This window comes from Pseudoxanthomonas sp. P4_B2, from assembly GCF_056402315.1.
On sequence record NZ_JBFUHQ010000002.1, the window covers coordinates 817,987 to 873,088 of the forward strand.

At 63.3% G+C, this 55,102-nt stretch carries 56 protein-coding genes and 2 tRNA genes (2 of these 58 running past the window's edge); 33 read left to right on the forward strand and 25 right to left on the reverse strand.

Annotated features, from left to right (window positions below; all coding sequences use genetic code 11):
* Positions 1-1,146, forward strand: the 3' portion of a protein-coding gene (locus AC1DTQ_RS08225) for an alpha/beta hydrolase family protein (RefSeq protein WP_477849023.1). The gene continues 804 nt to the left of window position 1, outside the view; only the last 1,146 of its 1,950 coding nucleotides appear in the window; its start codon lies off the left edge, out of view; its stop codon occupies positions 1,144-1,146.
* Positions 1,147-1,181: 35 nt separating this feature from the next.
* Here AC1DTQ_RS08225 and AC1DTQ_RS08230 read toward each other — a convergent pair whose 3' ends face one another.
* A complete protein-coding gene (locus AC1DTQ_RS08230) occupies positions 1,182-2,792 on the reverse strand; it encodes an MFS transporter (RefSeq protein WP_477849024.1) in 1,611 nt (536 codons plus the stop codon).
* 70 nt (positions 2,793-2,862) lie between these two features.
* Positions 2,863-3,105: a DUF3297 family protein gene (locus tag AC1DTQ_RS08235; RefSeq protein WP_477849025.1), complete on the reverse strand. Its 243-nt coding sequence runs from the start codon at positions 3,103-3,105 to the stop codon at positions 2,863-2,865.
* Positions 3,106-3,172: 67 nt separating this feature from the next.
* On the opposite strand from AC1DTQ_RS08235, the gene AC1DTQ_RS08240 reads away from it, so the two are divergent.
* The gene (locus AC1DTQ_RS08240; protein ID WP_477849026.1) at positions 3,173-4,459 is read left to right on the forward strand and encodes a DUF418 domain-containing protein; all 1,287 of its coding nucleotides are present in this window, start codon (positions 3,173-3,175) and stop codon (positions 4,457-4,459) included.
* A 136-nt stretch (positions 4,460-4,595) separates the two neighbouring features.
* Here the strand turns inward: AC1DTQ_RS08240 and AC1DTQ_RS08245 are convergent, their stop codons facing one another.
* Positions 4,596-4,874, reverse strand: coding sequence for a DUF4031 domain-containing protein (locus tag AC1DTQ_RS08245; RefSeq protein WP_477849027.1), 279 nt, complete (start codon positions 4,872-4,874; stop codon positions 4,596-4,598).
* 141 nt (positions 4,875-5,015) lie between these two features.
* On the opposite strand from AC1DTQ_RS08245, the gene AC1DTQ_RS08250 reads away from it, so the two are divergent.
* Positions 5,016-5,558: a DUF6630 family protein gene (locus tag AC1DTQ_RS08250; RefSeq protein ID WP_477849028.1), complete on the forward strand. Its 543-nt coding sequence runs from the start codon at positions 5,016-5,018 to the stop codon at positions 5,556-5,558.
* Positions 5,559-5,846: 288 nt separating this feature from the next.
* On the opposite strand, the gene AC1DTQ_RS08255 is transcribed toward AC1DTQ_RS08250, so the two are convergent.
* The 6 genes from AC1DTQ_RS08255 to AC1DTQ_RS08280 form a co-directional block, all read right to left on the reverse strand.
* The gene (locus AC1DTQ_RS08255; RefSeq protein ID WP_477849029.1) at positions 5,847-6,317 is read right to left on the reverse strand and encodes a hypothetical protein; all 471 of its coding nucleotides are present in this window, start codon (positions 6,315-6,317) and stop codon (positions 5,847-5,849) included.
* 155 nt (positions 6,318-6,472) lie between these two features.
* A complete protein-coding gene (locus AC1DTQ_RS08260) occupies positions 6,473-6,877 on the reverse strand; it encodes a DUF3037 domain-containing protein (protein ID WP_477849030.1) in 405 nt (134 codons plus the stop codon).
* Positions 6,864-7,631 (reverse strand): HipA family kinase, encoded by a 768-nt coding sequence (locus AC1DTQ_RS08265; protein ID WP_477849159.1) that lies wholly within the window; start codon positions 7,629-7,631, stop codon positions 6,864-6,866. Before AC1DTQ_RS08265 ends, AC1DTQ_RS08260 begins: the two co-directional genes overlap by 14 nt.
* 86 nt (positions 7,632-7,717) lie before the next feature.
* Positions 7,718-8,287: a DUF3016 domain-containing protein gene (locus tag AC1DTQ_RS08270; RefSeq protein ID WP_477849031.1), complete on the reverse strand. Its 570-nt coding sequence runs from the start codon at positions 8,285-8,287 to the stop codon at positions 7,718-7,720.
* A gap of 116 nt (positions 8,288-8,403) precedes the next feature.
* Positions 8,404-8,871: a peptide-methionine (R)-S-oxide reductase MsrB gene (gene msrB, locus AC1DTQ_RS08275; protein WP_477849032.1), complete on the reverse strand. Its 468-nt coding sequence runs from the start codon at positions 8,869-8,871 to the stop codon at positions 8,404-8,406.
* A 250-nt stretch (positions 8,872-9,121) separates the two neighbouring features.
* Positions 9,122-10,168, reverse strand: a complete 1,047-nt coding sequence (locus AC1DTQ_RS08280; RefSeq protein WP_477849033.1) for a transporter — start codon at positions 10,166-10,168, stop codon at positions 9,122-9,124.
* A 236-nt stretch (positions 10,169-10,404) separates the two neighbouring features.
* Here AC1DTQ_RS08280 and AC1DTQ_RS08285 point away from each other — a divergent pair, with 236 nt between their 5' ends.
* Positions 10,405-11,073 carry a DsbA family oxidoreductase gene (locus tag AC1DTQ_RS08285; RefSeq protein ID WP_477849034.1) on the forward strand — a complete coding sequence of 223 codons (669 nt, stop codon included), beginning with the start codon at positions 10,405-10,407 and terminating at the stop codon, positions 11,071-11,073.
* A 48-nt stretch (positions 11,074-11,121) separates the two neighbouring features.
* On the opposite strand, the gene AC1DTQ_RS08290 is transcribed toward AC1DTQ_RS08285, so the two are convergent.
* The 4 genes from AC1DTQ_RS08290 to AC1DTQ_RS08305 all read right to left on the reverse strand — a co-directional run bounded on the left by AC1DTQ_RS08290 (position 11,122) and on the right by AC1DTQ_RS08305 (position 13,009).
* A complete protein-coding gene (locus tag AC1DTQ_RS08290) occupies positions 11,122-11,337 on the reverse strand; it encodes a hypothetical protein (RefSeq protein ID WP_477849035.1) in 216 nt (71 codons plus the stop codon).
* Positions 11,338-11,464: 127 nt separating this feature from the next.
* Entirely contained in the window at positions 11,465-11,761 is a 297-nt protein-coding gene (locus AC1DTQ_RS08295) for an antibiotic biosynthesis monooxygenase family protein (protein WP_477849036.1), read from the reverse strand.
* A gap of 182 nt (positions 11,762-11,943) precedes the next feature.
* A complete protein-coding gene (locus AC1DTQ_RS08300; protein ID WP_477849037.1) occupies positions 11,944-12,207 on the reverse strand; it encodes a hypothetical protein in 264 nt (87 codons plus the stop codon).
* A 136-nt stretch (positions 12,208-12,343) separates the two neighbouring features.
* A complete protein-coding gene (locus AC1DTQ_RS08305; RefSeq protein WP_477849038.1) occupies positions 12,344-13,009 on the reverse strand; it encodes an arylesterase in 666 nt (221 codons plus the stop codon).
* Between the two features lie 31 nt (positions 13,010-13,040).
* On the opposite strand from AC1DTQ_RS08305, the gene AC1DTQ_RS08310 reads away from it, so the two are divergent.
* The 3 genes from AC1DTQ_RS08310 to AC1DTQ_RS08320 all read left to right on the forward strand — a co-directional run bounded on the left by AC1DTQ_RS08310 (position 13,041) and on the right by AC1DTQ_RS08320 (position 18,032).
* The gene (locus tag AC1DTQ_RS08310) at positions 13,041-13,769 is read left to right on the forward strand and encodes an ABC transporter ATP-binding protein (RefSeq protein WP_477849039.1); all 729 of its coding nucleotides are present in this window, start codon (positions 13,041-13,043) and stop codon (positions 13,767-13,769) included.
* Positions 13,766-16,261, forward strand: a complete 2,496-nt coding sequence (locus AC1DTQ_RS08315) for an ABC transporter permease (RefSeq protein WP_477849040.1) — start codon at positions 13,766-13,768, stop codon at positions 16,259-16,261. The genes AC1DTQ_RS08310 and AC1DTQ_RS08315 overlap by 4 nt, the downstream gene beginning before the upstream one ends.
* Before the next feature lie 103 nt (positions 16,262-16,364).
* Positions 16,365-18,032, forward strand: a complete 1,668-nt coding sequence (locus tag AC1DTQ_RS08320) for an ABC1 kinase family protein (protein ID WP_477849041.1) — start codon at positions 16,365-16,367, stop codon at positions 18,030-18,032.
* Between the two features lie 270 nt (positions 18,033-18,302).
* Here the strand turns inward: AC1DTQ_RS08320 and AC1DTQ_RS08325 are convergent, their stop codons facing one another.
* The 5 genes from AC1DTQ_RS08325 to AC1DTQ_RS08345 all read right to left on the reverse strand — a co-directional run bounded on the left by AC1DTQ_RS08325 (position 18,303) and on the right by AC1DTQ_RS08345 (position 21,781).
* Entirely contained in the window at positions 18,303-19,517 is a 1,215-nt protein-coding gene (locus AC1DTQ_RS08325) for an RtcB family protein (RefSeq protein WP_477849042.1), read from the reverse strand.
* 60 nt (positions 19,518-19,577) lie between these two features.
* Positions 19,578-20,699 (reverse strand): slipin family protein, encoded by a 1,122-nt coding sequence (locus AC1DTQ_RS08330; protein ID WP_477849043.1) that lies wholly within the window; start codon positions 20,697-20,699, stop codon positions 19,578-19,580.
* A gap of 372 nt (positions 20,700-21,071) precedes the next feature.
* Positions 21,072-21,141: transfer RNA gene (locus AC1DTQ_RS08335), tRNA-Ile, on the reverse strand.
* 3 nt (positions 21,142-21,144) lie between these two features.
* Positions 21,145-21,214, reverse strand: a tRNA-OTHER gene (locus AC1DTQ_RS08340).
* 438 nt (positions 21,215-21,652) lie between these two features.
* The gene (locus tag AC1DTQ_RS08345) at positions 21,653-21,781 is read right to left on the reverse strand and encodes a hypothetical protein (protein ID WP_477849044.1); all 129 of its coding nucleotides are present in this window, start codon (positions 21,779-21,781) and stop codon (positions 21,653-21,655) included.
* Positions 21,782-21,981: 200 nt separating this feature from the next.
* Here AC1DTQ_RS08345 and AC1DTQ_RS08350 point away from each other — a divergent pair, with 200 nt between their 5' ends.
* From AC1DTQ_RS08350 to AC1DTQ_RS08360, 3 genes are read left to right on the forward strand one after another with little or no spacing between them, the layout of a single operon-like run.
* Positions 21,982-23,061, forward strand: a complete 1,080-nt coding sequence (locus AC1DTQ_RS08350; RefSeq protein WP_477849045.1) for a class I SAM-dependent methyltransferase — start codon at positions 21,982-21,984, stop codon at positions 23,059-23,061.
* Positions 23,058-23,759, forward strand: coding sequence for a pseudouridine synthase (locus AC1DTQ_RS08355; protein WP_477849046.1), 702 nt, complete (start codon positions 23,058-23,060; stop codon positions 23,757-23,759). The genes AC1DTQ_RS08350 and AC1DTQ_RS08355 overlap by 4 nt, the downstream gene beginning before the upstream one ends.
* Positions 23,756-24,442: an HAD family hydrolase gene (locus AC1DTQ_RS08360; protein ID WP_477849047.1), complete on the forward strand. Its 687-nt coding sequence runs from the start codon at positions 23,756-23,758 to the stop codon at positions 24,440-24,442. Before AC1DTQ_RS08355 ends, AC1DTQ_RS08360 begins: the two co-directional genes overlap by 4 nt.
* Positions 24,443-24,458: 16 nt before the next feature.
* Here AC1DTQ_RS08360 and AC1DTQ_RS08365 read toward each other — a convergent pair whose 3' ends face one another.
* From AC1DTQ_RS08365 to AC1DTQ_RS08375, 3 genes are read right to left on the reverse strand one after another with little or no spacing between them, the layout of a single operon-like run.
* Positions 24,459-24,974 carry a hypothetical protein gene (locus tag AC1DTQ_RS08365; RefSeq protein WP_477849048.1) on the reverse strand — a complete coding sequence of 172 codons (516 nt, stop codon included), beginning with the start codon at positions 24,972-24,974 and terminating at the stop codon, positions 24,459-24,461.
* The gene (locus AC1DTQ_RS08370) at positions 24,971-25,519 is read right to left on the reverse strand and encodes a DUF1415 domain-containing protein (RefSeq protein ID WP_477849049.1); all 549 of its coding nucleotides are present in this window, start codon (positions 25,517-25,519) and stop codon (positions 24,971-24,973) included. Before AC1DTQ_RS08370 ends, AC1DTQ_RS08365 begins: the two co-directional genes overlap by 4 nt.
* Complete coding sequence (locus AC1DTQ_RS08375) at positions 25,512-25,994, reverse strand: YajQ family cyclic di-GMP-binding protein (RefSeq protein WP_310092187.1); 483 nt, start codon at positions 25,992-25,994, stop codon at positions 25,512-25,514. The genes AC1DTQ_RS08370 and AC1DTQ_RS08375 overlap by 8 nt, the downstream gene beginning before the upstream one ends.
* Before the next feature lie 104 nt (positions 25,995-26,098).
* On the opposite strand from AC1DTQ_RS08375, the gene AC1DTQ_RS08380 reads away from it, so the two are divergent.
* Together AC1DTQ_RS08380 and AC1DTQ_RS08385 are read left to right on the forward strand one after the other, a co-directional pair.
* Positions 26,099-26,980, forward strand: a complete 882-nt coding sequence (locus AC1DTQ_RS08380; RefSeq protein ID WP_477849050.1) for a DMT family transporter — start codon at positions 26,099-26,101, stop codon at positions 26,978-26,980.
* Positions 26,980-27,504 (forward strand): CcdC protein domain-containing protein, encoded by a 525-nt coding sequence (locus tag AC1DTQ_RS08385; protein WP_477849051.1) that lies wholly within the window; start codon positions 26,980-26,982, stop codon positions 27,502-27,504. Before AC1DTQ_RS08380 ends, AC1DTQ_RS08385 begins: the two co-directional genes overlap by 1 nt.
* A 6-nt stretch (positions 27,505-27,510) precedes the next feature.
* Here the strand turns inward: AC1DTQ_RS08385 and AC1DTQ_RS08390 are convergent, their stop codons facing one another.
* Together AC1DTQ_RS08390 and AC1DTQ_RS08395 are read right to left on the reverse strand one after the other, a co-directional pair.
* Complete coding sequence (locus AC1DTQ_RS08390) at positions 27,511-27,801, reverse strand: hypothetical protein (RefSeq protein ID WP_477849052.1); 291 nt, start codon at positions 27,799-27,801, stop codon at positions 27,511-27,513.
* A 224-nt stretch (positions 27,802-28,025) separates the two neighbouring features.
* Entirely contained in the window at positions 28,026-28,667 is a 642-nt protein-coding gene (locus tag AC1DTQ_RS08395; RefSeq protein WP_477849053.1) for an OmpW/AlkL family protein, read from the reverse strand.
* A gap of 220 nt (positions 28,668-28,887) precedes the next feature.
* Here AC1DTQ_RS08395 and AC1DTQ_RS08400 point away from each other — a divergent pair, with 220 nt between their 5' ends.
* The 13 genes from AC1DTQ_RS08400 (at position 28,888) to AC1DTQ_RS08460 (ending at position 47,298) form a co-directional block, all read left to right on the forward strand.
* Positions 28,888-29,352, forward strand: a complete 465-nt coding sequence (locus tag AC1DTQ_RS08400; protein WP_477849054.1) for a DUF1801 domain-containing protein — start codon at positions 28,888-28,890, stop codon at positions 29,350-29,352.
* A 4-nt stretch (positions 29,353-29,356) separates the two neighbouring features.
* Positions 29,357-30,370 (forward strand): LacI family DNA-binding transcriptional regulator, encoded by a 1,014-nt coding sequence (locus tag AC1DTQ_RS08405; RefSeq protein WP_477849055.1) that lies wholly within the window; start codon positions 29,357-29,359, stop codon positions 30,368-30,370.
* Between the two features lie 282 nt (positions 30,371-30,652).
* Positions 30,653-33,694, forward strand: coding sequence for a beta-phosphoglucomutase (gene pgmB, locus AC1DTQ_RS08410; RefSeq protein ID WP_477849056.1), 3,042 nt, complete (start codon positions 30,653-30,655; stop codon positions 33,692-33,694).
* A 69-nt stretch (positions 33,695-33,763) separates the two neighbouring features.
* Positions 33,764-36,316 carry a TonB-dependent receptor gene (locus tag AC1DTQ_RS08415; protein ID WP_477849057.1) on the forward strand — a complete coding sequence of 851 codons (2,553 nt, stop codon included), beginning with the start codon at positions 33,764-33,766 and terminating at the stop codon, positions 36,314-36,316.
* Positions 36,317-36,501: 185 nt separating this feature from the next.
* A complete protein-coding gene (locus tag AC1DTQ_RS08420; RefSeq protein ID WP_477849058.1) occupies positions 36,502-37,743 on the forward strand; it encodes an MFS transporter in 1,242 nt (413 codons plus the stop codon).
* A 73-nt stretch (positions 37,744-37,816) separates the two neighbouring features.
* A complete protein-coding gene (locus AC1DTQ_RS08425) occupies positions 37,817-39,895 on the forward strand; it encodes a hypothetical protein (RefSeq protein WP_477849059.1) in 2,079 nt (692 codons plus the stop codon).
* Entirely contained in the window at positions 39,892-41,010 is a 1,119-nt protein-coding gene (locus AC1DTQ_RS08430; protein ID WP_477849060.1) for an alpha/beta hydrolase, read from the forward strand. The genes AC1DTQ_RS08425 and AC1DTQ_RS08430 overlap by 4 nt, the downstream gene beginning before the upstream one ends.
* Positions 41,011-41,092: 82 nt before the next feature.
* Positions 41,093-41,548: a DMT family transporter gene (locus tag AC1DTQ_RS08435; protein ID WP_477849061.1), complete on the forward strand. Its 456-nt coding sequence runs from the start codon at positions 41,093-41,095 to the stop codon at positions 41,546-41,548.
* A 205-nt stretch (positions 41,549-41,753) separates the two neighbouring features.
* Positions 41,754-42,521 (forward strand): DUF2884 family protein, encoded by a 768-nt coding sequence (locus tag AC1DTQ_RS08440; protein ID WP_477849062.1) that lies wholly within the window; start codon positions 41,754-41,756, stop codon positions 42,519-42,521.
* Between the two features lie 130 nt (positions 42,522-42,651).
* A complete protein-coding gene (locus AC1DTQ_RS08445) occupies positions 42,652-44,079 on the forward strand; it encodes a dihydrolipoyllysine-residue acetyltransferase (protein WP_477849063.1) in 1,428 nt (475 codons plus the stop codon).
* A gap of 29 nt (positions 44,080-44,108) precedes the next feature.
* Positions 44,109-44,738, forward strand: a complete 630-nt coding sequence (locus AC1DTQ_RS08450; protein WP_477849160.1) for a hypothetical protein — start codon at positions 44,109-44,111, stop codon at positions 44,736-44,738.
* A 20-nt stretch (positions 44,739-44,758) separates the two neighbouring features.
* Complete coding sequence (gene lpdA / locus AC1DTQ_RS08455; RefSeq protein ID WP_477849064.1) at positions 44,759-46,564, forward strand: dihydrolipoyl dehydrogenase; 1,806 nt, start codon at positions 44,759-44,761, stop codon at positions 46,562-46,564.
* A 5-nt stretch (positions 46,565-46,569) separates the two neighbouring features.
* Positions 46,570-47,298: a DUF6624 domain-containing protein gene (locus AC1DTQ_RS08460; protein ID WP_477849065.1), complete on the forward strand. Its 729-nt coding sequence runs from the start codon at positions 46,570-46,572 to the stop codon at positions 47,296-47,298.
* A 108-nt stretch (positions 47,299-47,406) separates the two neighbouring features.
* On the opposite strand, the gene AC1DTQ_RS08465 is transcribed toward AC1DTQ_RS08460, so the two are convergent.
* On the reverse strand, positions 47,407-48,216 hold the full coding sequence (locus AC1DTQ_RS08465) for a hypothetical protein (protein ID WP_477849066.1): 810 nt from the start codon (positions 48,214-48,216) through the stop codon (positions 47,407-47,409).
* Positions 48,217-48,433: 217 nt separating this feature from the next.
* Complete coding sequence (locus AC1DTQ_RS08470; protein WP_477849067.1) at positions 48,434-48,640, reverse strand: DUF2061 domain-containing protein; 207 nt, start codon at positions 48,638-48,640, stop codon at positions 48,434-48,436.
* A gap of 398 nt (positions 48,641-49,038) precedes the next feature.
* Here AC1DTQ_RS08470 and AC1DTQ_RS08475 point away from each other — a divergent pair, with 398 nt between their 5' ends.
* The 8 genes from AC1DTQ_RS08475 to atpD all read left to right on the forward strand — a co-directional run.
* Positions 49,039-49,461, forward strand: coding sequence for an ATP synthase subunit I (locus AC1DTQ_RS08475; RefSeq protein WP_477849068.1), 423 nt, complete (start codon positions 49,039-49,041; stop codon positions 49,459-49,461).
* The gene (gene atpB, locus AC1DTQ_RS08480) at positions 49,451-50,320 is read left to right on the forward strand and encodes a F0F1 ATP synthase subunit A (protein ID WP_477849069.1); all 870 of its coding nucleotides are present in this window, start codon (positions 49,451-49,453) and stop codon (positions 50,318-50,320) included. Before AC1DTQ_RS08475 ends, atpB begins: the two co-directional genes overlap by 11 nt.
* Before the next feature lie 60 nt (positions 50,321-50,380).
* Positions 50,381-50,665, forward strand: a complete 285-nt coding sequence (gene atpE / locus AC1DTQ_RS08485) for a F0F1 ATP synthase subunit C (protein ID WP_477849070.1) — start codon at positions 50,381-50,383, stop codon at positions 50,663-50,665.
* Positions 50,666-50,724: 59 nt separating this feature from the next.
* On the forward strand, positions 50,725-51,195 hold the full coding sequence (locus tag AC1DTQ_RS08490) for a F0F1 ATP synthase subunit B (protein WP_477849071.1): 471 nt from the start codon (positions 50,725-50,727) through the stop codon (positions 51,193-51,195).
* A gap of 16 nt (positions 51,196-51,211) precedes the next feature.
* Positions 51,212-51,739, forward strand: a complete 528-nt coding sequence (locus AC1DTQ_RS08495) for a F0F1 ATP synthase subunit delta (protein ID WP_477849072.1) — start codon at positions 51,212-51,214, stop codon at positions 51,737-51,739.
* 60 nt (positions 51,740-51,799) lie between these two features.
* Positions 51,800-53,347: a F0F1 ATP synthase subunit alpha gene (atpA, locus tag AC1DTQ_RS08500; protein ID WP_477849073.1), complete on the forward strand. Its 1,548-nt coding sequence runs from the start codon at positions 51,800-51,802 to the stop codon at positions 53,345-53,347.
* Positions 53,348-53,434: 87 nt separating this feature from the next.
* Positions 53,435-54,298, forward strand: coding sequence for a F0F1 ATP synthase subunit gamma (gene atpG, locus AC1DTQ_RS08505; protein ID WP_477849074.1), 864 nt, complete (start codon positions 53,435-53,437; stop codon positions 54,296-54,298).
* A 53-nt stretch (positions 54,299-54,351) separates the two neighbouring features.
* Positions 54,352-55,102, forward strand: the 5' portion of a protein-coding gene (gene atpD, locus AC1DTQ_RS08510; protein WP_477849075.1) for a F0F1 ATP synthase subunit beta. 677 nt of this gene lie beyond the right edge of the window; 751 of the gene's 1,428 nt are visible here — the first part of the coding sequence; it begins with the start codon at positions 54,352-54,354; its stop codon lies beyond the right edge, outside the window.

Below are 55,102 nucleotides of genomic sequence, written 5' to 3' on the forward strand. Positions count from 1 at the left end.
ATCTTCGCCTACGACCCGGCGACCGACACGCGCACTCAACTCCTCCGCGATCCGGTCGCCGACCCTTTGGCGCTGATCGAGCGTCTGGGCTCGCAGGAACCGGCGGGCGTATGGTTCATGAGCGACAGAGTCCGTAGCCGCTTCTTCGACGACACATCGCCGACCGCGCGTCTCTACCGCGGCCTTGAAAAAGCGTTCCCCGGCCAAGCGATCGCGGTGACTTCCACGACCCGCGATGGACGCCTGGCTGTGCTGAACATCTGGAGCGACCGCAATAACGGCGACTTCTATCTGTTCGATACCGAAAAGAAGAGCGCGGATCTGCTCTACAGTCGGCGCGAATGGTTCGATCCGACCAAGGTGCCCGCTTCGCGTGCCATCGAAGTCAGCGCACGGGATGGAATGAAGTTGCACGGGTACCTGACCCTGCCTTTAGGCAAGGAAAAACAGCTGCCTCTGGTGGTGTTGCCGTATGGCGGTCCGTTCGGGATCTTCGATGCGTGGGAATTCGACGATGACAGCCAGATGCTCGCCGATGCGGGTTATGCGGTGCTGCGGCTCAATTTCCGTGGATCGGGAAATTACGGGCGTGACTATAAGAACGCGGGTGCCCGGCAGTGGGGCAAAACCATGCAGGACGACCTGACCGATGCCACCCGCTGGGCCATCGCGCAGCAGGTGGCCGATCCGGCGCGCATCTGTATCTACGGGGCGAGCTATGGCGGCTATGCCGCGCTCATGGGGGCGGCAAAAGAACCCACCCTGTACGCATGCGCGGTCGGCTATGTGGGCGTGTACGACCTGGAGAAAATGCACAAGGACGATGCGGCGCACAGCCGTTCCTGGAAAAGTTGGACCAACGACTGGATAGGAGATCGCAACGCGCTGGGCGAGGTGTCGCCGGTGAACCTCGCGGCACGCATCAAGGCGCCGGTGTTCCTGGCCGCAGGAGGCCAGGACGAGCGTGCGCCCGTCGAACACACCCGCCGGATGGAAAAGGCGCTGAAGGAAGCAGGCGTGCCGGTCGAGTCGCTCTATTTCAAGAGCGAGGGCCATGGTTTCTTCACCGAGCCGCATCGGCGCGAGTACTACACGCGGCTGCTGGCGTTCCTTTCCCAACACCTGGGCGGCGCCAAGGCGAAATGACCGAGGCGCGGCAACGGCCGCAGCCGCGCTAACGGTTATTTGGACAGAACCCGCTGGATATCCTCTAGCCGGTGTCCGCGCGTCTCGATGCCGCTGCGCAGCAGCATCGCACCGGAGATCGCCATCGGCAGCGCGATGAGCAGCGCCGACAGCAGGAAATTCTCGAAGAAGCCGAGCACACCCAAGCCGGCACCCAGGATGCCGCCGAATTTGGAACTGGCGGCGACCACGCCAGAACCGGTCGCGCGCAGGTGCACTGGGTAGATTTCCGCCGCGTACGGAATCAGCGTCGCGATCACGCCGCTGACGCTGATCAGCAGCGCTGCAGTGGCGACGACGGTCGCGGCGGGGGACTGCAACTGCATCCAGCTCATCGCGCAGAATGCCAGCAGCGACAGCGTGGTCAGGGCGATGAACAGCACCAGCGCGCGGATGCTGCTCCAGCGGTGGTACAGCCATACCACCACGGCGATGCCGGGCAGCGCCAGGATGGCCGAACGCGCCAGCAATGCGCTTGCGCCTTTGGCGTCCACGCCCAGTTCCACCAGATTGGTGGGCAGCCAGAGCAGGAAGCCGAAGTTCGCCAGTCCCCAGGCTACGCCGCAGACCAGCAGGCCCCAGGTGATGCTGGCGTGGCGGCCGCGCAGCAGTTGGCGCATGCCCACCACCGGGTGCTGTTCGTCGATAACGCTGCCGGCCGCTTCGGGCGAATTATCCGCCTCGATCGCCGCGGAGGATGCGCCGGAGAATTTGCTCAACACCGCACGCGCCTCGTTCTCCAGCCCCGCATTGGAAAGGAAGCGCGGCGATTCGGGGATCCAGCGGTTGAGGAACACGATCAGCGCGCCGGTCGGCAGGCCTAGCAGCCACAGTACGCGCCAGCTGAACATCGGCTCCAGGAGGGCCGCCGCGCCCGAGGCGAGCAGGTAGCCGGCGGAAGTGCCGATGCCGCCGAGCGCCACCAGCAGCCAGCCGCGGTGCGCGGCCGGGATGGTTTCGGCCATCAGGGTGAAGGCGATGGGCAGCAGGCCGCCCGCCGAGGCGCCCATCAGAAAACACATCGCCAGATTCCAGTTGAAACTCGGCATCGCTCCGCAGATCGCGGTGCCCATGAACATCAATGCCGACAGCAGGATCGCCGCGCGACGTCCGAACAAGTCGCCCATGCGTCCCCACAGCACCGAACCCACGGTGGTGCCAGTCAATGCGAATAGCGCCAACAGGCTGGCTTTCGATTTGGTGATTTCGTACTCGGCGCTCATCCCGGGCATGACGAAGCCAAGCGTGGCCGGTTTCATCACATCCACCGCCAGCGCCACGATCAGTACGATCACCAGCGTCCAGTGCGCACGGTTGAGCGGCACACCATCGGCGATATGGAAATAGCGATGGTCGCGCGCGCGCTGCGCGGTGTTGCGCATCTGCTCCATACGCGGCATCAGCCCGTACATCGACAATGCCAGGCCGACCGGAATCAGAGCCATGCCGATCCACATTTCGATGCTCATCGGCATGCCGACCATTTGCCAATGCGTGTGCTGGCCCATCATGAACATCGGTACGTGAGCCAGGACTCCCGCCAGCACCAGCAGGCACCCGAACCAGAACGCGAAGGGGTGGTGGAACGAGATACCGCTGGTTTTCATGGGATCAAGCGCGTCTGGAGTGCGCGCAGCCTAGCAAATGGCGCGGCCTGCGAAGGCGCAAACGGCCGTCTCAGGCGATATCGCGGTAGTACGCGACCACTTCGCCTTTGACCTTGATGGTCATCGGATTGCCGCGGCGGTCCTTGGACTTGCCGACCTGCACGCGGATCCAGCCCTCGCTGACGCTGTATTCCTCCACATTGTCCCGCTCTACGCCGTTGAAGCGGATGCCCACGCCGCGGTCGATGGCGGCGGCATCGTGGAAAGAACTGGCGGGGTTGATGGCCAGGTGGTCGGGAGGCGTGTCGGTCATGTCGGGCTCGGTAATGCACGTATGGAATCCGAAAGGATAAACGCGCGCCATGGTTTAGTCTTGTCCTATGACCGACGACGCTGCCCAGACAGAGCTGCCCGCCCCGGCGCGAGAGCGCCACGACCTCATCGACGCCTTGCGCGGTTTTGCGCTGGGCGGCGTGCTGATGGTCAATCTGGCCTCGCTGACCCTGTACGAATTCCTGCCCGAGGCCGCACGTGCGGAACTGCCGACCGCCGGATTCGACGCCATTGCATTGCAGGTGATGGAATTGCTGGTCAACATCAAGTTCATCACCCTGTTCTCACTGCTGTTCGGCCTGGGCTTCTCGCTGCAGATGGAGCGGGCGCAGGCGAAGGGCGGCCTGGCAAGATTCGTGCGCCGATTGCTGATCCTGCTGGCGATGGGTCTGATCCACAGTTATTTCATCTGGTGGGGCGACATCCTGCTGACTTATGCGGTGGTGGGACTGCTGTTGGTGTGCTTCCGCCACGCGTCCAATCGCGTGTTGCTGATGGCCGGGCTGACGCTGGCCTTGCTGGCGCCGCCACTGCTTTCTCCCTATATGCGGGAATTGCTTTCTGGATGGCCAAAGCAGGCGGAAGCCTATGCAGGCGCTCTGGCTGCCTTCTCTTCGCCGTCGTTAACGGAAGCCTTGCGCGGCAATATCGAGCTGGCCAACTGGGCGCGCGTTTCCAACTGGGCTCTGCTTTGCTTCGTGCTCGGACGTTTCCTGCTGGGTTACTGGGCTGGGCGTCGTGGCCTGCTGCAGCATCCGCATCGGCACCTAGCGCTGATCACGCGGCTGTTCTGGTGGAGTCTGGGCATCGGCGTGGCGATGACGGTATTGCAGTTTACTCAGGCCGGTTTGCGCCAACAGTATCCGTTGCTGGACAGTGAAGCCCCCAAGTTCCTGATCCGGGTGCTGCTGCGCGCAGGCCCGTTGGCATTGGGGGTCGCCTATGCGAGCGGTTTCGCCTTGTTGTTCCTGCGACCGTGGTGGCGACGCGCTCTGAGTGTACTGACGCCGATGGGACGCATGGCCCTGACCCATTACCTCGGCCAGAGCCTGATCGGCGTCGGATTGTTCTACGGCATCGGCTTGGGTATCGGGCCACGCTGGGGCTTGGCGGGCTGGGGTTTGGCGTGGCTAACGATCTTCGTTGCGCAAATCGCATTGAGTCATTGGTGGCTGGCGCGGTTCCGCTTCGGTCCGATGGAATGGGCCTGGCGTTCGTTGACCTATGGCCGCCGGCAGCCCATGCGTTACACGGACGCGGGCGATGGTTTGCGGCTTGCGGCGACTTCGTCTTCTTTAGCTCGCGATGCCGAGGCTCGGTCTCCCCTATCCTGAGCGAGGTAGGGTGGGCCTGGGCCCACCATTGCCATGCTTTCGTTTGCGGCCATATTCATTCGATAGAGCTTGAGCCCACCGTTCCGTTCGAAGTCAATGCAATTTGGAGGAGGGCGATGGTGGGCCCAGGCCCACCCTACGGCCGCGTGGCTTGCGTCTTGGCGTTGCGGATCACCGCACGAACCAGCTCGCGGTCGGTGTGACGCGAGATCGCCACCGCACCCAGCCGCAGCGCCTGTTCGCGGAGTTCCACGGTCACGTCGTAGTGCGCGCCGCTGGTTTTGTCCTGGAAGGCGCGCCGCGGCATGCCCAGCCGCGCGGCCATTACGTGCAGTTCGTCCAGCGTGTCGGCCATCAGGTGCGCCCAACGCTGGCCGCGCCACCAGGTCACTGCATCGTCGACATAAACGGTCATGCGGCGAGTTTTCCACACTTACTGGACATCCGCGAATGACCGCTTCGCCGGCCGGCCGCAGTCCGACCAGGAAATGCTTTCCAAGTCCTTCGCCAAGCGCCACTATCGATACCCTGATCGTCCCTCCACGCCCCTATGAACATGCCCGACAACGAAGCCGACTACGGCGATCACGAAGCCGATCCCGAAGACATCGAAGATACCGATGAGCTGACCACCGAGGCGCTGGTCTGGCAGTTGCTGTTACTGGTCAATCCTGGCGACGAGGAAACCGCCTTGCGTCAGTTCTCGCACTACCGCGAGGCGACACAGGAAGCCGGCGAAGACGCCGAGCCGGTGTGGCTGCTGAAAGACGCGATCGACTGGACTTCCGGCTTCTTCGTCGATTGGAAGGACTGCGAATCCTTCATCGACAGCGTCACCGAGCTGGTGCGGCGCTGGAACCTGGAGATCGACTGGGGCGGCGATCCCTCGGATGAGGATTTCTTGGACAACACCGATGTGCCGGCGCTGATGTCCACCGCTTACGACCGTCTGCGCGAACGCGGCTATACCCTGTGGACCTGGGATACCGGCAGCGACAACTATGGCGGCTGGATCACTTCCAGCCGCGACGACGAAGCGATGCGGCTGGTGGCCGTGGCCTTGAACATCGAGTTGCGGCCGGGCAGCGATTCGTTCTGATCGCCCGTGGAGCGGGCTGCCTGCGATGCGTTTGCCGCCTGATCGGCGGAACTTACAAGCATCGCAGGCAGGACTCCGCTACTGGGGGAGGCGGTTTACTCTTCCTCGTCGCCGCCGATCTGGTCGTGATTGGTGCGTGTGTTCATTAAGAGGCTCCTGGTGGCCGGTGGCCGGTTGCCGGCTAGCAGGATCGCCGCCGGAGCTGCTTTGTAGGCGCATAACCGTTAATCGATTGCGACGGGCGCGCTATATTTTTTTTACACCTGTCGATCTGTCCCGTAAACCCGGTCAGCTTTTGCGCAGGCGCGGCTTGAACTGGCCCGCGCAGCGGATGTGGGATTCGATGTGCATGCGCGCCAGATCCATGTAGTTGGCCTTGGGGCCGCTGCCGCTGCCGTGCACTTCGCCCAGGTATTCGCCGTCGGCCCATACCTTGCCGACCCATTCGGCTTCGGTCTCGCCGATGGTCAGGGAGACGGTGTAGCGCATGTCTTTGTCGTCCAGGTTCTTGCAGCCATAGATCATGGGGAACTGGGCCGTGAACACAGTGTCTTCGGCCAACCGCGCCAAGTGCTGGCGGGTACGTTCGGCAATTTTCTTGCGCGCGTGCTCGACCACCGTATCCACTGCATTGCGGACGTATTCGGATCGTTCCATGAAATGGTCGATCGCCTCAGTGGGGTGGTAGGCGTTCTGCTTGATCCAGTCGATGAACGCCATTTCCAGCTCCACCGAACCGGCTTTGAGCTTCTGGTTCATGTGATGCGACTCCCCGTTGCGGCGCGCCGACCCCAGAAGCATGGGCGGCAGCGCAAGTTAAAAGCGAAGCGCGATTGTGTGGAAAAAAATGTTAACGGCGCGCGAGCATGTCACGTGGGAAACCCCCGCTCCGATGGATCTTCCGCCAGTGCTTTTCAGCGCTCGAGTCGCACCATGCGTTGCAGCAAGTGCTCCATGATCGCCGGCATGTCGCCGCACTTGCCCATGTGAACAGGCGAAGTCTGAATGATCGAGCTGCGTTTGGCGGTGAGCCAGTGGAAGCGTGCGCGTTGCGGCAACAGACCGATGGGCCCCGTGCCCGCGCCGCCGCGGCAGATCGCGGGAATGGTGTCCAAATGCCGGCGCAGCGATTCCAAATCCAGGTCGGGCGCCAGCGCCAGCACGCGGGCCTCGTCCAGTTCGATGCGCGCTTCCAGATAGCGCGAGGCTTCGCAGGAGAGGATTACACCGACGTTGACGAACTCCTCGCGTTCCACCCGCGGCACGACCCGGATCACCGCATAGTCGTAGTGATTGTCGTTATGGCTATTGGCGTGCATGGATCGCCTCTTGCACAAAAGACTGACGCTGATCGAGGCGCCGCACCAGGTACTCCACATAGGCCGCGCGTTGCGTGGCCGGATCGGCGAAGGCATCGGCATTGAACAACCAGCTGTCCGGTACCCGCGCCACGATGTCGTCAAGGATGCCGCGATCGAGTTTCGCCGAAAGCGCCGCATCCGCTGCGGGCAATGCTTCCGCCCACGGCAGCAGTACGTGGTCCTTGATCATCTTGAACGGATTGCCGGCGTTGGCGCTGCTTCCGTCCCAGCCATGATGGAAATACAGCGCCGCGCCGTGGTCGATCAGGCGCAGCTGCCGGTGCCACATCAGCAGGTTGGTGTTGCGCGGAGTGCGGTCGACGTTGCTGACGTAGGCATCGAACCAGACGATCCGCGACGCGAGTTCGCTCGAAGGCTGTTCTGCCACCGGATCGAAGTTCACCGCGCCCGGCAGGTAGTCCAGGGCCAGGTTCAAGCCCGCGCTTTCCCGGATCAGGTGCTGGATTTCCGGATCAGGCTCGGTGCGCGCCAGGTCCGGATCCAGCTCCAGCAGCACGATCTCAGGAATGGGTAGGCCCAATGTGCGCGCGATTTCGCCTGCGATCAGTTCGGCTACCAACGCCTTGGCGCCCTGGCCGGCGCCGCGGAACTTGAGCACGTACATGCCTTCGTCATCGGCCTCGACCACCGCAGGCATGGAACCGCCTTCGCGCAGCGGCGTGACATAGCGGGTGGCGGAGACGATGCGCAGCGACATGGCCGATAGGATACCGGCTCGGGCCGCGGACGAGCGCTATCGCGCTCTAGGTGCGCGACGGCGCCCGGCTGGCGAAGTGATCAGCGCGCGCTGAGCTCCGTTTTCGGTTTCAGTTCCTTGCGCAGCCAGTCGTCCAGCAGGCCTTTCTCATAACGCAGCGGATCGCTGTCCCCGAACATGCTGTTGCCCATCAGGAACCCAGAGTCGACCAGTTTGCGTTCCCCCTGGTCGATGACATTGCCCTGCGCATCGGTGTGCTTGAAGGTCAGCGACACGCGCGGCGGATAGATTTCGCGCACGAAGCGCGTGTTCTGCAGGTTGGGTCCATGCCAAGGCTCGTACTGGCCGGCGCGCTTGATGTCGGTGATGGTGATCTGCAGTTTTTCGCCGGGCGGCAGTTTCTTCGCGGCGCTCTTCTGCAAGTGTTGGGCGAGTTGTTCGACCCAGTTTCCACGCTGCGCTTCCCAGCGGTTGCCGCTGTAGCGGATATCGGAAAATTGAGTCGGATCAGTCCAGTCCACGCTGACCGGGCCTTCGGCGGGCAGGCTGCGTGGGGCGTCCGGATCGGTGACATTGCGCGATTTGGCCGCCACCGGGCCGGCGAGGAACAGCGCCAGCAAGATGCCCGCGAACAGGGAGGATGTTTTCATGGGGAGAACTCCATTGGGCAGGGATGCGATTGTGCTCCCTTGGCTTCTCATACGCAGCAAGCCGTGGATTCGTTGCGCTGCCGTTGCGCGGCATTCATGCAGCGCGGACGCGGAGGTCAGTCAGCCATGCCCGCTTCCGCCCCTCCACGACGCAGCGGATCGGGCAGCGGTGCCCCTTGTTCGGTGAAACCCAGCGATACCGAATTGAGGCAATGACGCTCGCCGGTGGGTGGGGGACCATCCGGGAAAACATGGCCCAGATGGCTGTCGCAGCGCGCGCAGACGATCTCGGTGCGGATCATGCCGTAGCTGGTATCGCGGATGGTCTTCACGTGCGCATCGTCGTAGGGCTGGAAGAAACTGGGCCAGCCGGTGCCGGAATCGAACTTGGCGCTGGAGCGGAACAGAGGCAGCCCGCACAGTCGGCAGGTGTAGACACCCTCCAGCTTGTTGTCCAGGAACACACCGCAGAATGCCGCCTCGGTCCCATGCTCCAGCAATACCCGGCGTTCTTCGCTGCTCAGGCCGTCGATCAGTTGCTGGCGCTGGGTGGGGCTGGGTGGGCTGAGGTCGAATGCGCTCATGGCGGGCTCCTGGGTCGGGGTCGAAGTCTACGTAGTACCGCGTGGGCCAGGCGCGAGGATATAGGAGGCCTGCGTGGAAGCGATATGGGGACGCGATGATGTATTTCCACTGCAGGCAACCTAGTTCCCATTCGTGGTGAGCCTGTCGAATCACGCTCTATGGAGCTGATATCGGACAACCTGGTTCAATTCTTCCGCTAAAAGCGTGGTTCGACAGGCTCACCACGAACGGTTTTTCTGCCGGCGACAGTCAGCCCCCCACCCCGAATCGCCGCAACAGCACGTACACGAACACGCTGGAGGCCACGCACAGCCCCATGGCGATACCGAACCCGTGCTCGCTCGCCAGTAGCGGCAGGTTGCCCATGTTCATGCCGAACACGCCTACCACCAAGGTGGGCGGCAGCAACAACGCAGTGACCACGGACAGCACGAACAAGTGCCGGTTGGTCTGTTCGGCCAGTTTCGCCGCCACTTCGTCCTGCAGCAGTCGCGCCCGCTCGTGCAGGGTGGCCACATCGCTGTCCAATTCGTCGAAGCGCTGCGACAGCCGAGTGGCCGCTGGCAGCAAGGCATGCCGGGACGAGGCGGCGTAACGCTGTTCGAACTGCCGCAGTACGCGCCGCAACGCGGTCAGGGGACGGTGCATGTGCACCGCTTGGCGACGCAATAGAGCCAGATCGCGACGTTCCTCGCCGATGCGGTCGGCGAGTACGCGGTCTTCGATGTGGTCCAGCTCTTCGCCAAGCTCCAGCGTGGCATGGGCGACTGAAGCGGCGAATTGTTCGACGATGGCTTCCAGCACTTCGGTCGCGGAATCGAAACGCACGCCGCCACGCACATGCTGGCGCACCTGTTCGACCGAGCGCAGCGCATGCCGGCGCGCGCTGACGATCAAGCCGTCGGCCAGCGCGAAGTGCAGCCAGCCCACTTCCGCGTCGCCGCGGGCGAACGATTGTTTGCTGTGATCGCTGCCGCGCTGGTGGCGCCAGTCCACGAACACGCCATAAGCGGTGCCGCCTTCGAGATGTAGGCTGACATGGGTATCGTGCGAAAGCAGGGCTTCGCCGGCGGCTTCGGGCAGGCCCAGTTCGCCGATCGCATGGGCGGTTCGCGCATCGCTGGTGTTGAAGTGCAGCCATAGCCAGGCATGATCGCGTCGCGCGTCGGCGAGCCGCTCGCGATCCAGCAGGGCGGCGTCCAAGGTGCTGGCATTGCCTTCCGCATCGAAGCCATAGGCCCATACCAGACACGGCATGCCGAGGAAGGAAGGAGCATCCGTGGTGGGAACGAGCATGCGGGGCTTCAAGACATTCAGATGACAACGAAGCTACGCCGCCGTTATGCCGTTTTTGTGACATCGGCAAGCCAAGCGAAAGGGGAGCCGGAAGCCTTTCAGTGTTCCGTACCTGGATCACTGCATTGCCGGATCGGTTAGCGGTGGCCATGCGATCTACGGATTGAACCCTTGCGGCGTATCCCCATCTATTTGATATTGCGGCGCCGCCGCCGGCCGACTCCCGTGGAGATGCCATGTCCGTTCCCGTCAAGATCGATTTCGTTTCCGATGTCGCCTGCCCGTGGTGCGCGGTGGGCTTGAAGTCGTTGCAGGCGGCCATTGCGCGCGTCGGCGACGAGCTCGAAGTCGAGCTGCGTTTCCAACCTTTCGAACTCAATCCGCAGATGCCCGCCGAAGGCGAGGACGCGGTGGAACATCTGACCCGCAAGTACGGCATCACCGCCGAACAGGCGGCGCGTAATGGCGAAGCCATCCGCGCGCGCGGCGCCGAACTGGATTTCGAGTTCCGTATGGACCGGCGTCGGCACGTGTACAACACCTTCGATGCGCATCGCCTGCTGCATTGGGCGGAAAGCCAGGGCGAGGGGCGGCAGCTGGCGCTCAAGCAGGCGCTATTGCGCGCCTATTTCACCGATGGCCAGGATGTGTCCTCAGCCGAAGTGCTGGCGCAGCTTGCGGTGGAGGCCGGTCTGGATGGGACTCGCGCGCGCCAGATCCTGGCGTCGGACGAATACGCGCAGGCCGTGCGCGCGCAGGAGAGCTTCTACACCAGCCGGGGCATCACTGCCGTCCCGTCGGTGATCTTCAACGACCAGCATCTCGTACAGGGCGGGCAACCGGTGGAGTTATTCGAACAGGCCCTGCGTCAATTGTCGGGTATTCCCGCGCCGCCGAAATCCTAAGTGTCCATCTCGGCCGCAGAGGCCAGTTGGGCAATGCCCACGGCAGGCTCAGCCGTGACTGTTCAGCATCACCGACTCGCAGCCAGCCATGTCCATGACTACCGCGGTGGGAATACCGTGGTTTTCGTGCAGAGAAGTAGCCATCAGATCGGCGGTTTCCATGGCGTCGCTGCGCGAGGCGAACCATAGCCGGCCCTGATCGCCTTCATAGAGCTGCCATCCGCTGCATGCGGAGACGATAGTGAACATCAAGCGCTGCTGCATGTCGGGTTCTCCTGGCGGCGATACTGGTGCCGCAGAAGCATCCTGGACTCATGTGACATGAATCACATTAGGGCGATAACCCTTTGCCGCGTAGGAAAAGTCTTACCCGGATTCGCACCGATGGCAATCAGTTCGCCAGCGGCCGGAGCTCGTGTTGTTCGATATCGGTCGACAAGGCGTGGAACTGCATGGCTATTTCGTAGATCCCAGCCACTGCGAAAGCGGCACGCTGGGAATCCGGGTGATCCCAGAACTCGGTGATGAAAACGGCGTCAGGCTCGTTGGGCAGGACGCTGACCACATAACTCAGGCAGCCAGGAACGTTGAAGACCAAGCGCGAAACCTCTTCGAGCACTCCGACCAGAAGCTCATGCTTGCCCGGAAGTGCGCGCGCCTTGGTGGCCAAACCATAGGAGGAATTCATGCTCGAGCGTCTTCTATGGAGTTTGGTTATCCATCCTAGGGGCAAGCCCCGCAGCGAAGGTTAAGCATTCGGAAAAACCATGGGATGCCTGTCGACACTTGAAACCTGATCCTTATCGTGCCTACGCCTGGAAATCACGCATCTCCATCGTTTCAGCTCGCAATGTGATGTGTCTGCTTCGATCAATGCGCCGCGATGGTGGGGATGGCTTCGAAGCGCCGGGCGTAGCCGCGTTCGTCGGCGACGCGTTCCACTTCCTGGTCGGCCAGATCGGGCGCGCCATAGACCGCATAAGCGATGCTGCCGTCGCCGCGCTGGCCGACTTGATGCAGCCGGTAGCGGGGGCGGCCGCTGCCGCTGTTCTCGGGGTAATGGACGGGCGGCTGGTTGCCGTCCAGGTCCATTTCGCTGTTGTCGACCACACCGCCAATGAACAGAGCACGCATGCTAATTCTCCTCAAGAGGAAGGAATCCTCAGTCGTTGTGGAGCATCGCAAACGTATTGTTGGGGTTGTATGAAGTTGGCGTTGAGATTGCGACAAGTCTGCGTGAAGGAGATCGCCGATAGGTGCCGGCGACTGGTCATTTCAATAAAGGTGCGAGGGCTTTCCAGACATGATCGCGAAGCTTCGGCTGCGCCGTAGCGATGGGATGCAGGTTGTCCGCCTGGAACGCGCTGCGATCCAGCGCGATGGGTTCCAGCAGGAAGGGCAGGTAGGCGGTCTTGTGCAGTTTCGAAAGCTCGCTGAAGTTGCGTTCGAACCCTTGCGTGTAGTCGCGCCCCATATTGGGCGGCATGCGCATGCCGATCAGCAGCACCTTGGCGCCGGCCGCCTGCGATAATTTGATCATGCGCTCCAGATTGCTGCGCGTCTGCTGCAAAGGCAGGCCGCGCAGGCCGTCGTTGGCGCCCAGTTCGATCACCACCACGGCCGGGCGGTTGCGTTTCAACTCGCCGGCGATGCGGGATACGCCGCCGGCGCTGGTTTCGCCGCTGATACTGGCATTGACCACGCGCCAGCCGGGCTGAGTCTTGCTAACCCGGTCGGCGGTCAGCGCCACCCAGCCCTGCGAGGCGCTCAGGCCATAAGCGGCCGAGAGCGAGTCACCCAGCACCAGAACGGTGCGCGAAGCCTTGGCAGCGGGCGTTTGTGCGAACGAAGCCGGAACCAGCGTCGCGAAAACCAGTAACACCAGACCAATGGCACATTGAACCCGACCCCGCCAACCCGCATAACCTGACGACATCCCACGTCTCCGATGCATAACCAGGAACATCATGGCCGATTCCACCGAACTGCGCGCTGAAGTCGCGCGGCCGAAGCTGCGCCCCGCCCTACAAGTCCACGCGTTGGGGAAACGCGTGCCTCTGCCGTCGGGAGAGCTGACTATTCTGCAGAGGGTTACCTTCGAGATCGGTCATGGCGATACGGTCGCCATCGTCGGCGCCTCCGGCTCGGGCAAGAGCACGTTGCTGTCCTTGCTCGCCGGCCTGGACAGTCCTAGCGATGGCAGCGTGACGCTGGATGGCGAAGCGCTTTCCGCGCTGGACGAAGACGGCCGCGCACGGGTGCGCGGCGAGAAGGTCGGTTTCGTCTTCCAGAGTTTCCAACTGCTGCCTTCGCTCACTGCGCTGGAGAACGTGATGCTGCCGCTGGAATTGCGCGGCGATGCCGACGCGGAAACGCCGGCGCGGCAGATTCTGCAGAAAGTCGGACTGGGCGAACGCCTGGGCCACTATCCGCGCCAGCTGTCCGGCGGCGAACAGCAGCGCGTGGCATTGGCGCGCGCCTTCGTCACCCGGCCCTCGCTGTTGTTCGCCGACGAACCCACCGGTAATTTGGATACGCATACCGGACAGGCCATCATCGAACTGCTGTTCGCTTTAAACGCCGAAGCGGGCACCACACTGGTGCTGGTCACCCACGACGAACACTTAGCCAGTCGCTGCGGTCGCATTCTGCGGTTGGACAGCGGCGAGCTGGTCGGCGAAGGCGCTGCGGCATGAAGACGCTGCGCATGGCGTGGCGGCAGTTATTGCGCGACGTGGCCGCAGGCGATATCCGCATCTTGTTCGCCGCGCTGGTATTGGCCGTGGTCGCGGTGACCGCGGCCGGCTTCGTCACCGATCGCGCCGAGCGTGCGCTGGCGATCGAAGCCAACCGCCTGCTGGGCGGCGATGTCGTCGTCCGTGGCGACGCGCCCATTACCGGCGTGCTGCGCGACGCGGCCAACGCCAGCGGATTGCGGCGCACCGAAACGCTCAGCCTGGACAGCATGATCCGCGCCGGCGAACAGTTGCGCCTGGGCGATTTGCGCGCATTGGGCGAAGGATTTCCGTTGCGCGGCAGCTTCCGCATCGTCGACGCTGTCGGAGGTGCCGAACACGATGCGAAAGGCATTCCCGCGCCCGGCACCCTATGGATGAGCCAGTCCGGCGCCGAGACGCTGGAAGCGAAGATCGGGGACGAAATCGGCATCGGCGATTCGCGACTGCGCCTGGCGGCGCTGGTGGTGCAGGAGCCCGACGCTTCGATGGATTATTTCAACGTCGCGCCCAAGGTTTTCCTGAACCTTGCCGACGTGCCGGCCACCGGCCTGGTCCAGGAAGGCAGTCGCCTCGGCTATCGGTTGGTGGTGGCCGGCGACGCTGCCGCAGTGGAACGCTTCACGTCCCTCGCACGCCCCGCGCTCGCGCGCGGCCAGCGCCTGGAAACGATCCAGGACGCGCGTCCCGAAATTCGTTCCTCGCTGGATCGCGCCGGGCGTTTCCTCGGGCTCGCCGCGTTGGTTTCGGTCGTGCTGGCCGCCGTGGCCGTGGCGATGGCGGCGCGTCGCCATAGCGAACGGCATCTTTCCGGCACCGCGGTCATGCGCTGCCTCGGCGCTAGCCAGCGCACCCTGGTCGGCATCCATGTGGGCGAACTGGTACTGCTGGGCCTGATCGCCTGCACCGTGGGCGTATTGATCGCCTATGGATTGCAGTGGGCGATCGGCAGTTGGTTGCAGGCGGAAATGAAGATATCGATTCCTCCTGCGGGCTGGTTGCCTGCCCTGCAGGGGTATGGCGTGGGCATGATCGTGCTGCTGGCCTTTGGCGCTCCGCCGGTATTGGCGCTGCGTCGCGTGCCTGCGCTGCGCGTGTTGCGTCGCGATCTGGATCCCACCGAGCCCAGCGCATGGCTGGTCGCGTTGACCGGTTTCGTCGGCCTAGGCGCCTTGCTGTGGTGGAAGGCAGGTTCGGCGACCTTGGGCACGGCCATGCTGCTCGGCATCTTGGCCACGCTAGCGGTGCTCGCCCTGTTGGCCTGGCTGATGATCCTGCTGGTGCGCCGCCTGCGTTCGCGCCTGCGCGGCAGCTTGCGTTATGGATTGGCGAACGTTAGCCGTCGCGCCGGCACCAGCGTGGCGCAGGTGTCCGCGCTGGGCCTGGGATTGATGGCGTTGCTGCTGCTGACCTTCGTTCGCACCGATCTGCTCGACCGCTGGCAGCTATCGTTGGCCGCCGATGCGCCCAACCGCTTCATCATCAACGTGCAGGAAGACCAGCAGGCGGACGTGAATGCGTTCATGGCCGAGCAGAAAATCGCGCCGCCCACGCTCTATCCCATGATTCGTGGTCGCCTGGTCTCGCTCAACGGCAAGCCCAGCAGCGGCGCCGACTACGCCGACGACGAAGAAGCCAAGCGCCGCGCCGAGCGCGAGTTCAACCTGTCCACCGCCGCCACGCTCCGCGACGACAACAAGGTCACCGCCGGCAAGTTCTGGACCGGCCGCACGCCGGCGCCCGAGCTTTCGGTGGAAGAGCGCTTCGCCGAGCAGCTGGGCTGGAAGGTCGGCGACCGCGTCGCCTTCGATATCGCCGGTCAGCCTTTCGAAGGCAAGATCACCAGCCTGCGCAGCGTGGACTGGGAAAGTTTCCGCCCCAACTTCTTCGTGATCGCCTCGCCCGGATCGATGCAGGGCTATCCGGCCAGCTACATCACCGCGGTGAGCGTGCCGCCGACCCAGAAGCGCTTCACCGCGCAGCTGGTCGAGCGGTTCCCCAATCTGTCGGTGATCGATGTCGATGCGGTCCTCAAGCAGGTACGCAGCACCGCCGACCAAGTGTCGACCGTGGTGCAGGTAGTGTTCTGGTTCTCGCTAGCCGCGGGCGTGCTGGTATTGCTGGCGGCGATCAGCGCCAGCCAGGACGAACGTCTGCTGGAGGGCGGTGTGATGCGCGTGCTCGGCGGCAGCCGTCGGCAATTGCGCCTAGCGCAGGCTTCGGAATTCGCCGCTATCGGCCTGTTGTCGGGGTTGGTCGCGGCCATTGCGGCGTCAGTGCTGTCCGGCGTGATCGCCACCCAGGTGTTCGATCTGCCGTGGAAGGCGAACTGGTCGCTCGCCGCCATTGGCGGAGGCCTCGGCATGCTGGCCGCGCTCGTCGCAGGGCTGTTCGCCACGCGCCGCGTGCTGGATGCGCCGCCTTCGGTGACGCTGCGGGAGCTGCAGGGCTGACCTGGCGGTCCGGATTCATGCGCTATTGAGCGTTTGTCCCTCGCTTCACCGTGCGATTACCAATGCGTGGACACACTCGCTGGAAACCGCACGGAGTCGAGCGATGGATTCGAACTCGCACAACGCACCGCCGGTCGGCGGCAGCATGGAACGCAGGGCGCAAATCCTGCGTTTTCTGTGGCGCTACCGCAATTCGGGCGTGTTCTCCGGACTTTCGCTGGAACCGTCGTTCGAGCAACGATCCGAGTCGGAAGGAAGTCCCGAAGAATTCAGTCGCGATCTGGAGGCGCTGGGCCCGACCTTCGTGAAGCTGGGGCAGATGCTTTCCACGCGCCCGGACATCGTGCCGCCGGCCTACGCCACGGCGCTGGAGCGCATGCAAGAGAATGTCGGCCCGATTCCCTTCGAGCACGTGCGCGAAGTGGTGGAGGGCGAGCTAGGCGTGCGCCTCAGCAAAGCTTTCGAACAGTTCGATCCCGAACCGATCGGTTGCGCCTCTCTGGCGCAGGTCCATCGCGCCACCCTGCGCGACGGCACTCCGGTTGCGGTCAAGGTGCAGAAGCCGGGCGTGGGACAGCAGCTGGCAGCGGATCTTTCCTTGCTGCGTGGCGTGGCCAACGCAGCAGATCGCATGACCAAGCTGGGCCGGCATGTGCATTTCGCCGACTGGCTGGGGGAATTCAACCGCACCCTGATGGCCGAACTCGACTATGTGGCCGAAGCGCAGAACCTGGAACGTTTCGGCGAACACCTAGCGCCGTATCCGGAGCTGTCCGTGCCGTACCCGGTCTGGGACCTCACCAGTCGCCGCGTGTTGACCATGCAGTTGTTGGAAGGCGCACGCGTGGATCACGTGCCCGGCGTGCGCCGCACCGAACAACCGATGCAGCCTTTGGCCGATGCGCTGATGCGCGGCTATCTGGATCAGATGTTCGTGTATGGCGAGATCCACGCCGATCCGCATCCCGGCAACTTACGCGTCATGACGGACGGCCGTCTGGCGATCTTCGACCTGGGCATGGTCGCCAACGTGCCGCCACGCCAGCGCGAACGCATGCTCAAACTGCTGTTCGCGGCGGTCGACGGACGCGGCGAGCAGGTCGCGCAGGAAGCCATCGCGCTGGGCACACCGCTGGACGATTACGACGACGAACGCTTCACCCGCGAAGTCGGCCAGCTGGTCAGCCGATACGCCGCGCACAGCGCCTCGATGTCGGAAGGGCGCGTGGTGCTGGAGCTGGTGCGGCTGGCCACCGCTCACGGCCTACGCACGCCGCCGGAAGTGAGCCTGTTGGGCAAGACCTTGCTTAATCTGGATGCGGTGTGCCAGTTGCTGGTGCCGGGATTCGACGCCAAACAGGCGGTCGAAGACCATCTGCAGCATGTCATGCGCGCACGCTTACGGCGATCGCTGTCCTCGCCCAGCCTGGCCAGCGAACTGATGGAACTGCAATCGCTGATGCGCGATGGACCGCGCAAAGTCACCGACATCCTCGGACTGGTCGCGGACAACCGCCTGCAGCTGCGCGTGACCGGGCTGGAGGAGTCGCATCTGATGGAAAGCCTGCAGAAGATCGCCAACCGCATCGCCGCCGGCGTGGTCACCGCCGCCCTGATCCTGGCTTCGGCGCTAATGATGCGCATACCCACCAGCAGTACGCTGTGGGGCTATCCGACCATGGCGCTGTTGCTGTTCCTGCTTGGGGTAGGCCTGGGTGCGAGCATCGTGGTCAGTGCGTTGTTCGGCGACCGTAAGGTGAAGGCGAAGTAGGTGGGCGCGCGGTAGGGACGGCGTAGGAGCAACGTAAGTCGCGAAACCGTATGCACGGACAGAGTGGTTCGCGACTTACGTCGCTCCTACGGCAGCAATAAGAAAGCGCCGCCCTTTACGGGGCGACGCTGAAGCTTGACGATCTGATTGCTTCCGTTCGCCATCCATGGCGCGCCTTTTCCGCTTCGGATCGTCCGGCCCGGCCATCCATGGCCGGGCGTTCGGGACCGCGGCAGACGCGTTGAGCGCGTCCGCCAAGCACGCGGTCCCTCACCCTTTAATGCAGATCACCTGACGCAGCGTGTGCACCATTTCCACCAGATCGGCCTGCGCGGCCATGACCGCGTCGATCGACTTGTAGGCCGCCGGCGATTCGTCGACCACTGCCGCGTCCTTGCGGCATTCCACGTGCGCGGTGGCCTCGCGGTGCTGTGCGAGGGTGATCTCGGCGCGTGCGCGGGTACGGCTCATCACACGGCCGGCGCCGTGGCTGCAGCTGTGGAAGCTGTCCGCGTTGCCCTTGCCGCGCACGATGTAGCTGCGCGTGCCCATGCTGCCCGGGATGATGCCTAGCTCGCCCGTGCGCGCGCTGACTGCGCCTTTACGGGTGATCAGCAGTTCCTCGCCACCGTGCGTTTCCTTCTGCACGTAGTTGTGATGGCAGTTCACTGCCGTCTTCTCCAGCTGGAACTTCGGCAGGCGATGGCGCATCTCCGCCAGTACCCGCGCCATCATCGCCTCGCGATTGTGGCGTGCGTAATCCTGCGCCCACGACACCGCTTCCACGTAGTCGTCGAACAACGGCTCGCCTTCCATGAAGAAAGCCAGGTCCTTGTCCGGGACGTGGAAACCCAGCACGCGATGCGCCAGTTGCTCGCGAGCCAGCTCGATGAAGTAGCTGCCGATCAGGTTGCCGGTGCCACGCGACCCGCTGTGCAGCATCACCCATACCGCATCCGTCTCGTCCAGGCAGATCTCGATGAAGTGATTGCCGCCGCCCAGCGTGCCGATTTGGCGCTCCAGCTTGTCGGTACGGATCTTGCGGTGCTTCTGCTTGATCGATTCCAATCCTGCCATCAAACCCGACTCGGCGATGCGCGTTTCGTGGCTGTCCGGAAGGCGACGATGCTCGCCGCCCGGGCCGTTGCCGACCGGCACGCCGCGCTCGATGGACGAACGCAACTGCGCCAGATTGTCCGGCAGGTCGCTGGCGCGCAGCGTGGTGCGCACCGCGGCCATGCCGCAGCCGATGTCCACGCCGACCGCGGCCGGGATGATCGCGCCGCGGGTCGGAATCACCGAACCCACCGTCGCGCCCTTGCCCAGATGCACGTCGGGCATCACCGCCACCCACGGCCCGACGAACGGGATGCTGGCGATGTTGCGCAACTGCGCATGGGCTTGGTCTTCCAACGGCACGCCGCGCACCCAACCCTTGATCGGGGTGGCGCTGCCTTCGGCATGCAGCAATTCGTAATTACTCATAGGTCTTCTCCTTGTTCCCTGGAAAGTCCGTGCATCCGCTTCCTGCGGATACACGGGATATTACTTCAACGTCACCAACTGCTTCAGCACGCCGTCCAGGCCGCCGAACACGGTGAGCTTGTCGATCTTCTCGGTGACTTTCTCCAAGGCCTCCAGTTCCTTCAGGCGCATCAGCACCGGGCTCTCCTCGATCAGCTTGGCGGTGTTGAGCAGGGAACGCGTTGCGTTCGCCTCCTCGCGACGGCGGATCACGTTGGCCTGGGCCGCCTTCTCCGCCTGCACCACGCTGTTGAGGATCTCCTTCATCTCGCCCGGCAGGATCACGTCCTTGACCCCGACGCCCAGCACCTCGACGCCGAACGCGCCGACCTGGCCGCGCACGTAACCGAAGATGTCCGCATCCAGTGAAGCCTTGTCGCCCAACAGCTCGTCCAGCGTCTTGGCGGAAACCGCCTTGCGCAAGCCGTACTGCAGTTCGCGGTACAGGTGATCGCCGAACTTGGCCACCTTGGTACGCGCGGCGACCGGATCGGTCACGCGCATGCTGGCGGCCAGGTTCACACGCAGACTGACCTTGTCCTTGGTCAATAGCTCCTGTCCCGACACTTCGACCGACTGCACGCGCAACTCGATCACCTCGGCGCTCACGTTCTTCTGGAAATTCCAGAAGGCATAGGCGCCCGGCGCCAGCGTGCGTGCCAGCTTGCCGTCGACGAACACCAGGCCCGCCGACTCCGCCGGCACTTCCGCGATCACCGCGACCTTGGACAGCGCGCCGAGCTGACGCAGACGGCGAGTGACGGTGGCGTCGACCTCGAGGCTGTCGGCGAGCGACACGCGCTGCACCTCTACGTTCACCAGCCCGCGCCAGTACAGCTTGCGCGAACCCGGCGCCAGCACGTCTTCCAGCTTGCCGTTCTTCGACACCAGGCCGACTTCATCGGCACCGATGTCGGCGAGCACGAAGGTCTCGTCCAGCCTGTCGCCTAGCCGCGCGATCAACGCGTCGGCATCGCGTCCGGCGTATTCCGGATTGGCGATGCTATGCACCGCAACGTCGATGCGCTTCAGCGGATCGAACATGCGGTACACGCCTGCGGCGAGCACGTGCTCGAACTGGCGATTTTGATACACCAGGCCGCGCTCGCCGTCACCGATCACGACCCTCTTGGTCCAGAACATGGCACTACTCCTTGGTATGGCTCTGGTGGTCCGATCCGTTTCTTGTTTCAGTACGCATGCCGGATCGGTTGGCGCGCGTACTGCGGCTGTCCCTTCTCCCGGTGGGAGAAGGAAAGAAAAAGTGGAAACGCCCCTTGACGTCGGCGAAGCGGGATTGCGGCGCTGTCCGCGGAGAGTTGGAAGCTCCCGTCGGCATGGCGATATCCTGCCGCGTCGACGATCCGCTTCCGTCCGTCCGCCTCAAGGGCGGCGATCCGGCTTGCCACCGCTGCCTTGCTCCGTTGTCCGCATTCCTTCGCGGAGTTCCAGAACGCCGCACGGGACGTTTCCTGTTGTGGAACTTTCGTTCCTGTCACATGGCGTGAAAGGCCATGGTCCGGAGCGGGAGTCGAACCCGCGACCCGCAGATTATTGGTCTGCTGCTCTACCCATCTGAGCTATCCAGTGGTGGACGAACCGGATTCGAACCGGTGGCCAACGGCCTGCGCCGCTGCTCTGCCTCTGAGCTTCCGTCCTCGCGAAACACCTTCCCCCACGCTTCGGCATACGCCACGGCAAGGCCGCGCGCACCGGACGGCATCGAAAGCCGTACCGCTGTAGCGTGTTCGATCGATGTTCCGTATTGCCGGCTGTCGCCAACGGGCAATTCTTGCGGACGCATCGCGCCCTATACGTTGCAAACCCAGCCTCGCGCCGCTCGCGTCGAAGCATCACCACGCGGCGCACATGCGCCGGTCGCAGCCGCGCCCCTGCCTCGGGCGCGAGCAGTCGCGCACCCGGATGCTTCAGGGCGAAAAATATTTTCTACGGACTGGTTTTGCGGAACTCTCGCGCTGCATGCGCTTCCTTTGCGAACGCTGAAAACAAAACGCCCCCGGGTTTTGCGACCCGAGGGCGTTCGCGTTGCCTCGGGAGATCGGGGTGGCCGATCTCCCAGGGAGTCCGACCGTGATTTAGGTGTGCGTGTACCGGTTGCGTTCGATTAGCAGGCGATTGCTTGGCTTCATGCATGCGCGCGCTTCCGTGCCGCGGCCGGTGGGCCACAGTGCAAAGAGGATCGCGTTGACGAAGTTCGGTTTCATTGGAAGTTCTGATGTCGCAAAAAACGCCACGGGGGCGAAGGCCGCGCACGATACGCTGCTTATTTTCGATACGCAACTATTTTTTAACATCAGAATCTTGAGCCCGACGAACGGTTGCGATGCATGGGCGAACGATCAGCATCGGTGCCGGGTCGACACGACAGGTAGAATCGTCACTGAATCTTTATCGGTGACACCTTTTGTCCGCCAGTATTTCCGATCCCGCGCTCGATTCTCTGTTCCTGCCGTTCTCCAGCCGCTCGCTCGCGTGGCCGGAAGGTCCGGTGCTGTTCCTGCGCGCGCGCGAAGGTTGGGCGATGCGGCAATTTCCGCTTGCGCAGCTGGTGTGCGAACAGAGCTACAAGCCGTTCGCCGATGAGTTGGAGCGCGGCGGATTGCAGGTGATCGCCGATGCGTCGGAATCGGCGGCCCGCTATCCGCTGGTGCTGGTGCTGCCGCCACGCCAGCGCGAGGAGGCGCGCGCGCTGTTCGCACGCGCGGTGTCGCTGTGCGCGCCGGGTGGCGTGGTGGTGGCCAGCATCACCAACAACGAGGGCGCCAAATCCGGCGAGGCCGACCTCAAGCAGCTCACCGGCTTGGGCGGCAGCCTGACCAAGAACCATTGCCGCGTGTTCTGGAGCAAGCCGATCGATGGTTCTCAAGATCAGGCAGCGATCGCGAAATGGGCCGCGCTGGATGCGCCGCGCCTGATCCTGGACGGCCGCTTCAGCAGTCGTCCGGGCGTATTCGCTTGGGACCGCATCGACCCGGCCTCGGCCTTGTTGGTCGAGCATCTTCCCGCCGATTTGGCGGGCAAGGGCGCCGATCTGGGTGCGGGTTACGGATATCTCTCGGCGGAAATCCTCTCGCGCTGCGCCAAGGTTTCAGCGTTGGATCTCTATGAAGCCGAGGCGCGCGCCCTGGCGCTCGCGAAACAGAATCTCGCGCAGTTCGAGCAGCAGGCGACGCTCGGTTATCGCTGGCACGATGTCACCACCGGCGTGCCGGAGCGGTACGACTTCATCGTCAGCAATCCGCCTTTCCACACCCAAAGCCGCGCGGATCGTCCCGATGTCGGCCGTCGTTTCATTGCGGTGGCCGCCGAATCCCTCAAGCCCGGGGGACGACTATTCCTCGTCGCCAACCGGCACCTGCCGTACGAAGCGGTATTGAACGCCAGCTTCGGACAGGTCCGCGTGGTGGGCGAGAGAGATGGCTTCAAGGTGATAGAAGCCATCAAGGCCGTGCCGTCAGCAAGGTCGAACAAGTCCCCACGATGAAACTGGTCAAGCATCTCGCCAACCTGGGTTACGGCAGTCGCAAGCAAGTCGCGCTGATGTTCCGTGAAGGCCGCATCACCGACGCGCAGGGCGAAGTGATGTACGCCGACGATCCCGTGGACCACCACAATCTGCGCGTCGACGGCGAGCCGCTGGATCCGCCGCAGGGTCTGTTGCTCATGCTACACAAGCCGGTGGGTTATACCTGCTCCACCAAGGATCCTGGCCGCATCGTTTACGACCTGCTGCCGCCGCGCTATCGGCTTCGCTCGCCGCTGCTGTCCACGGTGGGACGATTGGATCGGGACACCAGCGGTCTGTTGTTGTTCACCGACGACGGTGCGCTGCTGCACAGGATCGTGTCGCCGAAATCGAAACTCTGCAAAGTCTACGAGACGACTCTCACCACCGATTTGCGTGGCGATGAAGCGCAGACCTTCGCCAGCGGCACGCTGATTCTGGAATCCGAGCAGACTCCGTTGCTTCCCGCGGAGTTGGTAGCCATCGACGCGCGCCATGCGCGCCTGACCCTGCACGAAGGCCGCTACCATCAGGTGCGACGCATGTTCGCCGCGGTCGGCAATCATGTCGAGGCATTGCATCGCAGCCGAATCGGCGGACTCGGGCTGGGGAATCTGCCGTCCGGCGAATGGCGGATGCTGGACGAAGCGGCGAGAGCGGAGCTGTTCAACGCATGAACGCTCGCGCGGTGATCTTCGATATGGACGGCCTGCTGATCGACAGCGAGCGCGTCATCCTGGAATGTTGGCGAGTCGCCGCAGCGGAGCAGTCGTTGGAGGTGGACGACACGCTGTGGCTGTCGATGGTGGGTCTGCACGATGTGGGCTGCGCCGAGCTGCTGGACGGGTTGCTCGGCGCCGAGCGGGCCAAGCGGCTGACGCTCGAATGCAAGCGCAGGTATGACTTATTGGTGGAAGAGGGATTGCCGCTTAAGGCAGGCGCCCGCGAACTACTGCAGGATCTCTTCGACCTTGGTGTGCCGCTGGCCGTCGCCACCTCGACCCGCGGCGAGCGTGCGCGGCTCAAGCTGGCGCGCAGTGGGATCGACGGCTATTTCAACCATGTGGTCACCAGCAGCGACGTGGCGCACGCGAAACCCGCGCCTGATCTCTATCTGCTGGCTGCCGAACGGCTGGGCATCCCGCCCCGCGAATGCATAGCGATCGAAGATTCGGAGTTCGGTGTGCGGGCGGCTTCCGCGGCCGGAATGCGGGTGATCCAGGTGCCCGACATGCTGCCTGCCTCCGAGACGACGCGGACGCTGGCCCAGGTTGTTCCCGATCTGGATCGGGCGCGAACCTGGTTCCAGAGGTGGCTGAATTTGGAATCGCTGGACACGAGCGCAAGCCTGTCGTTCTAAGCCGGGTGCCGCGCGATCAGGCGATCTCGAGCAAGGGTCGCAGGCAAGAACGCAGGCGACGGATCGACTGTTGCAGGTCCGGATCCGGCGTCCAAATCCTATTGTCGATCTCGGCCAGGGCCAATTCAATCAGCCAATCGTTCGGTTGGGACTTCCCCAGCGCCGCAATCAATGATTCGCGATAAGCGGCATCAGGCCGCAGTGCGGCGAACCAGCCAGCGAAGACCACGCCGCGCCAGTCGAAATGGTCGCAAAGATCGTCGATGAACGCCGCATCCAGATTGGCCATGCATTTCAACAGGACATAGTGCGGATCCAGCGGCTCGTACTTGATCTGCGGATACCGCAGCAGCACGGACTCCAGTTCCTCAGCATCGCGGACCAAGCGTTCGGCATAACGCTTGGCGTTTCCCTGTTTTGCCAGCGTCAGGTAGGGGATATGGCCCAGAAGACGCCGGGTTTCCTCTTCGCCGAGCCTCGCCATCGAAACGCGGTTGCAGATAAGGACCGTGGCCTGACCGGAAGGGGTCATTGCGCGAACAGCTTGCGCCAACCTTCCACGCCTAACCGATCCAGCGTTTCCACATTGCGGTCCACAATCTGGTCCGCATCCGGGAAAGCCTCCACCGCACGGCTGACGCTGTCTTCCCGCAGCAGGTGCAGGGTGGGATAGGGCGAGCGGTTGGTGTAGTTGCCGATATCGTCGAAAGCGGTGCCGGCGAACTGGTAGGCCGGATGGAAGCTGGCTACCTGCAGCACGCCCTCCAGATCCAGCGCCTCGACCGCGGCGTCGGCGTTGTCCAGGAAATCGTTGTAGTCCAGGAAATCCTGCAGCACCTCGGGGTGCACGATCAAGGTGGTGTCGATTTCGTCGGCGGGAGTGTCGCGCAACAGCAGCAGTTCTTCGGCCAGTTGTTCCAGCAAGGCCTCGGGTGTGCTCGCATCGCTCAGCACGAAACGTACCTGCTGCTTGACGTAGACGGCTTTGGCGAACGGGCACAGGTTCATGCCGATCACCGCGCGCTCCAGCCACAGGCGCGTCGCAGCGATCGGGTCCGATGCGGCGAGTTCAGTCACGGAAATTGTCGAACTGCAGCGGCAATTCGAAATCGCCCTTCTTCAGCAGCGCCATCGCATCCTGCAGATCGTCGCGCTTCTTGCCGTTGACGCGCAGCTTGTCGCCGTTGATCTGAGTGTCCACTTTCAGCTTGGCTTCCTTGATCGCCGCGGCGATCTTCTTGGCCAGCTTCTGCTCGATGCCTTGCTTGACGGTGATCTTTTGGCGCGCGCCTGCCAGGTTGGTCTCCACCTCGCCTTCCTCCAGGCAGCGCGCGTCGATGCCGCGCGCGATCAGGCGCGCACGCAGGATGTCGGACATCTGCTTGAGCTGGAAATCGCTGGGTGCGGACTGGCTGATGACGTTGTCGTCCAGGCTGAACCTGGCATCGACGCCCTTGAAATCGAAGCGCGTGGTGAGCTCGCGGTTGGCCTGATCGACCGCGTTGGTGAGTTCGTGGGTGTTGACTTCGGAAACGACGTCGAAGGAAGGCATGGGCGTGCGTTGTGCGGTGTGGGAAGCGGCTAGGTTAACGCAGGCGGTCCCGTTTTCCTTCCCTTTGAGGCGAAAGGGGCGCAGTAAATTGGCGATAATGCCGAATGACTACCCGCGCCTCGCACCTGTCCGCCATCGCTTTCATGCTTTCCGCCGTAGCGCTGTTCGCGCTGATGGATGCGGGCCTGAAGTTGCTGGCGCCGCACTATCCTCCGCTGCAGGTGGCGGCCTTGCGCGGTCTGTCGTCGTTGCCGCTGGTGCTGATATGGGTGTTGTGGACGGCCAAGCCGAATACCCTCTGGCGCGTGCACTGGCCCTTGCATCTGCTGCGTGGAGCCCTGGGTATCGGGATGATGTTCGGATTCGTGTACGGCCTGCGCACCATGCCGCTGTCCACCGCGTATGCCATCACTTTTGTCGCGCCGATGCTGGTCACCGCTATGGCCGGCCCTTTTCTGGGCGAACGGGTGGGTCCGCGGCGTTGGACGGCCATCGTGGTCGGGCTGGTCGGCGTGCTGGTGATCCTACGGCCGACGGGGCAAGGAATGGCGACGCTGGGCGGGTTGGCCATCCTCGTCGCCGCGATCTGCTATGCGGCCAGCGCGATCACCGTGCGCTTGCTGGCGCAGCGCGACAGCATCCAGGCGATGGTGTTGTGGTTCATCGTGCTGCTGTCGCTGGGCGCCGGAGCGATGGCCGCCCCGCACTGGCTACCGCTGCGTTCGGCCGACTTGTGGGTGATCGCGGGCGTGGGCGTTGCCGGGTCGTTGGCCCAAGTGGCCCTGACTGAGGCCTTCCAGCGCGGCGAGGCCTCGCTGATCGCACCCCTGGAATACAGCGCGCTGGTCTGGGGCGTATGTCTGGATCTGGCGCTGTGGCATGTGCTGCCCGATGGCGTGACTTGGCTAGGCGCGGGCATCATCGTTATTAGCGGCCTGTATCTGCTGCGCCGCGAAAAAGTGCATGCGGAAACCGAGCATCCCTGATGCCCCTGCTGATCGTCCCACTGGTCGTCCTGGTCCTGCTGGTTCTGTGGCTGCTGTTGCTGCCGCTGTCGCTATGGCAGCGCTATCGCATGGGCAAGGCGCGACGCAAAGCATGGCCCTGGCTGGTGAGGCTGAACTCGTGGCTGCTGCTGTTTTCCACGGGTTTGTTTTTGGCCAGCATGGCGATCACCAATGTGTGGTGGCCTGGCGCGTTGGCTTATGCGCTGGCGGGAATGGGGGCCGGGTTGCTCACCGGAATCGTCGGGCTGTGGCTCAGCCGCTTCGAACAAACCTCGCAGGGCATGTACTACACGCCCAATCCCTGGCTGGTGTTGACCCTGACCCTGCTGGTGGCCGCGCGCATCGCGATGGGCTTCGTGGAAATGTGGCGTTACTGGCAGGGCCGCGAAGCGCTGTCGATCGTCCCGGTGCTCGATCACGCCAGCCTGTTCGCCGTGGCCGGCCTGTTGCTCGGCTATTACCTCAGCTACACCTGGGCCTTGCGGCGTCGACTGTCGCGTTAGCAGGCCCTAAAAGTCCTCGACGATTTCGATCGCGCTCTCGGTGCGTTCAGCCAGCACTTCGGCAACGGCATGGATGCGGCGCACGGCTTCGTCGTTGGGGGCTTCGATCTCGATGTTGTGCAACCCCGGCGATTCGTCGTCCGGCAGGCCGGCGGAGCTGGAATCGTCGTCGTCCATGTGCGGCATCAGGTCGGCGACTTCTTCCACGTGTTCGATGCCTTCGATGGCTTCCAGCGCATGAATGATCTCGGAAGCCGCGTATTCGTTGCCAGTGACGCGCAGTCGGACGGTGGGCATAGGTGAGTCCGGTAAGGAAAAGGGGGACAGGTACCGTAGCCATCGCCGCGCTAAGGCGGAGTGAGAGGAATCGGTCAATCCGGTGACCGCTTGCTCCCAATCAATGAGGCCGGATCAGTTGCAAAAGAAACGACGGGCTCCTTGCGGAGCCCGCCGTCCGGTGTTGCCATGACACAGCGGCGATTGCTGCGGCCGGCGTTGGTCAGTGGATCAAGAACGCGGGATCAGAAGCGTGCCCCCAAGCCCAGGCCGACGGTCCACGGATCCATGGTCATCTCGTCGCCGTTCGGCTCGCCGGCCACGTTCACCTCGGCATCGCCCTTCATGTAGCGCACGTCGGTGCGTGCGAACCAGCGACTGTTGATGTTGAAATCCATGCCGGCGGTAGCGATGGCGCCCTTGGCGGTGTCCAGGCCGACATGAGGGCCGCCGCCGGAGATGTCCTCGTTGCTGAAGTTGGACTCGTAATAGCCCAGGCCGACGAACGGGCGCATCACGCTATCGGCGCTGCGGAAATGGTACTGGCCGCTCAACGCGATAGGTTGCTGCTCGATGGTGCCGATCTTGCCGCCATCGCCGCGCACGCGGTGATTGAATTTGTCGGCAGCACCCCACAACTCAACGGCGATGTTGTCGTTGATGTACCAGCTGGCGCTCAAGGTAGGCGCAGTGCCGCCGTCTATGTCGATGCGCGCACCGGGCAGCGGATCGGAATCGGGCTGCAGGATCGCGCCACCGCCTACGATGGCGATGCGCTTGCCGGAAGCGCTGTCGGTGCTGGTGGTTCCTGCATCCTGCGCAAATGCGGAAGGCGTGAACGCCAGAGCGGATAGCAGGGCGATGCTCAGGGGGCGAAGTGAAGACATATGATTCTCTCCATGTGTTTTTTGTGTGCCCGGGGAGTGGGCGCGCACACCGTAGCCACCAATGCATGAATGCAAACCGGCACGCGCATTTTTGTTAATGCTCGTTTTCATCTTTGCTTCAGTCTGGTGTTTTTCACATGCGTTGCATAACAATGGGTTCAGTTTGTCGTTGTCAGCGGTAAGCGTTGGCTGCAAGCAGCTCCGCGCGTTGGAAGGAAGAATGATGGTCAGCAGCGCCGCTACAGCCGTCGAAGCGTATCTGGCCGAACTTCGGCCTGAACGTCGCGAAGTGATCGCAACGGTACGCGCTCTGGTTAACGCCAATCTGCCCGATGGTTCTGTGGAGGGCAGGAACTGGGGAATGATCAGCGGGGAGATTCCGCGGCCGCGTTGCCCAGTCACCTATTACAAGCAGCCCTCGATATACGCCGCGCTGGCCGCGCAGAAGAATCACTACGCCTTGTGCCTGATGTGCGCGTATGTCGATTCGCAGAGCGAGCGCGAACTGCGTGCCGCCTATGCCGCGGGCGGCCTGAAGTTGGACCTGGGAAAGAGCTGCCCGCGCTTCCGCGGACTCGATGCGCTGCTGCAATCGGCCGCAGCCGCGGTGATCGCTTCGACCCCGCCGGACAACGCCTATGGAACGCACGTAGCGCGCTACGAGGCCAGCCGCGTGCGAGACTGAGCCTATGCGCCCCCCCAAGACCGGCCCTGCCGACGGAAAAAGAAGCGACAGCTTGACCATGGCCGATCTGGCCAAGGTGGCCGGCGTTTCCGCCATCACCGTCTCTCGCGCGTTGCGCGACAGCCCGCTGGTCAATCCGGAAACCCGGGCGCGTATCGCCGAGATCGCCCGCCAGTACGGCTATGCCTTCAATGTCAGCGCGCGCAATCTGCGCCTGCGCCGTAGCATGACTGTGGCAGTAGTGGTGGAAATGAAACCCACCCTTGAGCGGCAGATGTCCGGGCCGTATCCACTGGATCTGCTGGGCGGCATCACCCAGGAACTGACTTCTTCCGGCTACAGCGTATTGCTGACTTCCCTGCAAGGCGGTGCGTTGTCCCACGTGCAGGCGGCCGATGGCGTGATTCTGCTGGGGCAGGGTGCGCATGAGGATGCGATGCACGAGGTGCAGAGCTGGGGCCGTCCGATGGTGGTGTGGGGCGCGGTCAGCCGGCATGAGTCGCACGTGGTGGTCGGCAGCGACAACCGACGCGGCGGCGCGTTGGCCGCGGAAAGATTTCTGGCCTTGGGCCGCAGCCGCCCGGTGTTCCTGGGCGATCCGGCGCACGCCGAATTCGCCGAACGACTGGAAGGCTTCGCCGATACTCTTTCGAAATACGGCATCACGCCGTTCACGCCCATGGTCTCCAGTTTCACTGTGACCGCGGGCGCCGAAGCGGTGCATGCGCTGCTGGAACAGCATCCGCAGATCGACGCCCTGTTCGCTGCCAGCGATCTGCTGGCCATCGGCGCTATCCGCGCGCTGATCGAGCATGGGCGACGGGTGCCCGATGACGTTTCGGTGATCGGCTACGACGACACGCCCCTGGGCGCCACCTATGTGCCGCCGTTGAGTTCGGTGCACCAGAACTTCATCGATGCCGGCGTGCTGCTGGCCCGTAAGATCCGGACCTTGATCGAAGGCCAGCCCGCCACGTCCGAAACCCTGCCCACCCATCTGGTGCTGCGCGCCACCTGAGCGCGGTTGTCTGCTGCGCTGCAGCGACTGTGCGATGACCCCTCGAAGAACACGCTGCTTTCACGGGTCACCGCGGCTACCATAAGTCTCTGTTTCATAAAGAAATTGTTATCATAGACCAGGGTATTCCTTATTACACCCCGCGCTCAGGTCGTGAACGGTGAGTGATAGCGCCTGCGTTTGTTATCGATAACTTGACATCGATAACAATGCTTCCTAGCTTGCCTCCCCGCCGGCATTGCCGCCGACGATAGACGACAAGAACCGGGGTAGGGACGCGTGGTGGATGCAATCCAGAACACAGGTCGGACGCAGGGCGCGCAGGCACCCCTCGATCCTTGGTGTCTGCGGCAAACCACCTTCGAGCCTTCGCAGCGGGCGCGCGACGAAAGCCTGTTCGCGCTGGCCAACGGATCGCTGGGCGTGCGTGGCGGGTTCGAGGAAGACGACAGTCCCAGCGACGGCAGTTTCCTGGCGGCGGTGTTCGAAAAGAATCCCATCCACTATCACGAGCGCCTGTCCGGCTTCGCGCGCAGCACCGACACGCGCGTACCGGTGGCCGAAGGCAAGGGCATCGGCCTGTGGCTGGGCGACCAGCGCGTACGGCTGGATCAGGCCGAATGGCTGCAGTTCGAGCGTTCGCTCGATCTGCGCCGTGGCGCGCTCGACCGGCGCCTGCGGATCAGGACCGCCGAAGGCCACCGCCTCGAGATTCGCGCCGAACGCGTGGTGCCGCTCACGCAGCCGGCGTTGCTGGCGATCCGTTTCAGCGTCACCTCATTGGACTATGACGGTCCGCTGACCTTGGTTTCCTCGATCGAGGGCGGACGCCAAGCGGTCGAACAGGGCGACGATCCGCGCATCGGCGTGTCCGGCGGTCAAGGCATGGAGATCTTCGGCCTGCATGCAGACGGCCACGGGGCGCGACTCTCGCAGCGCGCTTCGGGCAGCGGCATCGAAGTGGCCTGCGGACAGGCGCACCGGTTTGCAGCGAACGGTCCGACCGACGATCTGTCTTTCGTCGAAGCGCAAGCGCAGGGCACGCGCGTCGAACAGCATTTCCGCGCCATGCTGCAGCCGGGCCGCACCGTCACCCTGGAGAAGTTCGTCGCCTACGTCGTCGACGGCGACGCAGCCACGCGCGACGACCGCTTGCAGGCAACCTTGTCGGAAGTCGCCGCAGCGGGCTTCGACAGACTGGCCGCCGATCAGGCCGACGCGCTGGAAACGTTCTGGCGCCACGCGGAGTTGTCCATCGACGGCGATGCGGCATCCGAACAGGCATTGCGCTTCAACCTGTTCCATCTGCTGCAATCGGCGGGACGCAACGGCGTCGATGGCACCGCCGCGAAGGGACTGACCGGCGAAGGCTACGAAGGCCATTGTTTCTGGGACACCGAAGCCTTCGTGCTGCCGGTCATGGCTTTCACTGCGCCAGAAGTGGCGCGCGCCATGCTGATGTACCGCTACCGCACGCTTGAAGCCGCGCGCGCGCATGCGCGCGAAATGAACCATCCGACCGGCGCGCTGTACCCCTGGCGCACCATCGATGGCGGCGAAGGCTCCGCGCACTACCCCAGCGGTTCGGCGGCGTACCACATCAATGCCGCTATCGCTTACGGCATCGGGCTGTACCTGGAGAGCAGCGACGACCTCGATTTTCTGGACCAGGCCGGCGCGGAAATGCTGTTCGAGACCGCGCGCATCTGGCCGCAGGTCGGGCACTTCAATCCGCGTCGCGACGGCGCCTTCTGCATCCATGAAGTCACCGGCCCCGACGAATACACCACCCTGGTCAACAACAACTACTACACCAACCGCATGGCGCAGCGGCACCTGCGTTGCGCAGTCGCAGCCTGGCGCTGGCTATCGGGGGAACGCCCGCAGCGCATGCGGGAATTGTCCGCACGCCTGCAGCTGGACGCGCAGGAAATCGAACTGTGGCAACGCGCCGCCGATGCGATGTTCCTGCCTTATGACGCGGCGCTGGGCATCTTCGAGCAGGACGACGGCTTCCTGGACAAGCCGCACTGGCCCTTCCCATTGCACGCCGCTAACGGCGAACACCGCCCGCTGCTGCTCGACTACCATCCGCTCACCCTATACCGGCATCAGGTTTGCAAGCAGGCCGACGTGGTGATGTCGCTGGTGCTGGCGGGCGAGGATATCGAGCTGTCGCGCAAGCGCCGCAGTTTCGATTATTACGAAGCGGTCACCACCCACGATTCCACCTTGTCCGCGCCGGTGTTCGGCATCCTCGCCGGCGAAGTCGGTCACGCGGACAAGGCCTGGCGCTATTTCCACGACAGCGTACGCGTGGATCTGGACGACCTGCATCGCAACACCGACCACGGCGTGCATATGGCCGCGATGGCCGGTAGCTGGCTGGGGCTGGTACAGGGATTCGGCGGACTGCGCGTGCGCGAATCGCAACTGCATTTCGCGCCTAGCGTGCCGCGGGCGTGGAACGGCTACGGCTTCAACCTGCGCTGGCGCGGGCGCAGCGTGCGCGTGGACGTGTCCCGGGCGGGAGCGACCTATGTCCTGCGCGACGGCGAAGCGCTGACGATTTATCACGACGGCCGCGCCTTGGAACTGCGAGCCGGACAAGCGCAGACGCTGGCGCTGGCGCAGTTGGTGAAGGAGCCGGCGGAGGAATCGGACGCGGTATTCCCGCGGCCCTGCCAAGCGCTGATCTTCGATCTGGACGGCGTGCTCACCGACACCGCGCACAGCCACTACCTGGCGTGGAAACGGCTGGCCGACGAGATCGACGTGCCCTTCGATCTGCGCACCAATGAACGCTTGAAAGGCGTGGATCGCGCCGCCTCGCTGGACATCATCCTGGAAAGCGCTGCGGCTCCGTTCACGGCTGAAGCCAAGCGCGCGTTGACCGAACGCAAGAACGGCTACTACGTGGCGGAAATAGAGAGTTTCGGCCCTCAGGATCTGTTCCCCGGCGTACGCGAACTGCTGGAAGCGGCGCGCGCGGCCGGGCTCAAGCTCGGCCTCGCCTCGGCCAGCCGCAACGCGCCCGCGTTGCTGCGCAAACTCGGCATCGAGGATCGTTTCGACTACATCGCCGACGCCGGACGGATCGCACGTGCAAAACCCGATCCGGAAATATTCCTGACCGTCGCACGCGAACTGGGTGTCGCGCCGGAACGGTGCATCGGCGTGGAGGACGCCGCCGCCGGTATCGTCGCCATCCACGCTGCGGGCATGCCGGCCATCGGCATCGGCGATTCACGCGTTCTCGACCAGGCCGACGCGGTACTGCCGGATATCGCCGCATTGCGGCTGGAGGATTTCGTTTCAACCTGACCGTACGAGGCCGCAGAGCCGCGACGGATTCGTAACCAACCTGTCTAAACAAGAGTGGAGGGAACACCCATGCAACAGACGACACTGATCCGTTACGCATTGTCCGTAGCCATCGCCGCGGCCCTGGCGCCGGCCCTGGTTTACGCCCAGGAGGCCGCTCCCACAGAGCCGGCCCCAGCCGAGCCTGCTCCCGCCGCGCCTGCTCCGGCGGTGCCGGCCACCAGCGGGCAGGACGCCACTACGCTCGACACTATCGTCGTCACCGGCAGCGCCGCCGGCGGCGTCAAGAAAATCGAGGCCAGTTACAACATCGTCACCGCCAACGCCGAGCAGATAAAGCAGGCCAACCCCAAGAGCACTGCCGATCTGCTCAAGATCTCTCCTGGCATGTGGCCCGAATCGACCGGTGGCCAAACCGGCGCCAACATCGAGATCGCCGGCTTCCCGGGCGGTGGCGACGCGCCTTATTTCTCCACCTTGCTAATGGGTTCTCCGGTCTACGGCATGCCCACGCTGTCGTTCTTCGAAACGACGACGCTAATGCGTCTTGACGACACCATTGAATCGGTTGAAATCCTGCAGGGCGGTCCGTCGGTGGTGTTCGCCGATGGTCAGATGGGCGCGACCGCCAACTTCTTCCTGAAAACCGGCACCGAAGAGCCGACCGGCAGCGTCGGCCTGACCTATGGCGACGAAGGTCTGTACCGCCTGGACGGTTTCACCGGGTTCAAGATCGCAGAGGGCTGGTACGGCAGCGTCGGCGGTTTCTGGCGCACTTCGGACGGCGTGCGTTCGCCCGGCTTCAAGGCCGATGAAGGCGGCCAGTTGACCGCGACCCTGGCGCACGATTTCGACAAGGGCTCGATGGTCCTGTACGCGCGCTACCTCAACGACAAGAATCAGTTCATCACTCCGATCCCGCTGATCCAGACCGGCTCGGACAGCTTCAGCGAATATCCCGGCTTCGATCCGCTTACCGACACCTACTACAGCCGTGCGATCCAGCATGTGCACCTGCCCACCTATCCGGGCGGTGGCAAGGATGCCGATCTGGCCGATGGCCGTGGTGCGGACATGTTCTTCGTTGGCGGCAACTTCGACTTCAGTTTCGATAACGGTTGGTCGATCAGCGACAAGTTCCTGATCAACGAAGGCGACGTGGACACCAATGCCTTGTTCTCAGGCAACAACCCGGCCACGTTGCAGGACATGCTCTACACCGCAGGCACGCCCAGCGGCTTCAGCCTGCCTGCCGGTTCGGCCACGGCCACTTATGTAGGCGGTGGCGCGGTGCCGTTGGACCAGAGCGTGATCCAGCAGGGTTGGTGGCATATCCACAAGCACCTGAAGAGCTTCAACAACGACTTCCGCCTGAGTAAGGAGCTGTTCGAAGGCAACACGCTGACCATCGGCTTCTACGTAAACCACTACACCATGAACGACAAGTGGTCGCTGGGCAATCAGATGCTGATGAGCAATACGCCCAACGCCACGCCGATCACAGTCAGCTACGTCGACGGCGGACAGACTTACCAGCGCACCGATAGTCAGGGTTTCGCCGACTTCGGTGGTTTCCATATCGCCCAGCACGGAAGCGCCACCAACATGGCGCTGTACCTTTCCGATTCCTGGCGCGTTGGAAAGTGGCTTCTGGACCTCTCGGGCCGTCTGGAGAACCAGGACGCGACCAACAACGTCTGCAATCGCAGCGCAGTTAATCCGGGCGCGGGTGGCCTTGATGGCGACCCGAATACCCTTTACGACAATAATGTCGAAATGTGCAACGGCACTTATGCGAAGACCGAGTACAAGAAGAGCCATCCTGCCTTCACCGCAGGCGCCAACTATTCGTTCAATGACCATATGTCGATGTACGGTCGCGTCAACACCGGCGGCCACTTCCTCGATTTCGATAATGGCATTCGCGGCAGCACCACCGGCAATACGCCGCCGATCCAGAAGATTCGTAACTACGAAATCGGCTTCAAGTACCAGTCGGATCTGCTATATGCAGATATCAGCGCATACCGGCGCGTTTTCAGCGGCCTGCAGTATCAGCCGACCGATGGCGCGGGTACGCCAGTGGGTACACCGCTGATCTATGGTTCCGATTCCGTAGGCGTCAACTTCATCGGCGCGCTGACTCCGATCGAGAATCTGCGTCTGCAGTTGGTGGCCAACTATCTCGATGGCGAGTACACCGACTTCAATGCCTGCTTCCCATACACCGATATCAACGACCAGCCCGCCTGCGCGCCGATCGAAGGCCAACAGCTGCAACGCCAGCCGAAGGTGCGTTTCATGTTCACGCCCAGCTACAAGTTCGTATTCGACTGGGGCGACATCATGCCGTACGTCACCTACACCCACGTCGGCGACCACACCCAGGACCAGTCCGGCTTGCAGCAGCTGGGTTCGTACCACACCGTGGACTTCGGTGTGACCTCCAACGTCGGCGAGAACTGGCAGTTCAACCTGCGTGGTACCAACATGACCAACGAACTGGGTTTGACCGAGAGCAACTCGCGCATCTTCGGTTCGGCTGCCAGTGCGGGTGGCGTGTTGTTGGCGCGTCCGCTGGAAGGTCGTGAGGTCAATTTCCAGGCCAAGTACAGCTGGTAAGCGAGTAAAGAACCAGGAAGTGCGAGGCCTTCTCCCCGCGAACGGGGAGAAGGCCTCGGTAGACTGCCGAGGGTGTCCGAAGCAGCGCATTCCCTTGTCTATCGTTTCTCAGCCTGCGCTTCACGCCATCTTCTCCCGCTAGCGCGCAGAGAAGCATTCTTTCCTTCCCAGTCTCCGGCGCCCGCATGAACCGAACCCGCATGATCCTGGCGATGATCCTGACTTACGTGATCTTCGCCATGCTGCTCAACAGCGTCGGCACCCTGATTCTGATGAGCCAGAACGCGTTGGGGGCCAGCATAGAAGCCACCAGCTTCCTCGACGGGTTCAAAGACCTGACCATTGCAGTCGTGGCCTTCGTAGCGACCTCGCTATTGCCGCGGATCGGCTACCGGAAAAGCATGATGCTGGGCCTGGCGCTGGTCGCCACCGCTTGCGTGGCGATGCCGATGGCCAACGCGTTCTGGATGGTCAAGATCATGCTGGTCGCGGTCGGTGCAGGCTTTGCGCTGGCGAAGATGTCGGTGTATTCCACCATCGGTCTACTCACCGAAGGCAAGAAAGCCCACGCTAGCCTTATGAATTTCATCGAAGGCTGTTTCATGCTGGGCGTGCTGGCCTGGCCTTGGGTACTGGCCGCATTCGTGGGACAGCAAGACAGCTCGACCGACCCGATCTGGTTGGATGTGTACTGGTGGCTGGCGCTGGCATGCGCGGTGACGATCGCATTGCTGATGTTTTCGCATATCGACGAAGGCGCCGCCCACACCGGTGCGGCGCAATCGTTTGCGGATCTGTTCCGGCTACTGGCGTTGCCGTTGGTGATCGTGTTCCTGGCTTCGGCTTTCCTCTACGTGCTGATAGAGCAAGGCATCAATACCTGGCTGCCGACGTTCAACAACAAAGTGCTGCATCTGTCCACGGTGACCAGCGTGCAGTTGGCCAGTCTGTTCGCCGCGTCCACCGCGGTCGGACGTCTTGGCGCGGGACTGGTATTGCGTTTCTTGCCTTGGCATTGGTTGCTGATCATTTGCCTGTTGGCGATGGCGACTCTCGTGTTGCTGGTGCTGCCGATGGCCGCGCAAGTGCAGCCGCCTGCGCAGGAGGGCTGGTGGCATGCGCCGGCGGTCGCGTTCATCTTCCCGTTGCTGGGCTTGTTCATGGCGCCGATCTATCCGGCGATCAATTCGGTGGTGCTGAGCGCGCTGCCCAAGGCCCGGCACGCGGCGATGACCGGCTTGATCGTAGTCTTCTCCGCACTGGGCGGTACCACCGGATCCTTCATCACCGGCCAGGTGTTCGCGCGCCTGGGCGGGCAGACCGCGTTTTATCTGTCGCTGATCCCGATGGCGCTTTTGCTCATCGCGGTATTTCTGCTGAAGCGGCAATCGACATTGCATGCCGCGTCTGCGCCGCAAGCGGCTTGAACCGGTTCGGCTCGAACTGGGCTCGTCGAAACTGGGATCGTCGACTCGAACTGACAGCGGGAGAACTTTGCTCATGACCGCATACGCAAAAAGATTTCTGGCCGTTGTTCTATTCGGCCTGTCCGTCGTTGCCGCTGCCAAGCCGCCCATCGCATCGGCACCGCTGCAATTCAACATCACCGAAGGCCTTGCCCTCAACGCGTTCTATCAGCAAGGTCCGGTGGCTGCGCACCTGTTGTTGAATTCCGGCACCCAACCGCGTGTGCTGGTGGCGTTTCCGGCTGGCAACAGCGGTACCGGGATCTGGTTCGAGCCGGCCAAGGTACCGGTGCAGTGGACGCTCGAAGAAACGCACGCCCTCCAACAGGCCGATGCGAAAGGACGGCCACTGCACGGAATCGTCGCTACCGCCAGCGTCGATGGAACCCTGGTAGTGCGCGACGCGGTATTGGGCAGCGTGCGTATCCTGCGCGACTACCAAATCGATGGCCGCTATCCCGCCGAAACCGCGGCCACCCCCGCGCGTAGCGGCAACACCCTTAGCTGGTCGCGACCGAGACTGGATGGCGCGGCGGGGTATCTGATCTCGGTCGCCGTCGAAAACGGAAGCCTCGTGGGCGATGGCAAGTCGCCGTGGACCTTCACCGCGTCCGCCCCCGGCGAACCGATGCGTCTTCGCATCACCGCCCTGACCGGGGAAACCCCGCTCACGCCGTTGGGCGAAAACCGTCTGCTCAACGCGAAGGCCGGTGCCGATTTGCGCAGCCGGCAAGCGCTGGCCTTTCTGAGTTATGAGGAAAAATTCCTAGCCGGTTCCTGGCGTTTCGACACCTATTTCGGCCGCGATACTTTGATGTCGCTGCGCTTGCTGATGCCGGCACTGCAGCCAGTAGCGATCGAAGATGGACTGGCGGCCGTGCTGGAGCGACTGAACGTGCAGGGCGAAGTGGCGCATGAGGAAGACATCGGCGAGTTCGCCGTGCTGCGCCATCGCAAACAGGGCGACCCGCCCAGTGATGCGCCGATCTACGACTACGGAATGGTCGACGACGACTTCATGCTGGCTCCGGTGGCGGCCGCGTATCTGCTAGACCAGCCCGATGGCCGCGCGCGCGCCGCGGAGTTCCTGGCGCGGGAACTGCCATCGGGGGAAACTGTCGGTGCCGCGCTCGCGCGCAATTTCGCCTTCGTCGCCGATTCGGCGCAGGCCTTCGCGGCAACGCCGGAAGCGAGAAATCTGGTGTCGATCAAACCAGATCGCAAGACCGGGCAATGGCGCGACAGCGAAGACGGTCTGGCCGACGGACGCTACGCCTACGATGTCAACGCCGTGTTCGTGCCTGCCGCATTGAGCGCGATCGGGCGCTTTCGCGGGCAGGGACTGCTCGCGCCTTACGCGACGGCGGAACAAGCCAAGGCTCTGTCGGCCGCAGCCGGTCGGGCCGAAGTGTGGTCGCGACAGGCGCCGCCGCTGTTCCATGTGCACTTGCCGACAGCCGATGCCCGACGCCGGGTGCAGGCCTACGCTGGCAGCCAAGGAATCGCTCCGGCACCCGCCATCGCCAGCCTGACGCCGGCGGGGCTCGACTTCGCCGCCATCGCTCTGGATGCGCAAGGCCGGCCGATTCCGGTGTTGCATTCGGATGGCGGCTTTGCGTTGCTGCTGCAGGATCCACCGGTGGCTGAGCTGGAGCCGATGGTCGAGGCGATGCTGCGCCCGTTCCCGGCCGGCTTGCTCACCGATGCCGGACTGTTGGTCGCCAATCCTGTCTTTGCCGATGCCGATATTCAACGTCGTTTCGGCCGCAACGCTTATCACGGCACGGTAGTGTGGTCGTGGCAACAGGCCTTATTGGCGGCCGGTTTGCAACGACAACTGCAACGCAAGGATCTGCCGGCCGCCGTCCTGACCCGGTTGCGCTCTGCCCAGCGCCAGCTGTGGACGGTCATTGGCAACACCCGGGGAATGCGCACTTCGGAACTGTGGTCATGGACCTATACCGATGGCCGTTACCAGCCGGCGCCGTTCGGCCAGAACAGCGGCGACGCCGACGAATCCAATGCCGCGCAGTTGTGGAGCACGGTGTTCCTGGCGTTGCCGCCATCGCCCGCGACGCAGCAGCCAGAGCCGCCGGAGGAAAAGCGCCCATGAGCCTCCGACAAGTTCTCGCCGCCTTGAGCCGGCACGGCCTGCACGCAACAGTGGCAGCCGTGTTGCTGGCCGCGCACGCGCCGCTGCGTGCCGCACAGGCTGCGGCCGACGACGAATCGGCCACGGCCGCGATACCGGCCACCGCGCTGCCTTATAGCCGTTTCGCCAGTCCGCAGGCACGCGCCAAGTTTGCCGAGCTGCTGGCGGAAACACGCGAGGGCAAAGGCCCCGATCCATCCGACTTGGCCGATCAGCGCCGCTTCTACCAGCGCTACAACGACGATCGCCTGCGTGAGGTCGAACGCGCGTACCGAAGCCGCGTCCAATCCACGCGCATGGGCGGCGTGCCGGTGCAGGTGGTGGATCCGGAAGGCGGCGCCCGTGGCGACAACGCGCATCGTGTACTGATCAACCTGCACGGCGGCGCTTTCATGTGGGGCGCGGGCAGCGGTGCGCTGGTCGAAGCGATCCCCATCGCCGCAGTCGCAGGCATTCGCGTGGTCGCAGTGGATTATCGCTTAGCGCCGGAGCACACCTACCCAGCGGCGGTGGACGACGTGGAAGCGGTCTACCGCGAATTGTTGAAAAGCCATCGTCCTGAAAACATCGGCATCTACGGCTGCTCGGCGGGCGGCGCGCTGACCGCACAGGCGACCGCGCGTATCCTGCAGGCCGACCTACCGCGCCCCGGCGCCATCGGCACCTTCTGTGGTTCCGGCATGCCCTTCGGCGGCGATTCGGCCATCCTGGGCCAACTGGCCGTGGGTGCGGCGCCGATGCCGGCCGATGGCGAGCTTCGCCTGCCTTACCTGCAGACCGCCAAAGCCGACGATCCGGTCGCTTATCCAGGTCAATCGCCGGAACTGCTGGCGCGGTTTCCGCCGACGCTGCTGTTGGCTGGCGGTCGCGATTTCTCGGTGAGCGCGCTGACCACTATGCAACGCCGTTTGCTGGCTGCCGGCGTCGACGCGGAACTGGTGGTCTTCGACGGGCTGTGGCATGCCTTCTTCGTGTTCCCGGATTTACCGGAATCGAAAGAAGCCTATGGTCTGATCGCCCGCTTCTTCGATCGCCGGCTGGGTCGCGCGGCGCTTGAAGGCGCTGCCGACAACTAAGCCGCCAAGCCGCCCGGAATGACGAGGCAAACGGGATCGGCTCGCGTATCTTGGGCGCCTTCGATATGGAAAGGAGAGCGGGATGAATGCGACTGGCGGTCTGGCCCTGGCGGTTTTCATCGGCATGCTGCTGCCGCTGCAGGCCCTGATCAATGCGGCGCTGGGAAGGCAGACCTTCGGCCCGGTGTTCGCTGCGTTGATGTCCTTCGCCGTGGGCACCATGGTCCTGTCGGTGTGGTGGATGGTGTCGCGGCCGACGTTCGAAGTGGTCGCATTGTCAAAAGTGCCGTGGTGGGCCTGGACGGGCGGCGTGATCGGCGCCGTCTATGTCGCGGCCGCGACGCTGCTGGTTCCGCGCATGGGCGCGGCGGCGCTGATCTGCGCGGTGGTCTTCGGGCAAGTGGTCGGATCGCTGCTGCTGGACCACTTCGGCGTATTGCACGCACGCACCCCGATCGATCCGCTGCGCGTGGTGGGCGCGTTGCTGGTAGTCGCCGGCGCGTTGCTGGTGGTGAAGCCCTGGCAGTCGGCTGCGTGATGGAATAGAGAAACGGGGGAGAGGTGGGAGCGGCGTCCCGCCGCGAGCTCTTGCTCTTTATCCTCCGAGAAATGATCGCGGTGAGACGCCGGTCCCACGAGCGAGATGGCGGCAGGCATGACCAACGACCTCCCTGCCGAACGGCACGTTGGCAGCGACGCGTGAAATGGCATGCTGCCCCCATCCGATCACCCGGGAGATTCCCATGCGCCGCACTTTCTGCTCGCTCGCCCTGTTGTCGCTGGCCGCCAGCGTCCAGGCCAAGAACGTCAGCTGCAATATCGAAAGCGACTACGACCTCAGCATCAACGACCAGAGCGTGATCCTGACCCGCGAAAGCGGCACGCCCAAGTGGATCGTGATCCGCGGCGACAGGTTGTTCGTCGATGACCGATGGGTCGCGCTCGGCAAGGAAGATCGCCAACGCATCGCCGACTTCGACCGCGGTACACGCGAGATCATGCCCCTGGCGCGCGAAATCGGCCGCGAGGCCGCCGGCATCGCCTTCACCGCACTGGGCGAAGTGGCCGCCGGCTTCAGCAGCGATCCGGCCGAAACCCGCGCCAAGCTGGACCAGGCCCGCAAGAAAATCGACGCGCGTCTGGCGCGCTCGGTCACCGCCAATCGTTTCGACGGCCGCGATCTGGGCGAGGGCATCGGCCAGGCCGTATCGGAAGTCGTTCCCCTGGTCATCGGCGATATCGTCAGTGGTGCGGTGCGGGCCGCCCTGAGCGGCGACACCCAGCGCCTGGAACAAATGGAGGGCTTGGACAAGCAGATCGAGGCGCGCATCGAGCCGCGCGCCAAGGCGCTGGAACAGCGCGCCGAGCAGCTGTGCGGAAAGATGGAGGCGCTGGACCGGCTAGACAGTGCGCTGGCGTATCGTCTGCCGGGCGGCGCGGCGCTGGATTTGTTGCGGATGAAACCGGAAGCCAGCGCGGATTCGAAAAAAGATACGGATTCGGAAAAATAGGAGTTATTCGCCCACACAAAGGCCTACGGCAAGGCACAAGGAGACGAATTGTTCCAGTGAGAGGTTGGCGCATCGCGTGTAGATGGCCACAATAGGGGTCCCCACCCGATCTGATCACTGGAGTCTCTGTATGGCCGAACTCAAGGAAGCACGCGTTCCCGATATCGGCGATTACAGCGACGTGCCCGTCATCGAAGTGCTGGTAGCGGTCGGCGACACGGTGGTCAAGGACCAGGGTCTGGTCACGCTGGAGTCGGACAAGGCCACGCTGGAGGTGCCGGCACCCTTCGCCGGCGTGGTGAAGGAGCTCAAGGTCAAGCTGGGCGATACGCTTTCGGAAGGTTCGGTGGTCGCCATGATCGAAGCGGCCGATAGCGCCGCTTCCAAGCCCGCCGCCGCATCTGCGCCTGCAGCGAAAGCGGAAATCGCTTCTTCCGAAACCGGCACCAAGGTCGAACCGGTAGCCCCTCCTGCGGAACCCGACAAGATCGCCCAGCGCGAAATCGCGCAGGAGCGGTCCGCTCCGACTCAGCCTGCTGCTCCGCAGGTGCTGGACAGCAAGCCTGGGCTCGATCCCGAAGCCTCGCCGCCGCACAGCCCGCCGGTGGAATTCAACGCTGATGCGGTGCTGCCGCAGAAAGTTCCGCACGCCAGCCCGTCGGTGCGCCTGTTCGCGCGCGAGCTCGGCGTCGATCTGACCCAGGTCAAGGGCAGCGAACGCGCCGGCCGCATCAGCAAGGAAGACGTACAGAAATATGTGAAGGACGCGTTGGCCGGCGGCGGTGCCGCTTCCGCGGCGCCCGTTGCCGGCGGCAATGGCCTGAATCTGCTGCCGTGGCCCAAGGTGGACTTCGCCAAATTCGGCGAGATCGAGGTCAAGCCGCTTTCGCGCATCAAGAAGATCTCCGGCGCCAACCTGGCGCGCAACTGGGCCATGATTCCGCACGTCACCCAGCACGACCACGCCGATATCACCGAGCTGGAAGAGCTGCGTGTGCTGTTGAACAAAGAAAATGAGAAAGCTGGCATCAAGCTGACCATGCTCGTCTTCATCATGAAGGCAGTGGTCGCTGGTCTGAAGAAGTATCCCGACTTCAACGCCTCGCTGGACGCCAGCGGCGAGAATCTCACCCTGAAGAAATACTTCCACATCGGTTTCGCCGCCGACACGCCCAACGGGCTGGTGGTGCCGGTGATCCGCGACGTAGACAAGAAAGGCTTGGCCGAACTGGCCAAGGAAATGTCCGAGCTCGCCGGCAAGGCGCGCGACGGCAAGCTGGGTCCGGCGGAAATGTCCGGCGGCTGCTTCTCGATCAGCTCACTGGGCGGCATCGGCGGCGTCGCCTTCACGCCCATCGTCAACGCACCGGAAGTCGCCATCCTCGGCGTGTCCAAATCCTCGATCCAGCCGGTCTGGGACGGCAAGCACTTCCAGCCGCGCCTGCAGCTGCCGCTGTCGCTGAGCTACGACCACCGCGTCATCGACGGCGCCTCCGCCGCGCGCTTCACCGCGTACTTGGCGCAGCTGCTTGGCGACATGCGCCGCGTGCTGCTGTGAATCCACGCGTTGTCGCCGCTGCGACCAGGCTGTCTGCCGCGTTGTTGGTGTTGTCGGCGGCGCTGACGCCGTGGTCGGCGATAGCGAAGGAGTGCCCAGCGCAACTCGGCCGTGGATGGCCGCCCGGAACCGCGAACTATGGTGGGGCGGTGGAACGGTTGTTCGATGGACAGACATCGCCCGCCCTCTCATTGGTCTGGTTGCCCCGCAGCGGCAAGGAAACCGGGTTGGCCCTGCTGCCAGGCGCCGAAGGTGCGGCATGGACCCTTCGTTACAGCCAGGCCGACGAGCGTGTCTATCGTTGGAGCGGCAATGCGCTCGAACTGAAAACCGAGCAAACGCCTCAGCAGGCCACGGCACCGATTCCTGCTGCACTGGCGCAGCGCCTGCTGAAAGTCTGGGGCGACTCCTTACGGCAGGTGGCGCCAGAAGGTACTGCCGCCACGTTCCATGAAGGCGACGTGCTGTCGGCCGTGGTCGATGGCATGCGCTTCAGCGGGCCGGTTTCCGAGTGCGGACCGCTCGAACAAATCCTCGAACAAGCCGGGCTGCTGATCGAGGCCAGCGACGAAAAAGAAAGCAAACGCGAGCGGCGCTGGGCTGAAATCGATGCGTCGCTACAAACATTGCAGCAATCCCTCGCTGGTACGGGCGGCTGAAACGGCATCTGGAGAAACTAATGGCAGTCATCGAAATCAAGGTTCCGGACATCGGCGATTACACCGATGTTCCCGTCATCGAAATCCTGGTCGCCGTCGGCGACACGGTGAAGAAAGACCAAGGCCTGGTCACGCTGGAATCGGACAAGGCCACGTTGGAAGTGCCTTCGTCCGCTGCGGGCGTGGTCAAGGAGCTGAAAGTGAAGCTCGGCGATACCTTGTCGGAGGGCAGCGTGGTGGCGATCCTGGAGGCCGAAGGGGTTGCCGTATCGCCGGCCGCATCCGCTCCCGCGAAGACGGAAGCTGAGGTACCCAAGCCGCCCGTCACGCCGTCGCCTGCGGCGCCTGCGCCCACGCCGGCTCCCAAGGCCGCGCTGGGCAGCGGCAAGCCAGCCGATATCGAATGCCGCATGGTCGTGCTGGGTTCCGGCCCTGGCGGCTACACCGCCGCGTTCCGCGCCGCAGACCTTGGCCTGGATACGGTGATGATCGAACGCTATTCCGCACTGGGTGGCGTCTGTCTCAATGTGGGCTGCATTCCGTCGAAGGCGTTGCTGCATGCCGCCGCCTTGATCGACGAAGCTGCGCATTCGTCCGACATCGGCGTCGAATTCGGCCCGCCGAAGATCGACCTGGACAAACTGCGTGCGTTCAAGGACGGCAAGGTCGTCGGCCAGTTCACCAAGGGCCTGGCCGGCATGGCCAAGCAGCGCAAGGTACGTATCGTGCAGGGCGTGGCTTCGTTCGTATCGCCGAACGAGCTGGAAATCGTCGGCGAGGACGGCAAGACCCAGCTGCTGCGCTTCGAACAATGCATCATCGCCGCCGGCTCGCAAGCGGTGAAGCTGCCTGCTTTCCCCTGGGACGATTCGCGCGTGATGGATTCCACCGACGCGCTGCAGATCGCCGATGTGCCCAAGCAGTTGCTGGTGGTCGGCGGCGGCATCATCGGCCTGGAGATGGCGACGGTATACCGCGCGCTGGGCAGCCAGGTCACCGTGGTCGAGTTCATGGACCAGCTAATGCCCGGCGCCGATAAGGATCTGGTGAAACCGCTCGCCGATCGGTTGAAGAAGCAGGGCGTGGCGATCCACCTCAAGACCAAGGCGACCAAGGTGGAAGCCTCGAAGAAAGGCATCAGCGTGGCCTTCGAAAGCGCCACTGAAGGCGAGGCCGCCGAACTTCAGACCACGACTTACGATCGCGTGCTGGTCGCCGTGGGACGTTCGCCCAACGGCAACAAGATCGGCGCGGACAAGGCAGGCGTCACCGTCACCGAGCGCGGCTTCATTCCCGTCGACCGGCAGATGCGCACCAACGTGCCGCACATTTTCGCCATCGGCGACATCGTCGGTAACCCGATGCTGGCGCACAAGGCCACCCACGAAGGCAAGCTGGCGGCGGAAGTGGCCGCAGGCGAGAAGAAGGAATGGGTGGCGCGGGTGATTCCGTCCGTGGCCTACACGGACCCGGAAATCGCCTGGGTCGGCGTCACCGAAACCGAAGCCAAGGCCAAGGGCCTAAAAGTCGGCGTGGGCAAGTTCCCGTGGGTCGCTTCGGCGCGCGCGGTGGGCATCGGCCGCGGCGAAGGCTTCACCAAGCTGGTCTTCGACGAAGAAACCCACCGCATCATCGGCGGCGCCATTGTCGGTGTGCATGCGGGCGACCTGATCACGGAAATTTCCCTGGCCATCGAAATGGGCGCCGATGCGGCCGACATCGGCCACACCATCCATCCGCATCCGACCTTGAGCGAATCGGTGGGCATGGCGGCCGAGGTCTTCGACGGGACCATTACTGATCTCTACATTCCGAAAAGAAAGTAGCGCCAATGAAGAAATCGGCGCTGGTTTGCATACTTGGCCTTCTGATTGCGGGTCCGGCGATGTCGACGAAGGCGACTGAGCAAGTCGATGCGGCGATGGAAGCTATCATCGCCAAGTGTCCGGGGGCGGCCAAGGTCATCCTCGAGGGACACCCGGACATGGCGTCCTTCGAGGCCGCGAAGCGCGCAGAGGGCACGGCACAGCGGGCAACGGTGCCTGCCCCTCAATATCCGGAATTGCGCGAGTCCCTGCTGGAAATGGGGCGCAACGACCAAGCGATCAGGTCCCCCAATCCTGATTTCCAGGATCCGAAAGTCGTGGAGAAATTCCTTGCGGCCGATGCCAGCAACCTGGCGCGTTTGAAGAAAATCGTCGCGGAGCATGGATTCCCGACGCCCTCCATGGTGGGCCAGGATGGATTCAATGCGGCGTGGTTTCTGGTACAGCATGCCGACCCCGATCCGGCCTTCCAGCAAGCCATGCTCGAGCAGATGATCGAGAAGCGACTAGTCGGTGGCGAGCAGTTGGCGTTGCTGACCGACCGCGTGTTGCGTGCGCAGGGCAAGCCCCAGCGCTATGGCAGCCAGTTCACGGAAGAAGATGGCCGCCGAGTACCGCAGCCCATCGAAGAGCCGCTCGACAAGTTGGACGAGCGCAGGGCCTCGATGGGGATGATGCCGTTCGACGACTACCGCTGTTCCATCGAGGTCATGTATCCCGTGCAGAAGAAATAGCGGCGCGAGGATCTGTTGTGCCGCGCCTCTCGCCGTGTCCTGAAATCGGACGAATCAAAGAATCCCGGATTCACCGGGATTCCTTTTTTATCGCCGATCCCGGTGCAATCAGAACGTCAGCGTCACGCCCGCAATCGGCCCCTTGAAGCGCTGGTCCAGACCCAGCGAACCATCGCTGCCGCTCTTGGTCGCGTCCAGCTTGAACCAGTCGTAGCCGGCGAACACGCCGAAGTTATCGGTGAAGCGATACTCCACCAGCGCGTTTGCGCGACTGATACTGCCTTCGTAGTCGCCGAAGTCGCCCCAGTCCGCATCCAAGTACTGTCCTTGGAAATTCACCAGCCATTTGTCGCTTGGCGTGAATGTGACACGCGCGCCTACCACCGGCGCGTAGCCGTCTTCGCTGGAGCTGTCGTCGTAGACGTCCTCGCCGGCCTCGGCATGTAGCTTGCCTTCCAGCTTCGCCCATTCGGCGCCTATTTGCAGGCCCACGCTGACGCTGTCGGTGTCGACCACCGAGTAGTCGTACATCAGGCTGGCCAGTTGAAACTCCGTTTCGGCGCGAGCGAAACTGCCCGCCGGGATGGTCACGTCGTCGAACGACAAATCCTCGCCGAGGCTCGCTTCGCGATCTTTGTCGTATTTGAAGTAGTCGAATACCAAACGACTACGCTCGCCGAAGCGAAAAACGCCATCGATGCGCGGGACGATTTCGTTACCGCCAAAATCGAAATCCTGGGAGAAATGTTGCTCTTCGCCGTTGAAAACGGTATCGGCGGTGAGTTCGCTCTGCGCATCCACATCCATGGCGCCTAGCCTGAGGGTGAAGCGATCGTCATCGTCGGCGGCGCGCGCGCGTGGTGCAGCGATAGCCGAGGCTAGCCCGGCTGCGATCGCAATGGGAACCAGATATTTCATCTCTTGTTGTCTCCGTGGGGGAGGGAAACGGCGGCGGGTATCCACCACCTGAAGCGAACCCTAAAAACCCCGCTGTCGACAGCTCGTTAATGCTGGCGCGATTCCGGCAATCGAAAATCCGTTTTTTTTGATCGCAGTTGCGCGCCAAACAGGCCCACGCCAGGCATGGACTTAAAGATGAAACTCTTCTAGGGACGTTGATTGGAGAGTGAACGGATTACGCCGGCAACGGTCCCATCGTCCGCTCTGCGCGCCTGCGCTCGATCCGCTTCCAGACTTTCTCGTGGAAGTGGAACACCACGGTGTTGCAGGCGGGCTCGACCAGCGCCAACGCGCCGCCCACCAGCAGGCTGCCCGTAAACAGCCAGCCGAGCAGGAAGGCGACGCTGAAATGCAGCATCGCGAAGCTGAAAGTCTTGGTCATGGCTTGACTCCAAATGAGAATGAATCTCATTATGGAGCTCCGGGCGATAAAGTCCAGCACATCGTTTCTTGCCAATCGATAGATTTCATATATGAAATCTTCTTACGAGTCACCAAAGAGGAAGCCCCGGCAGCGGGCCGGGGCTTCTTTGGAAGGTCTGCGGCGGAGCATCGACGAGGAAGTTGAGCGCAGACCGTGCAAGGACTGACCGAGCCCTGAAGGGAAAGTTCCGGCCTTTCCGGCTGAATAGGCAAATTGCCTGAAATCGTTTAGCGCCAGCGTCGGCTTTGTTATTCCGTCGCATTGAATCCGGTTGCTCAGTCGCAAACACGGCTTTCGGCGGTTGCCGGTGAAATTTAACGCCTGCTATACTTTTGCGGCTCGGCGAGGCGCGTTCAATGGCCTTGTCCCTTCCTACTCACCGGGTTTCGCGTGTGCTGAATTCCGCCGCTGCGGGCCGGCGACTGGCATTGCGGGCGGTGGCCTATCAGATGGTCGCCGTAGTGCTGGTGGCGCTGGTTTTCCTTGTACAGGGGTGGTCCGCTTCGCTGGCGGCGCTTCTGGGCGGGGCCAGCGTGGTGTTGGGAGGCGCTCTGGCCGCGAATGTCGCGCTGGGCGGGGGAGTGGTTCCGGCGAGATCCGCATTCCTGCGGCTCCTGCTGGGAACCGGCCTGAAATGGGCGGTGGTAATAACGATATTTGCGATGGCATTGGGTGTTGGGCGCATGGCGCCGCTCCCTTTGCTGGCAGGGCTCGCGGTCGCTTTGATCGCGCACCCACTGGTTTTGAACTTTAGTGTCAGGGTAGAACGTGAGCGCTGAATCGGCCTCCGGTGGCGGGTCCACCGAATACATCCAGCACCATCTTAAGCATCTTCAATGGCATGTTGGGGAAGGCAAGTTCCCGGTCATCAATATCGATAGCGTGATCATCACGCTGGTGTTGTCGACTGTGTTTCTGTTCTTCTTCCTGCGCACTGCGCGGAAAGCCACTGCAGGCGTTCCGGGCAAGTTCCAGACCGCCGTTGAGATGGTCGTCGGTTTCGTCGATGGCCTAGTGCGCGAAACCTTCCACGGCCGCAGCAAAATGATCGCGCCGCTGGCGCTGACCATCTTCTGCCTGGTGTTCCTGATGAATTTCATGGACATGCTGCCGGTGGATTGGCTGCCTGGCTTGTGGGTCAAGGGCAACGAACTGGCCGGCCATGATCCGCACCACGCCTATCTGCGCATCGTTCCGACCGCCGACCTCAACACCACCCTCGGCCTGTCGCTGATGGTGTTCCTGCTGATCCAGGTCTTCGGCATCAGCCACAAGGGCATCGGCAAGTTCACCGCCGAGGCCTTCACCGCGCCTTTCCATGCGGAAGGTACGGTGATGAAGATTCTGCTGGCGCCGGCCAACCTGCTGCTGCGCGTGATCGAGGAGCTGGTGCGCCCGCTGTCGCTGACCTTGCGACTGTTCGGCAACATGTACGCCGGCGAATTGATCTTCATCCTGATCGCGTTGATGACCTGGAATTCGCTGTTCTCCAGCGGCATGACCTACGTGATGGCGCCGTTGCAATTCATTTCCGGTTTCGTGTGGACCGCCTTCCACATCCTGGTCATCACCTTGCAGGCCTTCATCTTCATGATGCTGACCGTCGTGTACCTGAGCATGGCGGCCGAAAGCCACTAATTCCGCTTCACCCTTTCATCCAATCCTTTTTCACACCTGACTAGTAGTACGGAGAACACCATGGAAAATCTTGCCCTCTACGCTGAAGTAGCGAAGTTCACGGTCATCGCGGCCGGCCTGCTGATCGGTCTCGGCGCCCTCGGCACCGCCATCGGCTTCGCCATCCTCGGCGGCAAGTTCCTGGAAGGTTCGGCCCGCCAGCCGGAACTGACCCCGATGCTGCAGACCAAGATGTTCATCGTCGCCGGCCTGCTGGACGCGGTGCCGATCATCGGCGTCGCCATCGCTCTGCTGCTGATCTTCGCCAACCCGTTCACGTCCTACATCATCAGCCTCGCAGGCTGAGCGGACTAATCGGCATTGGCTAACGCTGGCGTCTAGCACGCCGGCGTCTGGAGTACGCAATGGATATCAACCTCACTTTCATCGTCCAGGGCTTCGCGTTCTTCGCGGTGGCGTGGCTGGTGATGAAGTTCGGCTGGCCGCACATCATCGCGGCCATCGAAGAACGTCAGCAGAAGATCGCTGAAGGGCTGGCAGCGGCCGACCGCAGCCAGAAAGACCTCGCGCAGGCGCAGGAAAAGGTCAACGACGCGTTGAAAGAAGCGCGCACGAAGGCCAACGAAATCATCGATCAGGCGCATCAGCGCGCCAACCAGATCGTCGAAGCCGCCAAGAACGACGCGATCGCCGAAGCCAACCGCCAGAAGGCGCTGGGCCTCGCCGAGATCGACGCCGCCAGCACCCGCGCCAAAGAAGATCTGCGCAAGCAGGTATCGGTCCTGGCCGTGAGCGGCGCCGAGAAGCTGCTCAAGCGCGAAATCGACGCCAACGCCCACAAGGCGCTGCTCGACGAGCTGGCCGCAGAAATCTGATGAGAGCCGCTGACCGATGAGCCAAGCACTCACTCTCGCCCGTCCGTATGCCCGCGCCGCGTTTTCGATGGCGCAGGACGAAAACGGTCTCGCCGTCTGGTCCAACGCGCTGGGTTTTGCAGCGCAAGTGGCCGCCGACCCGCGTGCCGCTTCGCTGCTGCTCAATCCGCAGCTGACCCACGCCGAAGCGGTTGCGTTGCTGTCGGTCGATGGCGCAGGCGAATCGTTCTCGCGTTTCCTCGCCCTGCTGGCGGAAAACCGCCGCCTGGCGCAGTTGCCGGAAATCTCCGGTCTGTACGAGGAACTGAAGGCCGAGGCCGAGCGCGTGGTGAAGGCCACCGTGACCTCGGCGGCCGAACTGCCGGCCGGCGAGCTGGACGTGTTGAAGACTGCGTTGAAGAAGCGCTTCGGCCGCGAAGTCGAACTCAGCACCGCGATCGACGCGTCGCTGATCGGCGGCGCGGTGATCGATGCGGGCGACGTGGTGATCGACGGCTCGCTGAAAGGCAAGCTCTCGCGGCTGCAAGCCGCACTCGCGCAGTAACGCTCGCGCGAACCAAATTCATTTGAACCGCCGGCTCATACCGGCACATAGGACTTACCGATGGCAACCACGCTCAACCCCTCCGAAATCAGCGAACTGATCAAGACCCGGATCGAGAAGGTCAAGCTGGCCGCCGAGGCCCGCAACGAAGGCACCGTGACCAGCGTGTCCGACGGCATCGTGCGCATCTTCGGCCTGGCCGACGTGATGCAGGGCGAAATGATCGAACTGCCCAACGACACCTTCGCTCTGGCCCTGAACCTGGAGCGCGACTCGGTCGGCGCCGTGGTCCTGGGCGATTACGAAAACCTGCGCGAAGGCGACGTGGCCAAGACCACCGGCCGCATCCTGGAAGTGCCGGTCGGCACCGAACTGCTGGGCCGTGTGGTCAACGCACTCGGCGAGCCGATCGACGGCAAGGGTCCGATCGACGCCAAGATGACCGCACCGGTGGAGCGCGTGGCCCCGGGCGTGATCTGGCGCAAGTCGGTGTCGCAACCGGTGCAGACCGGTTACAAGACCGTCGATGCCATGATCCCGATTGGCCGTGGCCAGCGCGAGCTGGTGATCGGCGACCGTCAGACCGGCAAGACCGCGCTGGCCATCGACGCCATCATCAATCAGAAGGGCACCGGCATTAAGTGCGTGTACGTGGCGATCGGCCAGAAGGCCTCGTCCGTCGCCAACGTCGTGCGCAAGCTGGAAGAGAACGGCGCCCTGGCGCACACGATAGTGGTCGCCGCCACCGCTTCGGAATCGGCCGCGATGCAATACATCAGCGCCTACTCCGGCTGCACCATGGGCGAATACTTCATGGACCGCGGCGAAGACGCATTGATTGTGTACGACGATTTGTCCAAGCAGGCCGTGGCCTACCGCCAGATCTCGCTGTTGCTGAAGCGTCCGCCGGGCCGCGAAGCGTATCCGGGCGACGTGTTCTACCTGCACAGCCGCCTGCTGGAGCGCGCTGCGCGCGTGTCCGAGGAATATGTGGAGAAGTTCACCAACGGCGCGGTGAAGGGCAAGACCGGTTCGCTGACCGCACTGCCTGTCATCGAAACCCAGGCTGGCGACGTGTCCGCGTTCGTGCCGACCAACGTCATCTCCATCACCGACGGTCAGATCTTCCTGGAAACCGACCTGTTCAACGCCGGTATCCGTCCGGCCGTGAACGCCGGTATCTCGGTATCGCGCGTCGGTGGCGCCGCCCAGACCAAGATCATCAAGAAGCTGTCCGGCGGCATCCGTATCTCGCTGGCCCAGTACCGCGAGCTGGCTGCGTTCGCGCAGTTTGCCTCGGATCTGGACGAAGCCACCCGCAAGCAGCTGGAGCGCGGCCAGCGCGTCACCGAGCTGATGAAGCAGAAGCAGTACCAGCCGATGTCCATCGCCAATCAGGCGCTGTCGATCTACGCGGTCAACGAGGGTTACCTGGACGATGTGGCGGTGAACAAGCTGCTGGCGTTCGAGGAAGGCCTGCACGCGCATTTCGCCAACACCGTCGGCGCGCTGATCGAAAAGATCAACGCCAGCGGCGACTGGAACGACGAAATCGAAACGGCGTTCAAGAACGGCATTTCCGAGTTCAAGACGACGGGTAGCTGGTAAGACGTAGGGCGGGTTTTAACCCGCCATTGCGTTAGTCGATAAGTTAGCCAAAGGCGGGTCAAGACCCGCCCTACGCAGGAAACAAGAATGGCAAGCGGCAGAGAAATCAAAACCAAGATCAAGAGCGTGCAGAACACCCGCAAGGTGACGCGCGCGCTGGAAATGGTCTCGGCCTCGAAAATCCGCAAGGCGCAGGACCGCATGAAGGCCTCGCGTCCGTACGCGCGCGCCATGAAGCAGGTCATCGGTCATCTGGCCCAGGCCAACTCGGAATACCAGCATCCATTCCTGGTAGAGCGCGCAGAGATCAAGCGCGTCGGCTACATCATCGTGTCCTCCGACCGCGGTCTGGCCGGCGGCCTCAACAACAATTTGTTCCGCAAAACGTTGGGCGAAGTGCGCCAATGGCAGGACAAGGGCGCCGAAGTCGACGTGGTCACCATCGGCCAGAAGGCATCGTCCTTCTTCCGCCGCATCAAAGTCAACATGCTGGCCAGCGTCACCCATCTGGGCGACAAGCCGCAGCTGGAACAGCTGGTGGGCGTGGTCAAGGTCATGCTGGACGCGTACGAATCCGGTAAGGTCGACCGCGTCTATCTGGTCTACAACGATTTCGTGAACACCATGACCCAGCGCGCGGCGTTCGACCAGCTGCTGCCGCTGCCGGCCGCCGACACCCAGATCACTCATCACGACTGGGACTACATCTACGAACCCGATGCCGCCACCGTGCTCGAGCACGTGCTGACGCGCTACGTCGAATCGCTGGTGTACCAGGCCGTGTTGGAAAACGTCGCGTCCGAACACGCCGCGCGCATGGTCGCCATGAAGTCCGCGAGCGACAACGCCACCAAGCTGATCGGCGACCTGCAACTGGTCTACAACAAGGCCCGCCAGGCGGCCATCACCCAAGAAATCTCCGAAATCGTAGGCGGCGCAGCGGCGGTTTGACGCGCGCGACCACTGTTTTTAAATAAAGAATGCATAACTTAGAGGCTGCAGCAATGAACCAGGGCAAGATCGTTCAGATCATCGGCGCCGTCGTCGACGTCGAATTCGCGCGCACCGAGGTGCCGAAGATTTACGACGCGTTGAAGGTGGACAACACCGCCATCACGCTGGAAGTGCAGCAGCAGCTGGGCGACGGCATCGTGCGCACCATCGCGCTCGGTTCCACCGACGGCCTGAAACGCAACCTGATCGCCACCAACACCGGCAAGGCTGTGTCGGTGCCGGTCGGCGTGGGCACGCTGGGCCGCATCATGAACGTGCTGGGCGAGCCGATCGACGAGGCCGGTCCGGTCGAAGCGACCGAGCATTGGGAAATCCACCGCGCGGCTCCCGCCTACGCCGATCAGTCCTCGGGCAACGACCTGCTGGAAACCGGCATCAAGGTGATCGACCTGATGTGCCCGTTCGCCAAGGGCGGCAAGGTCGGCCTGTTCGGCGGCGCCGGCGTCGGCAAGACCGTCAACATGCTGGAGCTGATCAACAACATCGCCACCGAGCACGCGGGCCTTTCCGTGTTCGCCGGTGTGGGTGAGCGTACCCGTGAAGGCAACGACTTCTACCACGAGATGGCCGAAGCCGGCGTCATCAAGCTGGAGAACATGAAAGAGTCGAAAGTGGCGATGGTCTACGGCCAGATGAACGAGCCGCCGGGCAACCGCCTGCGCGTCGCGCTGACCGGCCTGACCATGGCCGAGTACTTCCGCGACGAGAAGGACGCTGACGGCAAGGGCCGCGACGTGCTGT

Bases quoted from the DNA above. Each gene is read 5' to 3' on its own strand.
- AC1DTQ_RS08230 (WP_477849024.1), bottom strand. From the start codon at position 2,792: ATGAAAACCAGCGGTATCTCGTTCCACCACCCCTTCGCGTTCTGGTTC.
- AC1DTQ_RS08235 (WP_477849025.1), bottom strand. From the start codon at position 3,105: ATGACCGACACGCCTCCCGACCACCTGGCCATCAACCCCGCCAGTTCT.
- AC1DTQ_RS08240 (WP_477849026.1), top strand. From the start codon at position 3,173: ATGACCGACGACGCTGCCCAGACAGAGCTGCCCGCCCCGGCGCGAGAG.
- AC1DTQ_RS08245 (WP_477849027.1), bottom strand. From the start codon at position 4,874: ATGACCGTTTATGTCGACGATGCAGTGACCTGGTGGCGCGGCCAGCGT.
- AC1DTQ_RS08250 (WP_477849028.1), top strand. From the start codon at position 5,016: ATGCCCGACAACGAAGCCGACTACGGCGATCACGAAGCCGATCCCGAA.
- AC1DTQ_RS08255 (WP_477849029.1), bottom strand. From the start codon at position 6,317: ATGAACCAGAAGCTCAAAGCCGGTTCGGTGGAGCTGGAAATGGCGTTC.
- AC1DTQ_RS08260 (WP_477849030.1), bottom strand. From the start codon at position 6,877: ATGCACGCCAATAGCCATAACGACAATCACTACGACTATGCGGTGATC.
- AC1DTQ_RS08270 (WP_477849031.1), bottom strand. From the start codon at position 8,287: ATGAAAACATCCTCCCTGTTCGCGGGCATCTTGCTGGCGCTGTTCCTC.
- msrB (WP_477849032.1), bottom strand. From the start codon at position 8,871: ATGAGCGCATTCGACCTCAGCCCACCCAGCCCCACCCAGCGCCAGCAA.
- AC1DTQ_RS08280 (WP_477849033.1), bottom strand. From the start codon at position 10,168: ATGCTCGTTCCCACCACGGATGCTCCTTCCTTCCTCGGCATGCCGTGT.
- AC1DTQ_RS08285 (WP_477849034.1), top strand. From the start codon at position 10,405: ATGTCCGTTCCCGTCAAGATCGATTTCGTTTCCGATGTCGCCTGCCCG.
- AC1DTQ_RS08290 (WP_477849035.1), bottom strand. From the start codon at position 11,337: ATGCAGCAGCGCTTGATGTTCACTATCGTCTCCGCATGCAGCGGATGG.
- AC1DTQ_RS08295 (WP_477849036.1), bottom strand. From the start codon at position 11,761: ATGAATTCCTCCTATGGTTTGGCCACCAAGGCGCGCGCACTTCCGGGC.
- AC1DTQ_RS08300 (WP_477849037.1), bottom strand. From the start codon at position 12,207: ATGCGTGCTCTGTTCATTGGCGGTGTGGTCGACAACAGCGAAATGGAC.
- AC1DTQ_RS08305 (WP_477849038.1), bottom strand. From the start codon at position 13,009: ATGTCGTCAGGTTATGCGGGTTGGCGGGGTCGGGTTCAATGTGCCATT.
- AC1DTQ_RS08310 (WP_477849039.1), top strand. From the start codon at position 13,041: ATGGCCGATTCCACCGAACTGCGCGCTGAAGTCGCGCGGCCGAAGCTG.
- AC1DTQ_RS08315 (WP_477849040.1), top strand. From the start codon at position 13,766: ATGAAGACGCTGCGCATGGCGTGGCGGCAGTTATTGCGCGACGTGGCC.
- AC1DTQ_RS08320 (WP_477849041.1), top strand. From the start codon at position 16,365: ATGGATTCGAACTCGCACAACGCACCGCCGGTCGGCGGCAGCATGGAA.
- AC1DTQ_RS08325 (WP_477849042.1), bottom strand. From the start codon at position 19,517: ATGAGTAATTACGAATTGCTGCATGCCGAAGGCAGCGCCACCCCGATC.
- AC1DTQ_RS08330 (WP_477849043.1), bottom strand. From the start codon at position 20,699: ATGTTCTGGACCAAGAGGGTCGTGATCGGTGACGGCGAGCGCGGCCTG.
- AC1DTQ_RS08345 (WP_477849044.1), bottom strand. From the start codon at position 21,781: ATGAAACCGAACTTCGTCAACGCGATCCTCTTTGCACTGTGGCCCACC.
- AC1DTQ_RS08355 (WP_477849046.1), top strand. From the start codon at position 23,058: ATGAAACTGGTCAAGCATCTCGCCAACCTGGGTTACGGCAGTCGCAAG.
- AC1DTQ_RS08360 (WP_477849047.1), top strand. From the start codon at position 23,756: ATGAACGCTCGCGCGGTGATCTTCGATATGGACGGCCTGCTGATCGAC.
- AC1DTQ_RS08365 (WP_477849048.1), bottom strand. From the start codon at position 24,974: ATGACCCCTTCCGGTCAGGCCACGGTCCTTATCTGCAACCGCGTTTCG.
- AC1DTQ_RS08375 (WP_310092187.1), bottom strand. From the start codon at position 25,994: ATGCCTTCCTTCGACGTCGTTTCCGAAGTCAACACCCACGAACTCACC.
- AC1DTQ_RS08380 (WP_477849050.1), top strand. From the start codon at position 26,099: ATGACTACCCGCGCCTCGCACCTGTCCGCCATCGCTTTCATGCTTTCC.
- AC1DTQ_RS08385 (WP_477849051.1), top strand. From the start codon at position 26,980: ATGCCCCTGCTGATCGTCCCACTGGTCGTCCTGGTCCTGCTGGTTCTG.
- AC1DTQ_RS08390 (WP_477849052.1), bottom strand. From the start codon at position 27,801: ATGCCCACCGTCCGACTGCGCGTCACTGGCAACGAATACGCGGCTTCC.
- AC1DTQ_RS08395 (WP_477849053.1), bottom strand. From the start codon at position 28,667: ATGTCTTCACTTCGCCCCCTGAGCATCGCCCTGCTATCCGCTCTGGCG.
- AC1DTQ_RS08400 (WP_477849054.1), top strand. From the start codon at position 28,888: ATGATGGTCAGCAGCGCCGCTACAGCCGTCGAAGCGTATCTGGCCGAA.
- AC1DTQ_RS08405 (WP_477849055.1), top strand. From the start codon at position 29,357: ATGCGCCCCCCCAAGACCGGCCCTGCCGACGGAAAAAGAAGCGACAGC.
- AC1DTQ_RS08415 (WP_477849057.1), top strand. From the start codon at position 33,764: ATGCAACAGACGACACTGATCCGTTACGCATTGTCCGTAGCCATCGCC.
- AC1DTQ_RS08420 (WP_477849058.1), top strand. From the start codon at position 36,502: ATGAACCGAACCCGCATGATCCTGGCGATGATCCTGACTTACGTGATC.
- AC1DTQ_RS08425 (WP_477849059.1), top strand. From the start codon at position 37,817: ATGACCGCATACGCAAAAAGATTTCTGGCCGTTGTTCTATTCGGCCTG.
- AC1DTQ_RS08430 (WP_477849060.1), top strand. From the start codon at position 39,892: ATGAGCCTCCGACAAGTTCTCGCCGCCTTGAGCCGGCACGGCCTGCAC.
- AC1DTQ_RS08435 (WP_477849061.1), top strand. From the start codon at position 41,093: ATGAATGCGACTGGCGGTCTGGCCCTGGCGGTTTTCATCGGCATGCTG.
- AC1DTQ_RS08440 (WP_477849062.1), top strand. From the start codon at position 41,754: ATGCGCCGCACTTTCTGCTCGCTCGCCCTGTTGTCGCTGGCCGCCAGC.
- AC1DTQ_RS08445 (WP_477849063.1), top strand. From the start codon at position 42,652: ATGGCCGAACTCAAGGAAGCACGCGTTCCCGATATCGGCGATTACAGC.
- lpdA (WP_477849064.1), top strand. From the start codon at position 44,759: ATGGCAGTCATCGAAATCAAGGTTCCGGACATCGGCGATTACACCGAT.
- AC1DTQ_RS08460 (WP_477849065.1), top strand. From the start codon at position 46,570: ATGAAGAAATCGGCGCTGGTTTGCATACTTGGCCTTCTGATTGCGGGT.
- AC1DTQ_RS08465 (WP_477849066.1), bottom strand. From the start codon at position 48,216: ATGAAATATCTGGTTCCCATTGCGATCGCAGCCGGGCTAGCCTCGGCT.
- AC1DTQ_RS08470 (WP_477849067.1), bottom strand. From the start codon at position 48,640: ATGACCAAGACTTTCAGCTTCGCGATGCTGCATTTCAGCGTCGCCTTC.
- AC1DTQ_RS08475 (WP_477849068.1), top strand. From the start codon at position 49,039: ATGGCCTTGTCCCTTCCTACTCACCGGGTTTCGCGTGTGCTGAATTCC.
- atpE (WP_477849070.1), top strand. From the start codon at position 50,381: ATGGAAAATCTTGCCCTCTACGCTGAAGTAGCGAAGTTCACGGTCATC.
- AC1DTQ_RS08490 (WP_477849071.1), top strand. From the start codon at position 50,725: ATGGATATCAACCTCACTTTCATCGTCCAGGGCTTCGCGTTCTTCGCG.
- AC1DTQ_RS08495 (WP_477849072.1), top strand. From the start codon at position 51,212: ATGAGCCAAGCACTCACTCTCGCCCGTCCGTATGCCCGCGCCGCGTTT.
- atpA (WP_477849073.1), top strand. From the start codon at position 51,800: ATGGCAACCACGCTCAACCCCTCCGAAATCAGCGAACTGATCAAGACC.
- atpG (WP_477849074.1), top strand. From the start codon at position 53,435: ATGGCAAGCGGCAGAGAAATCAAAACCAAGATCAAGAGCGTGCAGAAC.